Here is a 57,671-nt window from a genome sequence, read left to right as displayed (position 1 = left end):
TCGCTGAGTAACATACCGAGCAGTGAAATTTCTGTCTATTAATGATGGTCGGGCGTAGACATTTCCTGGCAAATCTCCTCCGCAAGCTGCCAAAAGTTCGAAATAGTCGTCCTCTGAACACTTACGTAATTCGGCGATGTGTTTTTTTAGAACCCCTTCCGGCAGCAAATTTTGAAAGAAATTTGGTAGTCGGCCGCCGCCGGTTGAATTCAATTCCGGATTCATAGGATTGAGCAAGAAAGCCGCGCCTTGAGCCGGGTCTTCAGCCTTGTAGGACAGTGAGATGACAGGCCTGTCTGGATCGTTGGCGTAGTCAGGATCCACGCTGAAACGGATAATATCGCCATACCTGAAGAGAACTCCAGCCTTTGTCGTACCAATAAAGATGTCCAGGGCACTGAAATTCATGACCTATTCTCCTTTTCGGTCGAGTGCTGAATCAATAAGCGATCTGACGCGGGGAGTCTTGTCGGACGTATCCGCTGCGAGCCCACCTTGCAGCAAACCGCTGACTCCCTTAGGTACTAAAATCAATTCAAGACCAAGCTCATCAGCAACAGCCATCAAGGTCGTGAGCTTTGAGTCTTTTTCACCAGACATCAGTCCCCGGATGGTTGGGGAGGTCAGGCCTGTATTCTCGAGGATTGTCTTCTGAGAAATTTTATTGCGCTCTTGGCTCAATTTTAAGAACTTGGCTACTTCGGCTAGATTACGCATATATTTGAAATCAAAGTATCTATTAATGTTGTAATGATAGTTTGATTTCATTGTATTGCAAGTCACTCCTCCAAAATAAATGAAACTAAAATATCTATTCCATGATAATAGATACTTTAGTTTCGATTTAGGATAGATTCGGCTAGCGATTTTGGCCGATATTCGGGAGGTTTACTGGGCCTGGCTCAGCGCAAGAATACGAGTGAAAGAGTGTTCCTGTTCCAATCAGAACGCCCAAAACGAAAGAAATAATTGCAACAACGATCACAGAAGTGGCGTAAAACTTTTTTTGAATATAAAGTCTTGTTTCATTCCCCCGCTCCATCGAGTGCTACCGAGTTTGCAGTGGACTCAGCGGAGCAACTCCCAAATTGCTTGACGCCTTGGGTACCAGACGAGCTCCAGACACAACAGCAGAAGATAGTTTCTTCCTTTTTATTCGGCCCAGCATTGAGGTCTGCGCCTGTTCCGAAACTTCAAGTCCACCAGCTGTAATTCGCTCGGCCAGAGTTCGATAGCTGAGCCTACTTTTTTAGGCGTTGAATGTCCTCGTACATAGTTTCGATAAGCGAAATTTTCGAACGTTCATCGTCTTGGAAATTACCTATTTCCTGGATATTCATCGATCCTTCACCTTTAACGAATGCAATAGTTTAAAAATGACCACTTGAGAGAATGACCAGCACAACCCGAATATTCAAGTTGTCGTAGAACGTCGTACTTTGTCGTACTCTGTCGTAACGATAGCCTAGCGGAGTACGGCCCATTACCCATTAACCTATGAAAATAGCGAACAATTTGGAGGCGTGAGAAAAGTGCGCCACTTTTTCAGTCAAAGTGCTTGCATTGAGAGTCAAAACACTGTCCAATAGCGTCGTCGGCACCCGGCACTTCAAGAACCTACAAACTCCTAATCAAATTGACTCCCCAATGCCATGCAATGGAGAGTCCAATGACTCAAAGATCACTACGCCTGAATATCAGGCACTATCCATAGGAAATGATCTTTTCTACTCAAAAAAATAGATTTTATTGAACAGAATTGCTTACGCAAATCGCGCTTTTTTTTCTACAGAAATTAAATATCGGGCAAACACAGAGTACATCTAGAGTACAACGCTGAAGTGGCTTTGCGCCGGTTATCAAATACAGAAACACCACAGAAACACAAAATTTACCGCACCAAAATCGTACGCTGTAAATCACAAAAATCGCTGGTACTTTCTGCCAGGCTCCAAACAGAAAACACACAGGCATTTGAATAATAGCTGCTATGGGATTGCCCCCGGATGTCGGAAGGAATGAGCGCTGAGCTCGCCAACCGGTGTGTAACAGCGTCTAGCTCAAGGCTGGATACATAAAATGCCGGTCCTCACGTGACCATGGCTACCCGCCAGTAAGACAATGGTTAGAAACGTGACGCATGGGACACGACAAGTCCCAGGTCTTCCCAGAGTATTGGGGAAGCGACCGTAGGAAGTGATTCCTATGGGGTTTCGAAGTTCAGGCATTTGGCAGCTCGGAACCAATTCAGCGTATTTAAGGATGCCCGCCATGGCCACCACAAATGTGAACGCCTAGCACCTGAGTAACCACCAGGGCGCGTAAGCAAAAAACGAAACACTTTTCGAGAGCTTGAGAAAAAAATTGACGAAAGATAAATTACTCGAAATAATTCACGCAAACGCAGGAGCCCGCCAAAATGGCCGCGTCGCGTCAGAAAGAGCATTCACTGAGCACAAAGAGTCGTTGGAAGCCAGCTTCAAGCAACTTACGGAACTGGGTTTTAAGCTACAGGAGCCAGCTGACCTTCAGCTAAGACATGTAAAATCGTTAATTCATTATTGGATTCGCAAGAAACAAGCGAAGCCAAAAACAATAAAAGTTAGCTCACCTACGTGGGCAAGGCAAATGCACATTTAATGCGCGTGGAAGCCGCAGCTCGAACGCCCAAAAGCGCCGCCTAGGAATCATACTACGCATGGAATTGGCATTCGGCCTCCGTACAATACTCTTGGGCCTGAGTGAAAACAAGAGACAAAATCGACCAAACGTCATGTCAGCTTACTACTGCAATTTTGGCAAGCGTGTCTCTGTCGATGACGTTACGATCGCACTCACTGTCATCGATAAGGCACTTGGCCTCCTTGCCAAAGTCAACCTGCCAGAAGTACCAGAACACCTCAAGGACGACTGCCATGAGGTACGCGGCACTCTCGAAGAATCCGGGCTGGAAATTACCTTGCGCCAGACCCATTACCAACCACACTGGTAGATGAACCTATTGTTTTTGCTTTACGTCGGGTAACTGTGCGATCTTTGCAGTAGACGTTTTTGCTTTTATGGTACATTTAGCTCAATCGACAAAGGCTTTTGTCAAGGATATATGGAAATGACTCTAAATCGTGTTTTGCAACAGATCAAGATTGCAGCGAAAGAAACCCCTCGTCTTTATTTTGCACCGCTTGTCGGAGCAATAAAGGGCATTCGAGCCGAATTTGCGAAACTGGATAGTGTTGACAAAAAAAGTTAAGGTCAAACATTAATAAAAAAATTTCACAGCAAATGCCCCGTAAATACGGGGCATTTTTATCACGAAAGTCCATCTTCTCAGCGTTTTTCGAGCCAGTCATGTGTTAGGGCTGATTCACACTCTCAAAGTTCCCTTCCTGAATAGTTCCTCAGATCATATGGCTACCTGCGGTTTGGCGTGAATAGCCAGTGAATTTCCACTCGATTCCGTTCACATCGGGTCCTTAACGTCCTTAGGCTAATAAGCTGGGCAAATGTCGCTTGTCCCATTGCAAATTCCCCATACCAACCAATTTTTCCAACTCCGACGCGGTGAGCTGTGTTGGAAAAGTTTGTAGCTCATTCCACTAAATTTTCCAACTTCGACACTGATCATCAGGTCGAATTTTTCTGTGTTGCGTTTTTGCTCTATTTGTCGCGCCTAAGCCGTTACCAATTTTTTTTGTACAAGCATGGTACTTCAGGATAAAAAATAAAATTGTCTAAACTGATATTGTTGTTCAGCCTGGCTGCCGCAGTATCGTCTAACGTTCAGACCTCGAGTGTTCGAGTTTATGATCCCAAAAATCTCCAGGCATTCACCGCCTCCAGAAACCCAACTGCCGGCCCAAATATTCTTGCGTCGGACCTTGTTTTTAATCCGGATCCAATGCCCGTTGTTCCGGCATCCCCATCCGATATCTATCGCGCAGACTTCGTGAAGGATCAGAAGGCATAAGACGACGCGATCGCAAAACGCGCAAATGGATCCAGAAGAATATCGAGATAAGAAACCAAACACTCCTAAATTCGCCATACAAGGATTTTGCAACCGAACAGGGCTATAGCGCGGCGGCAGCAGCGGATCCATACAAAAAAAGCAATGTTGCTACAGTTGCAATTCAATGCAAAAAAATATGTGAATGCACCCTAATTTCATTGTTGATTTATCTATCTATGTTTTTTTATATAAATGGATATTTAAAAATTTTATTTTTTTGAGAATTAATCGCAATAAGGCTAAACCTTTTCACAAATCCGTGGATGCATTGTTCAGTTAGAAATAAGTGCAGTCGATGCGTCTTGATCTCGTAGTTTGCTTTTATAGCAAGCATGAGGCAGGGCGGTATTCCCAGACAATAAAGGATAGTTAAAAATGGTAGCGATAGTCAATGGACAAGGTTTAGGCGCAAATCTCAATGTATTCACAGGTCTGGGACAAAAGAGCCGGCTGAACCAGTCTGTGGTGGGGAGTAATGGCCAGCGCATCTACGTCAATGGCAAGAGTGGCAATCTGGTTGTACAAAATCAGGACTTGCAATTATTTGACCATGGGCTCGATCTTGGCGCGCTGCGTACCTACAACAGCAGCGGCAAATTCACCGACGACAATGGCGATAACTGGCTGGTGGGCTTTTATGCCAAACGCCTTGATGTTGTTGGACAATTGGGTAAGGCAGGCAGCAGCATCATCAGGACCGAAGCCGATGGTGCCCGTACCAGTTTCTCCTGGAACGACACGCTCCAGAAATACACAGGCCAAAGAGAGGGTGGGCATGCCAGTGAAATCACTATTGATGGCGGGCAATTACTGTGGAGCCAGCAAGGTAACTGCCTCTCTGAATCCTATGATGCCGGCAGTGGCCGCCTGCTTGCCACCATAGACCCGCTTGCGTACCGCATCAGCTATGAATACGACAGCAAGGGCTTGCTTGCCAAAGCCATTTCAGATAATGGTGTTTCCACCAGCTACCACTACGATGGCAATAATCTCAGCAACATCCAGACACATGCTCTGGATGTTGCAGGACAGTGGCAGGAACAAAACAGCGTTCATTACACCTACGATGCGCAAAACCGCCTGTCCGCAGTGAGCCTGAGTACAGCCGGTAATGGCGGGGTTGCTGGCAGCACCTATACCACTCGCTACACCTATGATGGCGACAGCAAACGCCTGGCCAGCATTGATCAAAATGATGGTACCCAACTTAGCTTCACCTACCAGGAAATCGGTGGAGAATACCGCCTCACACAAATTGAAGACGGCCAACAGCAAGTGACCCGTTTTGTCTACGATTTTGGCAATGGAGTTACCACTGTCGAAGACAGTCAGCATCACAATACCGTATTGAGCTACCGTACTGACGGCAAGCTCGTTGCCATAGACCAGCCTTTGCAAGACCAGGGCACTACGCATACTGAACTTCAATACGACGATCAGGGCAATTTACGCAAGGTCATTGGTGACAATGGTTTGCTCAGCGAAATGCAATATGACACCGAAGGCAGACAAACCTCAGGTCGCGATACAGATGGCAATACCCGGACACGAACCTATGACAGTCTCGGGCAGTTGCGTAGCGAAACCATACACCTGAATGCCGATGACCTTGATCCTGCCGCAAATGGCAAAGACAGTACCACACGTTACTACTATGTTGCTGCCTCCTCAGGCCGCGGTGAATTGCTCCGTTTTATCATCGATGCACAAGGGCAGGTCACCGAATATCGCTACAATGCACAAGACCAACGTACCAGCGCCCTGACTTTTGCCGCCACTACCATCGATGCTGCCAGTTTGAGCGGTGATGAAACTGCCGATGCCATTGAGAGTCTGGTGCTGGAACGCGCCCATCTCAAAGAGACAGAAAGCCAGTCAGCATACCGTACAGATATTCTGCGCACCGACCTCAGCTATGACGCCCATGGACAATTGGCCAGCGTCATTCACTATCTCAAGGTCAATGCCGATACCGGTTTTAGCGGTGTCGCTGATGGGCAGGCAGAAACACGCTATGTCTACGACCAGGATGGCCTTTTACTGTCCAAAGTCGAGCTTGCCAGCGCCTTGCAAATAACTTATGCCCACGATGAACAGGGACGCTTGCTCAGCGTGACAGAAGGCCCACAAATCAGCACTGTCAATCAGCATGATCAAGGCGCCATGCGTCTGAGCCTCACTGTCGCAGCAGGAGAGCAAACGACCCAGATTTACGGTAATGACGGCCATCTCGTCACTGCCTTTCTGGCAAATACTGCCGGCATCGGCGGTGAAGCGGAAGAGGTACTGCCCGGTGTGCAGGATATCCAGGGCAGTATTGCCCAGCCTGGTGAACAAGACAATTACCAGTTCGTCGTCAAGGAACGCTCACGCTTCTTTTTTGATGGTGTACAAGGCGATAAAATCCAGTGGAAACTCGACAATGGCGTCACTACCCTGTTCCCGAACAGAAATATGGGTGATAGCACAGATCCGTTTCTCGAATTGAATGCCGGTACTTACCACCTGACTGTGAGTGCCCAGCAAGGCAAGACGGGTAACTATAACTTCCGTTTGCTGGGCGAAAGTGCTGCTATTACTTTGCCAGAAAACACCGAAGTTACCGATAATCTGCAGACAGCCAACCAGGCGCAACTCTATGCAATCGAAGCCCAGGCCGGAGACCGTCTGTACTTCAGTCACGGTGCTGCTACGTCCGGTAATAACTGGAACTGGCGCATTTTTGGACCAGATGCATCGCTTCTCGGCAGCGGTGCATCATGGACTGATAGTGGTGCCCTGATTGCTGCCAAACCTGGCAAGTACTGGGTCAGCATAGAAGCGGCAACACCAGGCAGTAGCGCTGCCGTGCCCTATGCCTTTACCATGTTCAGACAGACACCTGTCAATACTCCAGCAAGTTTTGCCCAGGCTTACCATGTTGAGTTAGCCACACCAGGAGCTGCTGCCAGCTATGACTTTGATGTAAGCCAGCCATCCTGGTTGAAATGGGACCAGCTATCCTACGCGACGAATATCAACTGGCGTTTGCTCAATACGAAAGGACAAGTACTTGCCAGCGGCAACGCTGGCAGTGTGAATGAAACCCGTCTTGCTCCTGTCAATGTACTTGCGGGGCGTTACCGTCTGGAATTCTCTGGTAGCGACAACAATCCTGGTGCACTCGACTTCCGCATGTTGGCCATTGCTGAATCTGCACCTGTGACCCTCATTGACGGGCAGACCGTCGCCATAGGCTCTGCTTCGGGGCATGAAGACAATGTCTATCTCTTCCATGCAGATGATAAGACCAACTTGAGTATCAGCCCCCAATTTGACAGAAGTGACGTGCTCGGCCAGTATCAGGTAACTGACCGTGCCGGTCATGTACTCCAGCAAGGCGAACTCGGCAATAACAGCTATGTTAACCTTGGCTTGCTACAAAGTGGTGATTACTACTTGTGGTTGGGCGGTGCTTTGACCAATGGTGCAGGATTCACAGGCAGCATGCATATGCAGACATGGGCTGCCCAAGCCATCAACAGTGGCGAACTGGCCGCCAATGGCGTGAGTGAAATCAAGGGCGACGTCACCGCAGCCGGACAAGTTATTAAAAATAACTTCCATGTCACCGAGGCTGGTACCTGGGTATTCGAGACGGCGACCAATTTGCTCAATACCCAGTGGGAGCTGGTTGGCCCGAATGGCGTTGTATTGACAGCCCGTGATCTCAATAAGACACAAGCTGCGGGCGGCGTTGCAGCCTACCTCAGCGCTGGCGATTATCAACTGACAGTGAGTGCAGGTAAAAATGTTGGCGCATATGCCCTGCATGCAAGCGCACTGAGCAATGCAGTTGCCCTGACAGATGCGCAGGCCCTGAGCCTGCCGGAGCTGGCAGTGGGCGAATCCGTTCTCTTACGCGCAGCATCTGCGTCACAAGACCGCTTTGACTATAACCTCAACGCCCAAAATGGCGAATTCAATGTCCAGGTCTTTGACCAATTTGGACGCAGCCGTTATAGCAGCGTCAGCGCAACAGGACAGTTTGAACAAGCGGCAGCGCAGGGTGATATCTACATTCGTGTTACTCGCGCTACAGCCGGGCCGGGCAGTGTTCAATTCACCACCTTACGTACGCTGGCAAACGTAGCAACACCAGCGCTGGGCACACCTATTAATCTGGGGCAGACAGTAATCGTCAGTGCGGCACCGCAAAGCAAGGCCACCTATAGTTTTGACCTGGCTCAGGATGGTTTGTTGTTTTTTGATTATCCATTCGGTGGTGTTAATGATGTTGAAGTGACCGGTACCTTACAGAGTTTTAGTCTATACGTTCCGACACCAGGAACCAACGGCGCTCCTGTCTGCCTGGGATGGGCCCCAGCAGGTCACTATAAAGTCAGTTTCGGTCGCTTTGCCGTCGAAGACTACGCATTTACTGTAAAAACCGTCCAGTCTGCGATTCAAGCTCTGCCGGATCAAGTCACGACAGGTGCGCTGGCAGCTAATCAAGGTGCTGCTTTATATCGCTTCGATGCTCAGGCTGGTAAAGATTATGAATTAGACAGTCTGGTGAGTGACGGCTTTTTGGGATATGAGGTATTCGATAGTTACGGGCATCGTCTTGATAGTGGTTTCACTTATGGATTGAAGAAGCAAAGCTGGTCGGTCAGCACAGAACAAAGCGCTTACATCCTTGTGTACAGAAATCCTGCAGACCTGAGTGCTGCACAAAATGTCGATTTCCGTATCAGCTCTTCTGCCTCCATAGCCAAAACAGAAGCAGGTCTGCTCGCCGAAGGGGCGGCAGTGACCGTACCTGTCCCCGCGCTTGGTGGCGGTCGAAGCCGCCTGATCGATTTTACGATAGAACACGATGGCTGGTGGACAGTCAGCGACCTCAACGCCAAGGCTGAAGGGCAGCAGGGCATCTGGGCGCTGGACCCAACGGATATCAATAGCGTCAATTCCGGCAAGGCATCCGGCAGGTATTCACAAAACGCGACACCAGTTTATCTGAGTGCCGGAAAACACCAGTTGCTCATACAAAATACGGGTGGAATGCCAGATCAGCCAGGCATCGGTGGTTTCTTTGACTTTGACCTGAGTCTGTCAAAAGCGGAAACCCTGGTACTTGCCGACAACACTGATACCAGCCTGAGTGCAGCGCAGATCAACCTGCTGGAGGTCAATGCGACACCTTCGGACAAGATCACATTACGCATTCATTCTGCTGATGGTCAACATGCCTACGCAGTGCAGGCCTACGACCGCCTGGGGCAGTACCTCAATACTATCTCTGAATTTGATGAAGTCACGGGCGATCAAAGGCTCACGATCACGCAAAGCAATGTTACTGGCCCCGCCTTTATTGCCATCACAAAAAATGCTGATGCCAGCCCGGCTGCATCGTTGACTGCCAATGCCCAGGTAACGGCACTGGATTCGACATTACAGCCTCAGGGACGCGTACAAACCGGTCAATGGACCGTACCGGACATTGATGACGTGAATGGCCGCTACAGTAGCATCTATAATCTCACCGTGCCTGAAGATGGCCTGATTGTTCTGGAACTCGAGAGTCAGACTCCCCCGACTGCAGATGATTATTACAGCATCAGCCTGACAGGTGTGGATGGGCAATACCTGGCCCAGCCAAATGGTGCTTATCGTGTACCTGCTGGTGACTACGAAGTCCGGATACAACAATATAGCGCAAAGATAGACCGTTTCCGGGTGACCTCACTGCATGCCAGTTCAGCCTTGCCAGCGCGTGTGTCCACGCCTTTGCACCTTAATGCCAATCAGACTGATACTCTGTTTTACCAGGATTTGAATGCAGGTGATCACTGGCAGGCGGCGTTTGAACCAGCCAATGGTAATGTGCGTTATGAACTCTTCAGTATCGAAGGTAACTCCATCGCCGGAGGACAGTATGGTCCGGCGACTGCCCACATTGAAAAAACCGGGCGTTACCTGATCAGAGTGTCAAATACCGGCCCTGCTGTTGATCTCAGCATCAATGCCGGTCCCGTGCCACAAAATGTGATTCCTGCTGTCGTGGTCAATCTGCTGGCAGACCAGACCAACAATATTGATGCAGTCTTCAATCCCGGTCAGACACAGACATACACCTTTGATATTGCCCAAAGTGGTCCATGGCTCATATCAACCCTGGCGCAAAATTACGGCATCAGTGCCAGATTATCTGGCAGCAACGGAGTCAAGCTGGATTTGTATGATTTGTTGAGCAACGGCCCCAGGTCAGACAATCCTGTGTTCCTGGAAAAAGGGACGTATACCCTGGTACTCAATAACACGGCTGATCTGGCGGCACATGCCACTATCCGCCTGACACCGTTGACCAGTATGGCTGCCGTCAACAGCGGAACAGGCATTGATCTGCAGCAGATGCAGGTAGGAGAGGTCGCCTGGTATCGCTTGCCGGTGGCAGCAGGAAATGACGTACTGGCGGGTATCAGCAAAGATGGGAGCAGTTATATCCCGTCGGCGGATTTTTACGTCACTGCCATCAACTTCTTTGATCAGATTGGTGCGGTCAATTATTTGTACAGTGGGTCAAAGCCATACAGTGTTGGCAAGGCCATGCAGGTCAATGGTGATTTTTACGTCAAGGTCCTGCGTACTGCCAATACAGGTGAACATGCGGCGCTTCTGCTGTCGTCTGCAAGCAATACAGAGTCAGGCCCGGCAGGGAAAGCAATCGCCGTCGATGCTCCACAAAACTGGCAGGCATCCTCCGCACCCCGCTTCGATTTCGATCTGGCCACGGATGGCTGGGTCACGCTGGAATGGCAAGATGGAAATTACCAGGACTGGTCGCTGAGCGGGCCGCGTGGCGTAGAAACCCAGGGCCATATCGCGCAACAATTTGCCGGCAATCAAAATGATAACTGGCGTGCAGGTAGCTGGAAAGCGCCGGTCCAATGGCTGACGGCGGGGCATTATCAACTCAGCCTGGCCAATGGCACAGGTAATGCGCGTTTTACTGTTGTCCATGAACAGCAGGTACAACAGATTACACCTGGTGCCAGTGTCGCCGTAGAGATGGCAGCGGATCAGCAATATGCCCTGTTCTCCCTGAACCTGAGCGCCAATAACGAAACGGTGCTGCTGGGGCTGGCAGGTGCAGCGTCAGGCAATCATTACCGTTTGTATGATGCAAGCGGCAATCTGGTACTGGAAGGCGATCCTGCCAACAACCGGCCACAGTCGTTTGTACCAGGTCACAGCGGGCGCTATCTCCTGCAAGTGGCGCGCAATACCTTTGACACCCTGGGTGGCACTGCATTGCATTTCCAGGTCAGTCAGGCTACTGGTACGGCATTACCATTACCGTTTGGCCAGGTCATCCAGAGCCAGTTCGTCAAAGACTATCAAAGTATCGACTATACCTTCACACTTGCTACAGCGGCCGAGTTCAGCCTGTCGAATCTGGGTAGCAATAGCAGTTATAGCCTGCTTGATGGATCTGGTTATCCAGTCAATAACCTCAATGCCAACGCAAACTATAATGGCCAGTACGCTTACAGTCTGCGTGCCGGGCAATATACTTTGCGGGTGAGCAATAACGGTTATGCTTCCAGTTGGCCGGCTGATTTCTCCTTCAGCACCCAACTCCTGGAAAACACGACAAACCTGGCTCTCGGGGAAACACAAACCATCAACTGGGATAAGGGCAATCCGGACCAGGTGATCAGTATCGCCGGTACTGCCGGTAAAACTTACTGGATAGATGCCGTCTCACCATTCCAATATGGTACGCAGCTTGTCTACACCGTACTCAATTCCAGGGGACAAACTGTTTCCAGTGGCACAGTCAGCCATTATATCCAGCCCCCCAATCTGGCGCCTCAGACAGGCATCGCATTCCAGGCCGCAGCAGACGACACCTACAGCGTACACATGTATGCCTATGCCCTAAATGGCAGTGTCGATTTCAAGCTGGCCGAAGGTAAAACTCAACAAGAAAATTATTCACTGGGCAGTGTACTGACGACTTCCCTGAACATACCCGCAGACAGGCAGGATTACAGCTTCAGTCTGAGCGAAGCAACCATGGTCTGGTTTGATATCAGCGGTGGTGCCTATAATCTCAGCCTGCAAAGAAGCGATATCGCAGCCACTGTTTTTGCAACAGGTAATAGCACTACTGTCATGCAAAAGGGTGCTTACCTGCTGGAGGCAGGCAACTATCGTTTGCAAATTGCACCGAACCAGGATGCACCAGGCAGTATCCGTATTGCCACCACACTCCTTGCCGCCTTGCCCGAAATGGCACTTGACAGCACCCTGCCCGTGACAGTCGAGCAGGGTAATCAATCTACCGCAATGCGCCTGCATGGCAGTGCCGGGCAAAAACTCCTGATAGACACCCGTCGCCTGACCGATGGCAGCTACGGCCAGCGTTGGGAAATCTTCAATGCGCAGGGAAAATCCCTGGTCAACGGGACCGAGTATTACGGTAGTGATGCATCGACCAGATTCACCTTGCCGGAAGATGGCGATTACCTGTTTGTTCTCTCGGGTATCTACGATAGCGATAATGCGGTAAGAAACAGCACCATCTATGTTGGTAATTACAGCGAGACCAGTCTTGCCATCAAGCAAGGTGATCAGGTCAGTGCCGCGATTGCCAAGCCTGGCGACATCAATCACTATGAACTGAATCTCGAGCATGACACGACCATCCTGCTCGATACCCTGGGAGGTAATGCTGAGCTCTCATTCAATGGTGCCCAGGGCAAGCTGTTCAATATCAGTTTAAGTAACAATGGGGCATACACTACCCAGGTTGTACCAGCAGGGCACTATACGATAGATGTCAGTGCCCCAGGTGCCAGGACTTCAGATTACCGTTTCCGCCTGTTATCCCTGACAGACGCCGCTACAGGCGAAGGGACTCCCGGCAAGATGACTGGTGAACTGGGTGCCGGGCGTCAGCTTGGCGTGTTCAGGCTCAATACGGTGGCAGGGCAGAAATACAATCTGGATTTCAGGATCCCGGGTTCTTACGATGGCTATTTTATTTATGATGTAGTAGATCAGTTTGGCCGCAAAATCATCAGCGATGCCCGTACCTATGGCGAGTCCGTTGATTTCGTCGCCCCTGACATCGGTGCAGCTTATCTGGTCGCCAAACAAGGCAGTGATGCCAACACTGCACAACATATAGAGTTCAATCTCAGGCAACCTGCCAGCATCTCTGCTGACCTGGTCTGGAATAGCGAGACTTCCTTGGCTGTTGCTACCCGCCGGGACCAGGCGAATTATCGTTTCCATCAGGATGCGGCTGGTTGGGTTGAACTGGCCGACATCAAGGCACCGTCTGGCGGCGTTGCTATTGACATAATCGGGCCCGATGGTAGCATCATGAAATCTGCCGTGCTTGATAGCCAGGGTCATGGCAGGCTGGACGCCTACCTCAATGCAGGGGATTATTCCGTTCGCGTGATTGGCAAGGTCGATGGTGCAGACGGCAATGTCCAGTTCACTGCAAGACAAGTGCCGGCGCAGCAAAGTCTCGACAGGAATGCAGGTGTGCCACAAGTGCTCAGCCTGCCTGACGGTAATGACAGCCTGTCTCTATGGTCACTCAAGATCGCCAGTGGAGATCAACTGCAATTATCTGCGCAAAACTGGTCAGGTCAAGGTCATCTGCAAATTATTGCCAGCGATGGCAGCGTGTTGAACGACTGGAACCCGGCCAGTGGCAATACCAGCATGACCGTTGTCAAGGGTGGGGCCTATCTGCTCAAGATAGAACGCGATAGCCTGAGCAATGTCACCAGCAATGCGTTCAGTATTACAGCGATTATTGGCCAGACAGAGACGCTGGAACCAGTCACCTCGGTGTTTGCTGCCAGTGGCACAGTCGATGCCAATACACCTGCGAATTTCTCTTTTGAATTGAGCGAAGCAGGGCTGTGGTACCTCGACCGGAATATCAAACCTGAAGGCAATGCGTTTTACTACCAGACGGCACGTATCACCGATGCCAATGGTGTCTCCTTTGGAGATGATGCCTATGGACAGGCGCATTATCTGAAAGCGGGCAGGTATACACTCAGCATCGCGCAAACATATGGTGCCGGTGCTTATGACTTCAGCTTGCGCCAGCTTGACGGCAATCAGTTACCAGGTTTGCCATTGGATCAGGTGGTCGCTGTACCGCTGAACAGCTACTCTGCAAGCGCTTACCAGTTGGACGTTCATGCTGGTGAGCATCTGCGCTTCAACAGTATCTCAGGTACAGGCAATTACGCCACACGCCAATGGCGTCTGGTGAACCAGTTTGGACAGGTGCTGCAACAGGGCAGCAGTGCAGGTATTGATTCGCCAGCGTTTGAGATCAGCAAGACAGAACCAGTATATCTGCTGTTGCTGGATAACTCAGGTTTCTACGGTAACACCGCAGATAGCAGCATCAACTTCCAGATCAGCCATGTACAGGATGCCTTGGCCGAATCCCTGCAGTTAGGGCAGGTGGTGACAGGCGTCTTGAATCCCGCTACCCCAAGCCACAGCTACACCCTGACGCTCACTGAAGCGAAAACCATACAATTCGACCGCCTCAACAATATCACGGGCAATAATGTCAGTTTCAGCATTCTTGGCTCGTATTCTGATGGCGTGCTTGCATCACAAAACCTGCCTGTTTCTGACAGCAATAGCTACTATTCCAACATCCTGACCTTACAGCCAGGGCGCTACACGGTTACAATTTCCGACACACGTGACAGTAGCAGCAATTTCGGTTTCAGTTTGCGCGACCTGGCGATGGCTACACCGCTGGCGAATGCCCGGGTAGTAGAAGCGAGCTTGCCACCTTCTGGCGAAATGCAGATGTACAGCATCGATGCCAAGGCCGGAGACCGTCTGTATGTCGCCTTCCAGAACCTGCTGCCGCGCAATTATGCCTACGATGCCGTTAAAGGAGCATGGCGTTACAACTATACTGCCAATATCCGCCTGATTGATCCTTATGGACGCATGGTCGCCAACAATGACCTGGCCGACACCGAGCTGGTGGCCAGTGTTTCTGGCAGATACACCATAGAAATTGAAGACCAGGACCGTAACGACGACCCTGTTCCTTATACCCTGGCCGTGTATGTCAATCCTAAAACCGATCCACGCACCATAGAGCTTGGTACAGGTATAGAAGGAATTGATTTGCAGGTGCAGAATGTCAGCGTGGCGGCAGCCCATGCTGGTGAGTCTCTGCAATCCGGTAATGAAATCACGATTAACTGGCTCACAAAAAACCTGGGCAATAAAGCGACGGTTGGTAACTTCACTGAACACCTGGTCATCCGCAATGCGCTGACCCACAATATCGTCCTGCAGGCAGATGTTCCCTATCTGGAATCCGCTGCTGGCAACGGTCAGTTACAAGCGGGTGGTGCAATTGCCAGAAGTGCCAGAGTGCGCCTGCCAGCCGGGCCTTCTGGTGCCGGTGAGCTTGAAATCACCATTGAGACCAATGCTGACAATGCGCAGGTAGAGACTGGCAATGCGGCACAGAATGATCTGGCTATCGCCCGGTTCAGCAGTGAGCTCGCAGCTTACCCTAACCTGCAGGTCAAGGACCTGAACATGAACCCGGCCACCAACTGGCAGGCTGGCGACCATGTGCAGATACAATGGAATACCGCCAATGCCGGTACAGCTGCAGCCAAAGGCAACTGGAACGAGCGCGTCGAGTTAATCAACCTGACCACGGGTGCCGTGGTTGCTGATGTCCTCAAGAGCTTTGATGCCCAGGACATTGCCAGCGCCACTGCCGTTGCCCGCTCTGCCGAAATCATCTGGCCTAATGGCATCAATGCGATTGGCCGTTTCCGCCTGCGCGTCACTATCGACACCGCCAATCAGATTGCTGAATACGATGCGACCGGTTCCCTGAAGTTCGATAACGTGAAGGAATTGCCGGTTGTCGCTGGCCCGGATCTGCAGGCCCGCCACATCGGTTTGCTGGAAACTGACGCCCATGATGGTGATACTGTCACCATCGTCTGGGAAGACGTCAATACAGGCAGCGTAGCTGCCCCGGCAGCTTATCAGGATCGCGTCATCGTCCGTCAGCACAATGCTGATGGCACGCAAGGTGCTGTTCTGATGGATACTGCCGTGAGCTTCCCCGCTGACGCAGGCCTGTCCCTGGCGGCTGGCGGCAGCCGTACCCGTTCAGTCAAACTGAACCTGCCTGTTGGCCTGGCAGGTAGCGGCACATTTGATGTCACCGTCATTGCAGACAGCAACACCTCGGGTGCTGGCAGCATATTTGAAACCAATGTCGCCGGCGATGCCGAGACCAACAATACCGCAAACGCACAGATCAGCATCACGCAACATAGCTATGCCAATCTCAAGGTCAACAATTTACTGGTTCCTGCCAGCGTCAGTTCTGGTGCTGACGTCCTGATTACCTGGACAGTCAGCAATGAGGGTGATGCTGCCGCCGCTGGTAACTGGATAGACCGTATTATACTCACAGGCGATGGCAGTGCTGGCAATACGGGCGAGATCGTGCTGGCCAATGTAAAACGTACAGCAGCACTCAATGCCAAAGGCAGCTACACCCAGTCTGCCACCGTGCATATTCCGGCGCGTATGTCCGGCAACTACCGTTTCGCAGTCATTGCCGATGTCAACCGTGTCATTGCAGAGCCAGATACCCGGGCCGACAATCTCCGTCTGTCCGACATCATCAGCGTTGCACCTACCTATACGGATTTGCAACCTGTCATCCTCAAGGCGCCGACAGAAATTCATGTCGGCACCACTGCACGCATAGAATGGAAAGTCAGCAACCAGGGCAATCTGGCAACCGATGTCTCACGCTGGGTGGATCAGGTCTACCTCTCTGCGACCCCGGTCATGGGAAGCGATGCCATCTCGCTGGGCTCCGTCACCCACGTGGGTGCGCTGGGGATTCATGATGACTATACCAGTACGCTGGATTTCAGCTTGCCAGAAAGCCTGACAGGTAACTATTACTTCTTCATCAAAACCGATGCCTTTGGCAATGCCTATGAGCTTGGCCATAGCGACAACAATATCTCTGACAGCACTCCCGTTACCGTCCTGGCCCAACCCAAACCTGACCTGAAGGTCAGCAAGATCACGACTGTGCCGCAATGGAAAGTGGGCAATACTGTTCAACTGACCTACACCATTGACAACGTCGGTAATGCACCTCTGGCATCCTGGACACAAGAGCAGTTCCGTCTGGTGAATATCGCCAATCCGGCGCAGGTCATTTACCTGGCGGGGCCGGCAGGCACGTCCAGGCAAGTCGCTGCGGGTGACTCCTATAGCGGACAGCTTGATGTCAACATCGTCAACATGCCTGTGGGTGAATGGCGTCTGGAAGTCATCGCTGACGCAGGAAACTATGTCAGCGAACTCAATGAAACAGACAACATAGGTCACACCAGCATCACCGTGGTGAGCCCTGATCTGATGGCGGACAGCCTCAATGTCAGCGGTAATTTAAAAGGTGGTGAAGAGGTCAGCATAGCCTGGATTACCCGCAACCAGGGCAGGGCAGATGCTGCCAATGTACGCGACAGTGTCTACCTCTCACGTGATGGTCAGCTTGACGCCGATGATATCAAGCTTGGTGACTTCAACTACGCCCTGATCACGGCAGGGGGCAGCGCCAACGGCAGCCTGCGTGTACGCCTGCCGATTGACAGCAATGGCGACTATCGCCTGATCGTGGTCACCAATGCCAACGCACAGGTCAACGAGGGCGGCAATAACGCCAATAACCAGAGTGATACCGGCATCCATGTTGATCTGGATGCCTATGCCGACCTGAGTGTACAGTCCATCAGCCATGTTCCCCTGGTGGTTGCCAACCCAGCTTCTGTCACCATCAACTACACTGTGACCAATCAGGGCACCGGTGCCGGAAGGACAGGTTCCTGGACTGATGTCGTTGTGTATTCCGCGGATGATATCTTTGGTAATAATGACGACCTTGTCCTAGGTACCGTGGAACACGAGGGTGGCCTGGCCCTTGGTGACAGCTACACTGGCAGCGTGACTTATCAATTTCCTGATGGCATGAGCCGTCATGGCACCATTTTTGTCAAAACCGACAAAGATGCCAAGGTGTGGGAAAACTCCCTGGAGAGCAACAACGTCCGCAAATCAGACATCAGCCTTGATGTCATGCCCAAGCTGTACGCAGATTTGCGTGTGGAAGCAGTGACCACCTCGGCGCCGGCCTACAGCGGCCGTCCACTCAGCATCAGCTGGACCGTTGCCAATCGCGGCGTTGCCGTGACCGACAGTGGCGAATGGCAGGATACCGTCTGGTTAAGCAGCAACCCCGATGGCAGCGGTACACGCTATGATCTGGCGCGCTCGAAACACCTGGGTCAACTCGGTATTGACGGCAGCTATACCCGCAAGCTGGACGTCAATATCCCCGATGGCCTGGAAGGCAACTTCTATGTCAACGTGCATACCGAAGGACCGTTTGAATTTATCCATACCGACGACAATACCGGTACATCAGTCGCTGTTCCCGTACAGTTAAGCAGGTCACCCGACCTGGCAGTGAGCGATATCAGCGTAGATCCAAAAGCACAGGAAGGATCGGCTACCCAGATCAGCTGGACCGTTAAAAACCTCGGACAGGGCGGTGCAGCCGGTGTCTGGGTGGATACGGTAGAACTGGTTCCCGTCACTGGTGATGGCCCGGCCATCCTGCTGGGTAACTTCAATTACACCCATGGTCTGGAATCGGGTATCAGCTACACCAGAAAAGAAGAAATCCGCCTGCCACAGCGCATAGAAGGCGCTTATCGTGTCCGTGTCACCACCAATAGCCAGATGTTCAGGCAGGTCAGCAGCAATGACCAGATTTATGAATTCGGCAGTGCGCGTACTAACAATACCAGCTTGTCTGGCGGGCAGGTGGAAGTCGAACTGACACCTCGTCCTGATCTGCATGTGGGGCAGATCAATGTCATCGGCACCCTGAAATCCGGCAATAGCGCCGGCGTCAGTTTCACCGTGACCAATACAGGCGGCCTGCCAACCTCAGGGCGATGGACCGATGCCGTCTATCTGTCACTCGATGGCGCAATCAACGCCAACTCCATACTGCTGGGCCGTATCGACAATGCCGCTGCCCTGATTACCGGCGATTCTTATTCCAGCCAGATAGCCAACTTCACCATACCATTGCGCTATCGTGGTGACGCCTACATCATCGTAGCGACGGATGTTGATAACAAGATCGAAGAATACCCGAATGAAATCAACAACATCAGCGTCAAGAAAATCCATATCGACCCCGTACCGTTTGCTGATCTGGTGACCAGCAACGTGGTGGCGCCATCACAGGCGAGTTATGGTGCCACCATTGATGTTGACTACAAGGTCAGCAACAAGGGTGAGGCCGCTGCTCAGGGAGAAAACAGTACCATCACCGGCTGGACAGACACCGTCTGGCTGACCAGGAGCAAAGGCAAGCCTTCCCCCGTCAAAGGTGACATCTTGCTGGGGCAGTTCGCCCATAACGGTCTTCTGGGAGTCAATGACGACTACCTTGGCCACATGACAGTCAAGATCCCCGACGATGTCGTGTCTGGTGAATACAATATCACCGTCTGGACTGACACCTACAATGTCATCCCGCAAGATACCCTGGCTGGCAATATCAACCCTGATGACCCGTCAACGCCCTTGAGTGACAACTACAAGGCACGACCCATCACCGTGTTGGGTGTCACCAAACCCGACCTGACCGTCACCGATCTCAAGTTCTCCCCGGATATTGTGGCAGGGACCGATTTCAACTTCACCTACACGGTGAAGAGCCTTGCCTCGTCCATCGATGACACCTGGGCAGACCGCGTCTGGCTGTCCGACAATGCCGACCTCAGCAAGGCCAAGGTCAAATGGCTGCTCGGTGATTACCTGCAAAAACGCAGTCTCGGCAATGGTGAACAATACACCGTCAGTGATACCGTGCGCCTGGCACCATCGGTGTCCGGTGCCTACGTGGTAGTTGAAACCAACACCACCGCCAATCTTGATTATGTCCAGGAATTTGACCGTAGCAATAACACGCTCAGCAAAGCAGGCACGATCAGCAATGCCCCGGCTGATCTGCAAGTCACTGCCATCAGCACACAGGCAGACAATGATTCAGGCGAACTGACACCCATCACTTGGACGGTCACCAATAAAGGTGCCGCCGTCTGGAGCGGCACCAAGGCATGGCTGGATAATATCTTCATCAGCACTGAGCCCACGTTTGATCCGCGCTACAGCTCACTGATAGGCTCAGTTGTTCATCAAAATACGAATCCGCTGGGTGCAGGTCAGAGTTACACCACCACCGCCAATCTGGCCCTGCCGCCTGGTGTCGATGGTAAATACTATATTTACGTCATCACTGATGCCGGTCACCGCTACAACGAGAGTGGTTTGCAGGCAGAGCAAGAAATGACGGCCACCAATTCCGCTGCAGCGGTAGAGCGATTCACAGGCTACCCGACAGACAATACTTCTGCGCGGGCTATCATTTACGACACTTCCGTATTTGAGGGTATCAACAACAAGAACAACATAGGCCAGGGCTCCCTGAACATCCACTACAAGGAACCTGACCTGCATGTCGAAGAAATCAAGCTGTCCAAGCCTAACCCTCAGTCTGGCGATGAAATTACCGTCACCTGGACAGTCAAAAACCAGGGTGGCCGCGCCACCCGTGTCGCACAGTGGCTGGATGGCATTTACCTCTCGCGTGACGACGGGCTTGATGATACGGATACGCCGCTGGTAGACCGGGGCAATCCGATAGAGAGCGGCCTGCGCGTCGCCGTGGTCAGTCTGCTCGATGAAAAAGGCGAACCACGCTATCTGCAAAAAGGCGAGTCCTATACCCAATCCGCAACCTTCGTCCTGCCTACCTCCATCAGTGGCAACTTCCGCCTGATCGTCAAGACAGATACGGAAATTACCAAGAGCTTCGTTGATAAAGAGTACCAGCCTGTCAGCAGCATACGCGCTAATCTGGATGTCCTGCAGTCGAACTTCGGCGCAAGTGGTGCCGTCAATGAATTCAAGGATGATGGCAACAACGTCGCCAGCATCGCCTTGCCTATTTCCCTGGCAACGCCACCTGACCTGGTGGTCAGCAAGGTTGAGATTCCTGAGTCCGTCAATGCAGGTCAGGAATTCAGCGTCAAATACCAGGTTCTGAACCAGGGTGGTAAAACCCCGGCAGATCAAAGCCAGTGGCGCGACCTCATCTACCTGTCCAAAGACCGCAATCTTGACCTCAAGAACGACAAGTTCCTCGGCTATGTTGATCACAACACCGGGTTGCCGGCAGGTGCCAGGTATGATGCCTCCATGAGCTTCAAGGCCCCGGCCGATATGAGCGGCTCCTACTACGTCTTCGTCGTTACCGATCCAGACAAAGTCATGGGCTCCGGTTACGGCGGCAAAGTTTTTGAAAGCAACAAAGAAAACAATGTCACCGCCAGTGACGTACCTCTGCTGATCGTCACACCACCACCGGCCGACCTGGTACTCTCCAGTGTGACCGTACCAACGGCAGGCCAGGTCGGTGCCAGTGTGGAAATCAGCTACACCATAGAAAACGCCTCAGACAACCCCGCCTTTGGCAACTGGACTGATGCCATCTACCTGTCTTCAGACAACCAGTGGGATGTCGGTGACATCCTGCTCGGCAAAGTGGATCATAGTGGTGACCTGGCAGGCCGTGCTGCCTATTCCGGCAAACTGACTGCTACACTGCCGCCTTTGAAAGACGGTGCCTGGCATGTCGTCGTCCGTCCTGATATTTACAACCAGGTCTTTGAAGGCACCACCAGTTATGACGCCAATGGCATTCACCTGCCACAGGGCAAACTCAATAACCTCAATGCTGCTGGCGGTACGCTCAATATCACCGTGCCTTCACTGACATTGGCAACGCCATTCAACACCACCCTGTCTACCGGACAATCGCAATTGTTCAAAGTCAGCGTGGCGGCCCACCAGACCCTGCGTGTGCTGCTTGACTCTGCCGCCACCAGCGGTGCCAATGAAGTCTTTATCCGCTATGGCGATATCCCTAGTGGTTATAACTACGATGCCGCCTACGATATTGCCACTTCACCAGACCAGCAAGCCATCATCGCTGATACCAAGGCAGGGGATTACTACGTCCTCATTCGTGGCCGCCAGTCCCCGGCCGCCACGCCGGTCATGGTTCGTGCTGACCTCATGCCTTTGGCCATCACCGGCATCACCCCTGATATCGGCGGTAGCGGTGACGATGGTCACCGCTGGGTCACCATGGATATCCAGGGTGCCCAGTTCAAGGCCGGTGCCCTGGTCAAGCTCTCACGCCCTGGTGTATTTGAATTGCAGCCAGACCGCTGGCAAGTGCTTGATGCCACCCACATCCGCGCCATCTTCAACCTGCAAAACGTGCCGCATGGCCTTTACGATTTGCAAGTCATCAACCCCGATGGGCAAACCGTCACCGAAAGCTATCGCTACGTCGTTGACCGCATGGTCGATCCCGATGTCACCATCGGCATAGGCGGTACACAAGGCATACAGGCTGGCGGCAGTGCCAGCTACAGCGTTGCCCTGCAAAGCCTGACCAATGTCGATACACCCTATGTACGCTTTAATCTCGGTGCCACCAATCTTGGCAATACCGAAGAGCTGTTGCAGCAACTGGGCCTGCCCTATGCCACCTACACCTCCAATGTCGGCGGCGCACCTTCTGGCCAGATCACGCCTGATATCGCCAATACCCAGACCTATGGCAGCACCCCTGTCGACGGCACCAAACGTCCGGATGTTCCATGGGCATCTCTCGACGGCGCCGTCAATACCAATGGCTTTAACCTGACACCGGGCTATGCCTTCGATGTCGCTGCCAATGGTATGGTCAGTGCCACCTTCAGTATCCAGACCTACCCTGGTCTCGCCGAATGGGAAGCCGGTGACTTTGAAGGCCTGCGCACCAAGCTCTACCAGATTCATCCAGATTGGAAAGCCGTTGGCCTGCTCAGTAATGGCCCGGCAGACCTCGACAAGATTTCGGTTGGCCTGGCCCGCCGCTTCCTGTCTACCGACCCGGAAGTCCGCCTGAGCAAGGAAGAAATCTTGTCCAAGGCCTTCCGCTTCAATGTCTTTGGTACCGCAACGCCGATCACGCGCGACGAATTCATCGCCGAGCAAAGCGCCTACGCACTGCAGTTACGCAAGGCCATCCTGGCCGACAGCACGGCCGGCTCCAGCCTGCAAGTGCTGGCAGCCGATGCCGATCAATGGACCAAAGGCTGGCTGGCTGCGCTTGAAGCCGCAGGTGCCCTGCGCCCGGTTGACCAGGCGCCACCTATCCGCAACAGTGCCCAGGTACTGAGCCTCAATGCCACCCTGGCTACCGGCATACTGCTGGGCCGTGCAGGTGAGCTGTACAAGACCCAGGCAAGCGTCCTGGCCTTCTTCAGCAAGGTACAGCAATGGTATGGCGATACCGCCCGTTATGTTGGCGACCCCCAGGCAAAAACTGCCGCCATTGAGTATTACGAAAAACGCTACACCAACGATGGTGCAGAAGTATTGAGCCCGGTACCCGTTGCCCCCAACATGGCCGATTACCAGGCCAATGCCGCGCATGATACCCACTTCATCAACTTCAATGTCTTCACCGGTGCCCGTGCAGAACTGGAATACCTGCGCCACCTGGGCCTGCTGGATGACAAGTTCCGTGCCGTCGGCCCGCAAGCCATCAACCTCAGCCAGTTCCTGAGCCAGGCTGCCACCCAGGCCGCCCCGGACCAGAAGACCATCGCCATCAGTGGCCCACAAGTGTTGCCTAATAGTCAAGGTATTGCCTATGTACCGGCCCGGGTTGATTTGCCCTACACCCTCAACTTTGAAAACAACACCGACCACGCCCTCGGCCAAGTCAGGCTGGTCACCAAGCTCGACAGCAATCTCGACCCACGCACCCTGCGCCTGGGTGACCTGAAACTGGGCGATATCAACGTTCATATCCCTGACAACCGTGCCAACTTCCAGGGTGACATCAACCTGGTCGGCAGCAAAGGCTTCATCCTGCGCGTCAGCGCCGGTATCGATGCAGAAACCTACACCACCACATGGTTGCTGCAGGCGATCGACCCCAACACTGGCGAAGTCCTCAATGACCCGCTGCGTGGTTTGCTGATCCCGCAAAAGAACGATGGCGGCAAGAGCATCACCGGCTTTGTGAGCTACGTAGTCCAGGCCAGCAACAAGGCCACTACCGGCAGCAAGGTAGACGCCAGCGCCACCATCTGGTTCGACGGCATGCCACCGACAGAAAGCAGCCATATCGGCTACACGCTTGACGCCAGTGCCCCGCAAACCACTCTGAACGCCAGCACCCTCGCCCCTGACAATACTGGCGCACCGGTCTACAGCGTCAAATGGCAGGCAATGGATGATGCCAGCGGCGTCAAGAGCGTCACCGTCTATGTGTCCGAAGACGGTGGTGACTTCCATATCTGGCAAAAACAGGTCAGCACCGCAGAAGGCCAGGCCGTATTTACCGGCAAAGCCGGGCATGTCTATGAATTCCTGGCCGCCGCCACCGACAATGCCGGTAACCGCGAAGCAGCGAACATTGCCAATGCCGTCCTGCCAGACGATGGCGGCAGCGCCAATCTCGGCAACAACCAGGCCCTGCAAGGCACGGCAGAATTGCCAGCCGCCAGCACTGACCGCACCTATGTCAGCAATGACATCTTCCAGTCCGCCACACAAGCCTTGCCAGGCCAGGTCGCTCCTGCACAACAGGTTGACCTGCAAAGCGTGATCGCCCCCATGACCCTGCGCGCCTTTGCCGACGGCTTTGGCAGCAGCCAGGGTGAGATCGGTGCCATGGCCATGGTGCAACTGCCTGATGGCAGCATCCTCGCCAGCGCCGGCAGCCAGCGCAACCAGCTGTTTGCCTATGGCAAGGATGGTGGCCACAATGTCACGCCACTGTTCACCCTGAACGAGCCCGTGCTCGACATGGCCGTCGACAAACTAGGCCAGTTGTGGGTCATGACCGGCAATGAGCTTTTACTGCTCGACGCCCATAGTGGGTCTGTCATTGCCCGCCAGAGCGGGCCGGGCGGTATCGCCCTGACGCAAGCGCTGGCGATTGATCCAGACAGTGGTGTCATCTATGTCTCTTCCAGCAATGGCATAGAAATCTACAATCCCCAGGCCGCCAATGGCAGAGCCTGGAGCCATTTCTCCAACAACCGCGTCAATGACCTCGCCTTCGGTACAGATGGCCGCCTGTGGGGCGTGCGCTGGACCGGTGGCGACATCAATACCGCCTCACCGATTGCCACTACCGACATCATCAGCTTCCCCATGTCCGGCCGAGAAAAGGGCAGGGCACAGCTGGAATACCGCATTGCAGGCATCATCGACAGCATCAGCTTCGGCAAGGCAGGTTCGCCACTGGCAGGCCTCTTGCTGGCCTCCAGCAGCCCGGCCCAAAGGCCGACTACGGATGCCACCACCACAGCGCATACAGCCGGCGTCTGGATGATAGAACTGGCCTCGCACCGCGTCTTGCAAGTCGCCAATGGCGGCAGCAAGGGTGAAGCCATCGTCACCACCGCAGATGGCCGCATCCTGGTCGCCCAGACCGGCCATATCGATGAACTCTCACCGATCAAGCCACCACACATCCTGGCCAGCACCATCCCCGATGGGGCGATGTTGCCTCTGCCACTGAATCAGGTCGCCATCAACTTTGATCAGGCCATGTGGACTGACATGACCGGCGATGCTACGGCTGACCTGGCCAGTGTCACCAATACCTGGAACTACAGCCTGGTTTCTACGCGTGCTGACGGTAATTTTAATTTCCACCCTAACAAGGTGACATGGAACGCCGCTACTCGTTCAGCAATACTGACTTTGCCAGACTTGCCAGCCGGTAGCTGGAGTTTGCTGGTCTCCAATAAAATACGCAGTGCCAATCAAGTAGCGATGGAGCAAGGCTATGTCAGCAATTTCACGACACTGATGAACTTCAGCAGTAATGTGAAACTGAGCTTCAACAACACTCGCGCCAACCATGCCACCGGTGAAATCAGCTATGACATCAGCATCACCAACACTGGCCTGGACGATTTGCATGCGCCACTAAGCCTGATGGTTGACCCAGGCCAGTATTTTGGAGGCGCAATCAATAACGCTACTGCAGGCGCTGGGCAACAAGCAGGATTGTGGCGTATTGATTTGAGTTCTATTCTGGCGTCTCACGGTAATAAACTCAAAGTTGGTGAAACCTTGAGCAATCAGACCGTCACCGTCAAACCCATGAATGGACTGGTAAGTACCGACACAAATGGGCAAGTGGTCAAATTTGACGCAGCCCATAATGTGTATGCATTACCTTATCAAAACGTGCCGCCAGCATTATCGATAACCGTAGATCCTGCAGCGATGTCGTCATTGCTGTCGCGCATGCATCTGGCAGATGAGACAGCTTTGCGCGATTTGCTGGATAACACGGATACTAATGACGTCGATACAGACGCTGGCTTGCTTAATGCATTGCACCTGCCTGCGGATCTGCCAGCAAGCGAATTGCTGGCTTTGAAAATGATATGGGACGATGGTTATTCTGATTTCCATGCGGCCACTCCAGGAATGCCATGGACTGCAAACCTGGCAGCGGATGACGAAGATGGCACCCAATTTTTCTGGGAAATTGTTCAGGCTCCACCTGGCCTGACCTTGACACCTGATACGGCAGTGAGTTCAACTGCGACGGGCCATCGCAATATTGCGACTCTTAATTGGACACCAACGTCCCGTGATCTGGCTGAAACAGATGTGGTCATTCGTGTTCAGGATTCTCGAGGCGGGGTGGAAACTCGTCGCTTCACCATACCTGTCACAGGTGGTAATGTTGCGCCTGTTGTGAATAGCAGCGATGTAATTACCTTGACCGAAGGACAGGCATTGGCGTTGCCAATCAGTGCGTCGGACGCAAACGGTGACCCGCTTACTATTACCGTGCGCAACTTGCCTGCTGGTGCAAGCTTTAACGCTGCAACAGGTATCCTGAGTTGGACACCAAGTTACGATCAAGCTGGTGTTTATAATAAAATCAGCGTCATTGTCAGCGACGAGAACACCACGACGGTACAAAAACTGACGATCAATGTAAATCAGGCATATGCAAAACCTGTTCTGACTCCTCTCGCACAGCAACAATTGCGCGAAGGTGATCTCTTTGGCGTGCAATTGGCTGGGAAAATACCAGGATTCAAGAACCGCCCTGGCGATCCTGCCAATATCTATCGTCAGGCTGATGGTACAACTGTCAAACTCAGTTATGACGCTTCCTGGCTGCCTGTCGGTGCTACTCTGAATGCTGACACAGGTTGGTTGTCCTGGACCCCAGGATATAACCAACATGGAAAAATAGTTGTTCCCATCACCTTGCGTGCAAGCTACATTGATGCGAGCGGCGAAGAGATACAATTTACAAGTACAACACAAGACTTTAGCTTCAATGTCCTGAACGCCAATGGCGCACCAGAATTCGCCCCGACAGATACATGGCACGTCATTGAAGGCCAGCCTCTGCAGGTAGGCGTATTCGCTTATGACCCCGATAATCCTGACTTCGCACCCAAAATCCGTCTTACACCGCAAGGCGTAGCCGACGGTGGTGTCGGCACGTCCAGCGTACGCTACGTCGTTTCAGGTCTCCCTCAAGGCGCAAGCTTTGATGAAGATACACTGCAAATCATCTGGACTCCGACCTATACCCAGGCAGGTACTTACCAGATCGTCGTTACTGCAACTGACGATGGTGACGGTACAGGCGTAAAAGCCAGCAGCCAGATCACCATTCCTGTTGTTGTTGAAAAAGGCTATCGTGCACCTGTCCTTGGCACCATCACCAATGCCTCCGTTGCCGAGGGCAGCACGCTGGATATCCCTATCAGCGCAGTTGACCCAAGTGGTCAGGCCGTCACCTTGTCCGTGACTGGCTTGCCTCGCTTTGCCACCTTCACACAAGTTGGCACCGGCAGCAACGCCAGGGCAGTGTTGCACTTTGCTCCTGGGGCTAATACGCGCCAGGACTATGCCATCACCGTTACCGCAACCAACGATGGTGGCGGCGACATCAACAAAGCCATGGCAACCAGCACCAGCTTCGTTCTGTCCGCCACCAGCCTGACCGAACCACCAGTCGTGACCGTCGCCCCGCGCTCCGTTGCCGTTGTCGGGCAAGAACTGCGCATCCCGATCAACATCAGTGATGCAGACCAGGACGCCCTGAGCATAGGCGCCCAAGGCTTGCCAGAAGGTGCCCGCATCGTCCGTGACGCCCAATACGGCCAGGCCTGGCTGGTCTGGACACCCACCGCAGCACAGCTCGGCGGCCATGACATCAGTCTTGAAGTGAGCGACAGCGGTTTGCCACCTGCCAACAGCGGCATCACCCTGCCAGAAGACTTTGTGGCAAAGCCCAATACCGTCATCACCGACCTGCGCATCGTCGTGCGTACCTCCAACAGTGCGCCTGAAGTGCTGGACGTACAAGCCAGTGGCGCACAGCTGAGCAGCACCAATGTTGCAGGCAGTAGTGTCAATGCCAGCGAAGGTGTACCCATGAGCGTCACCCTGCTGGTCAGGGACAGCGACTTTGATGCCATGAACTGGACCGTCAATGGCATGCCAGAAGGCATGAGCATGCAAGCCCAGCCAGGCAGCAATGGCCAGACCCGCCTGACCCTGAGCTGGACACCAGACATGCTGGCAGCACAAAAATCGACCGCAGCATCGCCAAATGGCACATACAAGCTGGTCATCCGCGCAACCGATGGACCGTCCTATGCAGAACACCAACTGACCATCAACGTAGCCAACGTCAATCTCGCACCAAAAATATTGCAGACACCACTGCAACTGGTAAGAGAAGGCGATACCCTGTCCTTCTCCTTGCATGACTTTGATATTGATGGCGACATCACCACTGTCAGCCTGCTGCGCGATGAAAACACACCGGTAGGTGTCAATTTTGATCCGCAAAACCGCTATTTTGAATGGACACCAGACTACGACACCGTCAACAACCTTAACGGCAAAGACCAGGCATTCAACTTCCGTTTTGCCGTGACTGACGGCAAAACCACCACCATCTCTACCGTTCAGGTCAGGGTAATGGATGCTAACCGTGCTCCACAAGTCTGGGCCAGCAACCACGCCATGGTCGTGGGCCAGGCGTTTACCCTGCCAGTAGTCCGTGGTGGCAATCCGTCTGCCGTTAATGCAGGCAGCAATGTTATTCGCATTGCCGATGCTGACGGCCAGGCGCAAACACAGGCACTGACAGTCGCCTTCGATAACCTGCCGGAAGGCGCAAGTTACGATGCACAAACCGGCCAGTTGCACTGGGTACCAAGTGCCGGGCAGATCGGTGACAGAACCGTCACCGCCCGCATCAGCGATGGCCAGACGAGCACAATGCAAAGTTTCACCTTGCGCGTTGTGGCTGACGCTACTGCCAACCAGCCAGATGTCTTGGTTGACCTGACGCCAGCTACACCGGTATTGCCAGGCCAAACCGTGCTGGCAACTGTCCGTGCGACAAGCTACTCCGACATCAGCCAGATACGCACGCAAATGCGTATCCAAACACCAGACCATACAGGCTGGACAGCCTGGAGCGATGTCAGCCTTGACGCCAGTGGCCGCGCCAAACTCGCACCAACTCAACCGGGGCTGGTCGAGTTGCAAATCACCGCCAGCGACGTCGACGGTTTCAGCAAGGTCTATACCAGGACCCTGTTGGTACGCGATCCGCAAGACACCAGCGCGCCAGTCGTGAGCTGGGGTGGCGCACTGCAGGGCGACAACACAGCACCTGTCAGCATGACGCAAGCCAAGCTCATACAGGCCCACATCAGCGATGTCCAGCTCATGGGCTGGCAATTGCAAATCGCACCTGCAAGCGCGAATGCAGCAAATCAAACTACAACAGCCTGGACCACACTGGCCGGTGCAGACACAACAGCACAATCGCTCAATGCGCAGTTGGACCTGACAACACTGGACCCTGCACAATTCATCAACGGCGTCTATCAGTTGCGTCTAACAGCCTGGGATTTGTCAGGTAAAACCACAGAAATCAATAGCCGCATCATCATTGACTCTGCACAGAAAACACTGTCGCAAGCGAATACCAGTGATGCCGTTTTCCAACTGGGGCAACATAGCCTTGCGCTTAATCGCAGTCTGAATCAGGTCGCAGGTCAAAACACGGTGAATGACCTGGGTAACTGGTCACTGGGCATCCTTGATACTCAACTGACTCATGATCAACTCAATACTGATCTTAACGGCGCAGCCTCACCATGGCGTGAAGGTGCCCGTGTATGGCTGCAAATGCCGGGTAGCCTGGACACGGCCAGCGCAGCCAGCCAATACCTGAGCTTCACACTGGGCACCAGTGCTGAGACCCTGAGGTCTGGTAATACCGTCAGCAATGCACCGCGCGTGCTGCACCCGGTATTCAGCAATGCTCAGGGTTGGACTCTGGAAGCAACCACCACCTATGCCCAAAATGGGTTTGAAAATGGGCAGGTTGTTTTGCAGCGTCAAGGTCAGTTGCTGTATGGTCTGGAAAATGGTTTGCCTTGGCAGCCACAGGCCTATACGTTGACCGGGCCGGACGGCACACGCTATCAGCTTGATGTTAACGGCAAAATCCAGCATATTGATTTTAAAGACGGCCAGCAATGGCAAGTCAGCGATGCAGGTGTCGCCTTGATCAGCGCCAACGGTGCTTTCAATAACAATGACCGCATCAACTTCCTGCGCAATGCAGAAGGAAAAATTACCCAGGTAAGTGGCAAAACCCTCATTGGCAGCACAACGATAGGTTATCAATATGATAGTTCTGGTCGTTTGATACTGGCACGCACATTGGGTGGTACTGATAAGGGCCAGCAAATTGGCTACCACGCAGACAACACGATAATTACCGGGCAAATTACAGCCAACCTGGGCTCTGTTGTGAATTGGGTTGCCCCGGCAGGAGCGCCCAATACACCAACTTCTGGTAGCTGGGCAGGTAACATCAATCCAGACGGCGTCAATTTAAGCTACATCATCCGTGAAAGCGAAATTGCTTCTACCATCAGAGTACCAGGCGGCACCGGTAGTGTAATTCTCGCAGTCGAAACTGAAGGCAACGACGTTCAACTCGTAATGAACGATGCAACCGTCATCAGTAGCAAACAAAACAATGGTCATACCACTACCTTGGTGCGCATTACCCAGGCCGGAATGAAACTGTTGACACTCAAAGGTACAGGTAATGCCAGGGTTCACGTCAGCCTGGCAGGGGATCTGAACAGGGATGGGAACGTTGATGGCCTTGACAGTGCGCTCTTTGCACAAATCGCTAATGTCAACGCCGATATCGATGGTGATGGCAAGGTAAATGCAGTAGATCGCCAGATACTCGAAACCATGTTCGGCGTCAAAGCAAACCAGACGCCGGTTGCCACTACGCAGACAGCCAGTGTGGTCACTACCCACATTGGTTTGCCCAAAACAATCAACTTGGCAAATCTGGCACAAGATCAAGAGGGTGATGCAGTCTCATGGCGCATGTTGGCGGCGACGAATGGCATAGCAAAAATGAGTGCGGATGGTCAATCTGTCGTCTTTACACCCGCACCCGGCTACTTTGGTCCTGCCACGATTACCATGCAGGCAGATGATGGCTTTGCAGTCAGTGCCCCCATCAGTATCAACCTGATCGTAAGTGCTTCACCTCTGCGCAATATCAATGTTAATCGCTTGCCCGTCATGAAAGCAGGTAGCGCTTTCACGCTGGAAATTACTGGTGATTACGCTGATGAGGCAGGTGTGGTATTGACTGGCGGCATGGTCAATATCCAGTCTTCGGACAATAATGTAATTGACGTCGATGCCAATGGCATTTTGCGTGCAAAAAATGACGGTACAGTAATCCTGTCAGTATCTGCCGGTGGATTGTCAATTGAAAATGCCATTACAGTAAGCCAGAACCCCAAAGCGCCAGAATACGACCGTTATGGCAATGAGCTCAACGTCTATCCCGTCACGATAGATTTACCTAGCGGGGTCGGGCAACGCCAAATCGACGTGCACACATTGGCAGGCCGCTATTTAGGTACTGACATAAGGTTTGCATCCTCTGGAACAAAGTACTTTATCAGTGACCCAACAGTCGCAGACATTTCGCCAGATGGGTTGATCACAGCCAAAGCAGGCGGTATTGCCACTGTTACGGTGATCAATGGCGGCTTGCAGGGTGTGCTTGAGCTGCGTGTCAGAGAAGCAAATGTTGGTCCTACCGTTGCCACTATTGATTACGGCGCGGTAACACAAGACAGCAACGGCAATACATTGATGATAGGTGCGCATTCCCTGTCACGTAACACCGTAGCGTCTATAGAAACTGTAAAAATCAGCGATATAGACATGCCATTGCCTGCGCCTGACTTGCTCAATGCGCTGGGTGCAGTCAAACTGGACCTGGGTGGCGCAACCACCAGCGTGCCTTTGCAACTGGCCATTAAAGTCAACGGCCCGATTGATCCGCAAACTGGCTTGGCCACTACTTTGCCAGTCGGAACGCCAGTCATGTTCTGGCAAGAAGGTACCATCAATGATGAAAACGGCGTAACCCATAAAACATGGTGGTTGATGGATGATGGCGTCATTGGCAGTGACGGACTGGCACATACAGCCAGTGAACCGTTCACGGGCGTCTCAGGTGGTGGTACCTTCCTCGTCACCGGGAAGCGTTTGGTTGATCACCAGACCGGTGCCGAGAAATTCCCGGTCGCGCTCATCAATTTTGACGCAATCTGGTCAGCATTGAGTTTCTGCGCAATAACACCTTTGGCCATGGCGCCCGTATCTGTCAGCACACTGTTTTCAGCATTGAAGCCAACAGTGATGAAGTACAGCCTGCAAGGCTCTTATCAGTTGCAGATACCGACAGAAGCATGGTTGCCCAATTCAAAGGTCACAATTCCATTACCGAAAAAACTGGAGCCTACCAGACCAGCAATTACCAATATTGATTACAACCCAAATACCAGATCATTAAAGGTAAGTGGTCTTAATTTCAATCAACCTGGAGAATCAGGCAAGAATTTTGAGCTCAGGCTTTGGCTGGTGCCCGTTGGTGACCAATTGTCAGAACCTACCAGGCCAGGAACTGCTCCTGTCAACGGCATGATATGGCAATCATTTGACGTTACAGGTTCAAATGACACTATTGAGATCAAGTTGCCAGAAGGCGTAGCCTTGTCCCAGCACAATGTCTATGTTGAGCGCGCACCTATCAAGCCGATCAAAGTGGTTCCTGATAAAGGCGCTTCAGGTGGCATGTATGGTCTCGGAGTAATTTTTGCTCCAACAACAGGCGAGGGCTTTAGTGGCCCTGCACTCACACAAACAGATGCAAGTGCCGTACTCCAGGCGGCCAAAGATATCTGGGTAAATGCCGGTGTTACCCCTGAAAGATTCGCTGACATCAGCCTCGAAGTGTATGAGTACACCGCAAATCAGTTGGCCTCTACAGACGGCAAGAAAATCAAATTGTCATCAACCGGCGCCAAGTGGGGCTGGTATATCAATACCGACCCTTCTGCCGATACAAATTATCTGCGCGACCCTGTATTGAATAAGTACATGGCCGTGCCAGGTTCTGCTGCTGATGGCAAGATCGACTTGCTCACCACCCTGGTCCAGCAACTGGGTGTGATTGCCCACGTTGCTGGTGATGGCAGTGACGAAAACGTCATGAATGAACAATTGGCCAGGGGTATACGTCGCTATCCGGCAGCAAATGACAAGGCCGACACAGACAAGCCAGCCAAACCCAGTCGCTCAGATGCACTTGATGAATTAAGGCATACACCTGTCGTTGAAGCGCCAAGTTACAGCCGCATGGTTGGTGCTGCACCTAATATTGCATCCAAAGATATCCTGATTACAACCGCATCTGGTCTTGATATTTTCCAACCAGAGTCGGCTTCCAACCCTGGCGCCAATCCGCAACCTGTCCTGCTGAAAAAACTGGAAAAAGACAATCTGGGTAATCCTCTGGAACTTGGTGGTTCATACACCCAGCAAATCGTCTTCAATGCTGATGCCACCCTGGCTTTCATTGCCGGTAGAAACAACAAGATCTATGTATTGGATACCGAGACCCAGGACATTGTTGCAACCTATACTGTCAAGGGCAGCAAAGCGCCGATCACAAGCCTGCTAGTCAACGACCGTTGGCTCTACGTGACAGAAGGAAGCAACTACGGCAGAGAAGGTGGTGCCCTGATCCGTATCAACATCGACGAATCCGGTGACCAGTTCCTTAAAAACCAGCAGACCCTGAATCTGGCTGGCGTCAAAGCACCTATGGGCTTCCGTGGCATGGCAATTAACAGTGAACGTTATCTCGCACTGACAGCCCCGGTTGAAACCATCAACATGATCAATAATATTTCCATGCCAGCCGGGAATGTTGTCGTGGTTGATCTGTTTGGCGTTTCAGGAAAAAGCGAAGTCTCATCTGAAAATATTGATGTGCTCCGCTCATCAGATTACCCGAATCAATTCTGGGGTAAAGGACCCTTGTTTATTTCCAGTGGCGAGAAACGCGGGCAATTCCTGCTTTCCAATTCCAAGGACATGTATCGCGGTGCAGCCGGTGTTACTTTTGCGACCAATCCAACTACCGGCAGGTTGCTTTCCAAGGCCAAGATCGTCGATTCTTCATTGACACCCAAATTGTCAGATCCATTCTGGCTCGAACGCAAACATCAGCAATCAATACAACGTAGCGCTGGCACCGTTATTATTAATTTTGATGGCAAGCAATACGCTCTGGTAGCAGATTACAATTTCATCTTCAACGATGTTCACTTTGATGCTGACCACAACTTCGGTCTGGGTAAGCAGATAGGTGGCAAGATAGGCGTTATTGAAGATCCCTTTGGCGTTAATGGAGAGCCAATCTATCTTGGTGCGACCACGCCAAGCCCAGGCATCGCTTTCAACCAGCTCTCGCTGGACCAAAGCGGCATGTTGTACGCAACGGCATTCGTTGAAGATACCTCAGGCCAGTACACAAATAATGTTGGTTCTGACCTGATGTACAACTCCGTATTTGTATGGAACGCAAGCCAGTTAGTGCAGGCCGCAATCAACGCAAAAGTAGCCGGTCGCAAGCTCTCAGTGCCTATAGATCGCCTGAGGTCACTCGACGACGCGCAAATAGAAGCCGTGAAACCGGCACGCTATGACATGGAAAAGAAAGACAAGATGTTTGGCTTTATCTATGGCATAGGCGCTTATTCTGACGCGAAAGTTCCTTCGCTCACCTTGCAGAACGTTCCTTACTTAAGGCCATTGGCACCAAGTATATATGACGAAGTCAAAGATATAGCCGATAAAGCAGCAGAACCTGTAGTGGTTCAGCCGGAGCCAGCTCCTGGTAAGCCAATTAAAAAAGACACTGATAATGGTACGGTTAATACCTTCCTGATACGGATGGTTGCACATGTTTCCTTGTACTCTAATGTCACTTTGAGGAATTTCAGCTCCCTACAGGGAAAAGATACGGACAAATACGATGCCAGAATAGATGATGCAAGAGAAGTTCTCGACAGAATTGATTACGATACCCAAAATCAATCGAGACCTCAGTCACATTTTGCAAGTTTCTTAAAAGCGGTTGATCAAAATGTTGAAGGCTTTATGGCGATGACGCCAGCCGCACTCGGGGTAGGTATGCGGGTAGGTAGCTTCCTCAACGAGTCCCTGACCGGACAAAAACAACCCACGCTTGCAGCTGCTACAGAAACTGAAGCAATGATAGACGCGGGTGAACCAGCATATAACATAGGTTTGCATTGGGCCGAAGTGTTTATAGGATCAAAAGCAAAAGTAGTTTTTGCTACAGGCGCTGTCGCCATCACTGACAAAATCCTGGCAGGTAAACAGAAAGAGGCTGAGGGTCTGACAATTGAAACCATGGTTAACTATAAAGCGGCCGGTGGGTACACAGGTGGCTTGCGTAGCAAACTAAGCAAGGCACTGAGTGAGCGCAAGCTTTTATTGAGTGAAAAAGAGCTCAATAAAGTGACGCAAGAAATGACGCACGGGGTCTACGGCGAATCTGCCAAGCGTAACCTGGAGGGCCCTGCGGAAAGCGAGAAACGCTATATAGTAGAAGAGCCGAAAAAAGATGCGGAAGGTAACCTCAAAGAGCCGGGCAAAGAACCAAGGATAGTTACTGAGAAAGATTTTGCTGAAGCTTGCGACAGCATCGGTTATATCAATGAACATGGGGAATGGGAATACAAAGCTTGCTTCGTCCCGGGTACATTAGTACATGCAAAAAAAGGTTTGGTCCCGATTGAACAACTACGCATCGGCGACTTTGTCTTGTCGCAATCTGAATTTGAAGGTGAACGTGCTTATAGGCGAGTACTGACAACATTCTCACACGAAGAAAAAGAAGTTTACCTGGTGCAGTTCGCCAGGACAGAAAACCGCCACATGGATTTTGTCGTCGCAACTGCAGAGCATCCTTTCTGGGTAACTGGAAAAGGCTGGGTATCTGCAGAAACCCTGCATTCAGGTTTGCCACTGGAGCTAATGGATGGTGCTGAGGCGATCGTAATAAGTTCAAGTAAAGTGCATCACACACAATTTGCTAATATTGTTTCTGCAAAAAATAATATTAATGGTGCTGATATGTTGCTGGATTTAAGCGATAACCAGGTAAAAATGCTGGACACAGTGCCACGTAGCGACACCGCACTCGCCATCGGCGGGACCTTCAAGACACGCGTCTATAACTTCTCGGTCGAGGGCTTCCATACCTATTATGTTGGCGATGCCGGGGTATGGGTTCACAATATGTGCAAAACCACGGAATCTGAGTCTCCTAAAGATAAAGCGACTGATGATGTATTGAACGGAAAAGGGAATGGGAATGCAACAGCCCCAAGTAATGAATTAGGTTCCAAGTCACTTACACCAGAGGAAATAATAGCAAAGGAAGCGAACCGAGAGAAAGCAGCAGCGGCATACGCAGAAATAGTAGCCAATCCTGGCAAGGGCAGGGCTGGTTCAAAAATCGATGATCTTCCAGAAGCAAAACATCCGGAATTAAAATCTACACCGTCTTGGGATAAGACTAGTCTTGAAGCAGAAATAGATAAGGCACAAAAAGCTTATGATGATGCCAAGACTGAGGAGACTAAAAGAGCTCTTGATGCAGCTAAATTAGAAAAGGAGGTACTGGATGATTTGGCGCAGTCAGACCGTCCAAACATAAAGTTGCAACCAGGAAAACCAAATGAAGGTCATTATCCAGATGGAGTTACTATTTGGCCACCGAATAAGCTTGGGGTCAATTGGAATGAAAATAAACCGAAGAAGGCGGGCAATCCCGACAGTATCGTTAAACCATGGGGAGCAACAGAAATTTATGCTCCAACAACCGCAGGTGTAAATGGGGTGAGAAGTGGCATTAAAGAAAAAGCAGAAAACCAAGCCGCAACTATCATTTTAAGTACTAAATTTTGGAAGCCGACAGACAAGAATGGCAATCCTATCGATCCGGTTGAAGCGCACAAGAGCTTGTTGCAAGAGTTGATGAATGGAAAGTTAATTCCGGAGCTAAAGAGAATAGTTTTGTATGATTCATTTGGAAATCGGAAAGTCATTGAATTCCCTGATCAGTTCGACCAAAAAGGTAAACAGACGAATGCCCCAGTCTATGGTTCCCAAAACCCCAAAACTGGTGTAACAATTCGTTCCGAGACGCCAACTGAGCTTACTCATGACGTCGATCCCCAAATCGTCGCCACTGAAGGCTCCACGGTGAATGTAATCCCGCTTGGAAAAGATGATCTTGGTGTTGCATTTGCTGCTGCAAAACAATATTGGATCAATGCTGGCATACCGCCAGCATTGATAGACACCGCATCACTTAATATTGGTAATTTGTCAGCCCGTATTGCCGCTGAAACGTCTGTGAATCACATTACGATGTCAGTTGATGGTGCAGGCTGGGGCTGGTACGTCGATCCAAATCCGTCTGCAAATACCGATTTCACCGCAACCAGTATCGCCAATGAATTCATAGCCAAACCAGGCAGCCCGGCCGAAGGCAAGCTAGACCTGTTAACCGTCATGATTCATGAACTGGGTCATGTACTTGGTCTGGGCGACACCAGTGACGAAACTGAAGCCATGGACGGCATCATTGCCCCCGGCATGCGCCGCTTGCCGAGTGCCAGCGACATTGCCAAACTGCGTGCGCAATTGGCTGCCAACCCGGCCGGTAATGCCAATGGCACGCCTGTCGTCTGGCAAACCATGACTAATCCTGCGCCTGTGAGCACTGTTGCCCAGTTCAAACCTGTGCAATCCACTGCCATGTTCAGCAACAACCTGAACACTGGCTGGCAAACCGCAGGCAATGTAGTCACTACCCCACAAGGCACAGTGACATTAGGCGAAAGCACCAGTGCCAACGCCCACCTGTCGCAGTCCTTCATGCTGCAACCCGGTGACCGTTACCTGGCCTTCACCATCAGCAGTCAGGACCTGCAAAGCAATGGCCTGGTGGACGGTGAAGAGTCTGGCCCCAAAGACGCCTTCGAAGTCGCCTTGTTGAACGCCAACACTGGCGCAGCTCTGGTTGGCACCAATGGTCTCAGCCATAGCGACGCCTTGCTCAACATCCAGACCGATGGCACAGAACGCCTGGCCAGCACCGTGCGCAAAGTCATGCACTCCGATGGCAGTGCCACCTACTACATCGACCTGCAACAAGGTATTGCCAATGGCGCCACCATTGCCGCCACACCTGCCTTGCTGTCTTTCGACCTGCTCGGTTTTGGTGCTGGCAACAGCCACGTCAGCCTGCGCGACATCCAGCTCATCAGCAAACCTGTCGCCTTTGATGACAACATCGTCAGCAATGAAGACCAGACTGTCGTTATCAACCCACTGAGCAACGACCTGTTCGGCACACCTGCTGCTGTACCCCAACTGCACATCACCACCCAGCCCGCCCATGGCAGCCTGGTGGTCAATGCCGACGGCACAATCAGCTACACCCCCACAGCCTTGTTCCATGGTGAAGACAGCTTCCAATACAGCTACACCGTCAATGGTGTGGATGTAGGGCAGGGCGCTGGCTCGGATGCAGCAGCCAACACCAGCAACATCGCCACCGTTCATTTGACCATCAAGCACGTCAACCACGCACCAACCGTGGTCAGTGGCAATCTCGATACCAACGTCACCGCAGGCAAAGCCTACAACTTTGACCCATTGCTCGCACCAGCAGCCAGCGACGTCGACCACGACAACATCGTTGCAGTCATTGACACCCAGCCAGCTCATGGCAACCTCGTCATCAATGCTGACGGCAGCTGGACCTACACTGCAGACAGTACGTATAGCGGAGAAGACAGCCTCGTCTACCACATCAACGATGGCGCAGCCAATTCAGCCAGCGTCACCGTCCACTTCCACGTCCAGCCTGCCAATACCGCCCCTGTGGCCAATAATGCCAGCCTGCAACTGCAAGAAGACGGCAGCATCACCATCCGCCTGACTGACTATGGTACAGATGAACAGCACGACACCCTCAGTGTCCGCATCAGCGCCCAGCCAGCCCACGGCAGCCTCACTGCGAATGCGGACGGCAGCTACACCTACGTGCCCAACCCATTGTTCCACGGTGACGACAGCCTGCGCTTCATCCTCAACGATGGTCAGCTCGATTCACAAGAAGCCACCATCAGCCTGCACGTTGCCCATGTCAACCATGCAGCTGTCGTCAACAACCGCAACATCAGCCTGGCAGAAGATAGTACAGCAGTGCTGAACCTGTTGAGCACTGCAACAGATGTCGATGGCGATGCACTGACAGTCCGCATCACCACGCAACCAGCACATGGCACATTGACGAAGAACGCAGATGGCACCTGGACCTACACCCCAGCAGCCAACTACAACGGCAGCGATGCATTCAGCTACGTCGTCAATGACGGAGCTGTCGATTCCAACATCGCCACCGTGAGTTTGAATGTTACTGCAGTCAACGATGCACCGACCCTCAGCAACCAAAGCGTCAGCCTGCTCGAAGACAATGCCACAAGGCTCAATCTGCTGACAGCCGCCAGCGATGTTGATGGCGATACATTGACAGTTCGCATCACCAGCCAACCAGCTCACGGCACGATTGTTAAAAATGCAGATGGCACCTGGACTTATACCCCAGCTGCCAACTACAACGGCAACGACAGCTTCGCCTATGTCATCAATGATGGCGCGGTTGATTCTAATATTGCTACCGTCAGTATCAGCATCGTCCCTGTCAACGACGCCCCGGTACTCACAGGCCAAAGCATCAGCATTGACAGTGGCGGCAGCAAAACCATCACCCTGCTGGCAAATGCTAGCGATGTTGATGACGGCGATGTCCTGGCAGTCAGCATCACCACTCAGCCAGCGCATGGCAGCGTGGTCAGGAACGCTGACAACACCTGGACTTACACGCCTGCCGCCAACTACAACGGTAGCGACAGCTTCGCCTATGTCGTCAATGACGGCACGGTAGATTCCAATGTCGCCACCGTCAGCATCAGCATTGCCGCTGTTACCCAGTCTGGCATCAATGCTGACCTGGGCATCGCCGGCAAATTCAACGTCTTCGCCTTCAATGACTTCAGCGGCACCAATAGTGACGTCCAGGGGGCAGTAGCCGTAGGCCACAACTTCAACGTCAGCAACTACAGCGTCAATGACCTCAATTTGCCTTACAACGGCCTCTCCCTCATCGTTGGCAATGACCTGGTTGACCATAACGGTGGTATCAATGGCACCGCCACCTATGGCAACCACCAGGACGCCTATGGGCAAAAGGCAGATGACCACGTCATCCAGGGCAACCCGCCATTTGCCTTTGCCGATGTCCAGGCCCAACTGAGCACGCTCAGCACCAACCTGGCCAGCCAGCCAGTCACAGGCACTGTCGTCCTGCAATACGGTGGCCTCACCTTCACCGGTGACGGCACATCCGCAGTGCAGGTCTTCAATGTCAGTGGCGCTGACTTCGCCAGTGCTGGTTACACCCACCTGGAGAACATCCAGCCAGGCCAAAGCATCATCGTCAACATCATCGGCGACACCGGCTTTGATGGTGGTGTGACAGACGCCTTTGATGGTTACAACACTCTGTTTAACCTCAGCACGGCCACTAGCTTCACCATCAACACCAGCATCTACGGCAACATCCTTGCCCCACGTGCCAGTGTCAATGGCGGTACCGGCTCCATCAACGGCAACCTCATCGTCAACAACTGGAACTCTGGTGTACAGATCAATGCCTACCACTTCTTTACACCTGCAACCACCAATGCACCTGGCACCACCCCGCCAGCGCAGGTCAACCACGCCCCCGTGGCCATCAATAGCAGCGCCAGCCTCGATGAAGACACCAGCATTGCCCTGAGCCTGCTCAGCAACGCCAGCGATGCTGACAGCGCAGATGTACTTGCAGTGCGCATCACCACCCAGCCCGCCCACGGCAGCCTCGCCAAAAACGCCAATGGCAGCTGGACCTACGCCCCAACGGCCAACTACAACGGCAGCGACAGCTTCAGCTACGTCGTCAATGACGGTAAGGCAGACTCCAACGTTGCCACCGTCAGCCTCAACATCAAAGCCGTCAATGATGCCCCGTTCGTCAGCAACCAAAGCATCTCCGTCGACAATGCCACCAGCATCCTCATCAAGGCACTCGGTACAGATATTGATGGCGACAGCCTCAGCAGCAAACTCATCAGCACCGCTGCCCATGGCACCGTCACCCTCAATACCGACGGCAGCTTCACCTACAAAGCCACCGCAGGCTATGTAGGCGGCGACAGCTTCAGCTACAAAGTCAACGACGGCAAGGTTGATTCCAACCTCGCCACCGTCAGCCTCACCGTCACTGCGGTAGCGCCACCGGCAATGACCAGTGCAGATCTCGGCCTGGCAGGCCAGTTCAACGCCTTCATCTTCAATGACTACACCGCCACCGGTGGTGAGGTTGCAGGTACCATGGCTGTAGGACACAACTTCAACGTCTCCGCCTTCAGCATGGACACCACCCAGAAGAACTACCAGGGCATGTCACTCATCGTTGGTAACCAGCTCACCTTCAATGGTGGCTCCACCCATGGCAAAGCCACCTATGGCAGCAGCAAGTCCGTCAACAACCTCCAGCAAGGTGATACCGTCGTCAAAGCCGCACCCCCATTCAGCTTTGCCGACAACAAAACCCAGCTAACGGATCTGTCCACCAACCTGGCAGCCCAAACCGCCAATGGCAAGACCAGCATCCAGTTCAACGGCATTACCTTCCAGGGAGATGGCACCAGCGGCACCCAGATCTTCAACGTCAAGGGAACTGATTTGCTCAATGTGACTTATGCCAACTTCGTCAACCTCACACCAGGGCAGACACTCATCATCAACGTCACCGGTGACAGTGGTATGCAAGGTGGTATGCCAGATGGCTTCAGGAACTACAATGCCCTGTTCAACTTCAGCACGGCGAAGAAACTGACATTCACCAACGTCGCCCTGAACGCCAGCATACTCGCACCGCTGGCAACAGTCAGTGGTGGTAGTGGTGTGGTCGATGGCAATGTCGTGGTGAATAACTGGAGCAGCAATGTCTACATCGCCAATAACCGCAGCTTCCAGGCAGCGGCTATGCCGGCGAAGCAGACACAGAGCCAGCAAACCATGGCCATGAAATCAGTGGCAGCCAACCCCTATGCGACCATGGTGAGCCAGCCCACACCGGCAAGCACAGATAGCAGCAAGGCCACGACAGTGTCAGCGACGCCTATGCAGGCGACGTCAAGCAATGGTAGTAGTGCGATTGTGATCCCGGCGGCAAGTGCGACAAGTAATTCAGCAGGAACAAATAACACCAGCAGCACAACGACAGCGGCAGACAGTGATCTGGCTATGGCGGCTTTGTTGGATAGTTTGGGGAATTCGTTGGGGAGTGCTTTGCAGGTGCAGATGGATAAAGATCTAAGGGATAGGATTTAATGATTCAAGACTATTCCACTATTGAATTTTGTTAATGGTGGAATAGTCTGCGATAATTAATTTCATAAATTTTTCATCAGTCAGCTAGACTTTTTACAAAACAATTACATCATGAAAAATGAATTAAACAATTTCAGTAATGCTCAAGTGATGGCTGTGCCAGAAATTGCAGATCAGAAAAAAAATATTCTTTGCCCGTGGGTATCAGAAGATGTGGAAATAGTAACAAAAAAATCTTTATATGGACAATCGATTTGGTCTATAAAAATTGGTGATGAAATATTAGCGCGTTGCGATAAAACGGGACAAATGGCATTTCGCAAAGTTCTCAATATCTTTACTGAAAAAGATGTGCCAACCTATCTTTTGTATTATGTGATAAACAATCAAGTCCCTGTGTACCCGGTAGAAGTTACTGCCAGCTTGCCTTTTTGGGTTAAAAATAAAGGCTGGACGCCCGTGTTTAATATTAAAAAGGGCGACGCACTTCTTGGCTTTGATAGGTTTGCATTTAGTGAGGCGGAAAAGAATGGAATTGAACATTTCAGTTGCGAAGAATGGAGCTTTGTAGATATTAAAAAAACTGGTTTATTGAGAAGGGTGTATAGCCTGGAACTTGAAGAAATGCATAGCTATTTTGTAGGTGGGATTAAATTGTGTGCCCCCGATGCTACCTATCTTGCAACCAACAGCCACGCGATCACTAATGAAAAAATGGAGAGGATAATAACTGGTGGTGTAATTTGTGGTGTTCAAACAGACACAATGGTCGAAGTCAAAGAACATGGCCCCTTGGCAATCGAGTGGCTCCTTCCTGAAGCAGGGCATGAGATATTATCCCGTTGCGACAAGACAGGGCAACTTGGGTATAGCAAAGTACGTAAGTTGATATGTCATGAGGAAACGCCTCAATGTGAGCTTACCTTCCAAATTAACGATGATGAGTACAGAGTTGTAAGAGTGGCCGAGGGTCAAGAGTTTTTGATGGAGGGGAATATTTGGGTTAGAGCGGTTGATCTCAAGCCACGTGATGTATTTGAGACAAATGATAATAATAGAGTTGTTGTTGATGAGATTCAAACAAAATTTATTGATGACGAACCGCGCTACAATAGTTTTTATACAATAGAGCTTGAGGGGTACAACAGTTTTTGTATTGATAATAGGTTATGGGTACGTGGGATTCGCTTTGACGAAGAGTAGTCTTTTTGCTGCTGCTGCCCTGTTCACCGTTCAGTTAAGCCAATTCACTCCGCCCGGTCTGCTAGTTTTGCAAAGATCGGCGGAGATTTTGGTTAGATTGAACACAAAACCGATTATTTTTTAATCAGCGCGTACAACTAAATTTGCTCTCCTGATTAAAATTTGTGCAAATTACTTGCTCGGGCCGAGATTCACCCTGAACAGCTAAACTGCCTGTTTAAAATACACATGTTAGCTCATCGGGAATTTACTAACGCCGCAAATAATACCCTTGCAACAAACCATCCCAAGCCTCAAACGGATGCACCGATATCGGTGGTGTTGAGTAAGGATCAATGCCTCTCCACACCTCAGCAGGCGTGTACCCATGCAAATGCTGATGTGGCCTGATCAGGTTATACCAGGTCACAAAATCCCTCAGCAAACGGTCCAGCATCAATCCATTGACCGGTGTCCTCAGATTCAATTTCTCTTTCAACGTCAAAAAGAAACGCTCAATCCTGCCGTTCTGCCAGGGCTTGCCCGGTTCACTGAATTCCTGACGTATTCCCAATTCTTTTAAAGCTCGCCGGAATTCTTTGCTGCGAAACACAGAGGCATTATCTGTACGAATAATTTTTGGCTTACCAAATAAATTGATTGCCTGTTTTATGTGTTCAAGTATCACCGTCGACGTCGCCAGCTCCACCCGCTGCAACAACAAATTCATGCGCGTACCATGATCGACAATGCCAAGAATAAAATGGTTCATACCATACGCATCCACTTTGCCAGTCCCATCCAGACACCAGCGTAAATTTGCAGGACTAACATCCGGGAACCGATTCCGCGTCTTCTTGCGTATCGCCTCCATCTCTGAACGATACTTCTGCACCCAGCTATACACCGTCCCCAAGCTAATCGTGATACCTGCATGTGCATACAAACGATTAATCTCATTCCGCAGTGTTGCACGAACTGTGCTGAGTACGTAGTTCCGGACAGTGTTGCAAGAGATGCCAAGTCATTTGGATATGTCGCGTAATGGTACCTGGTCGCGTACGTGCCAGCCTTGAATAATAGTGGTTATGCAATGTCAATGACTCTACCTTCTACGCTTCAGAATAAGGTACGCAGAGAAGTTTTTGGTGCGCCGCAAAAAAAATCTTGATGCCGATGGTAGGGTATATGACGTGGAGATTCTTCTTGGTATTGCCGAAACTATTTACATTTTTTATTTGGCTATATGCTCCAAGTGGTGGGTAAGGAATGTAATTTTGACAGTACCGCTTTGCTGTCATTGTCGGATGACGACTTGGTTCTTACTCTGCAATAAGCCATATTTTCTAAATAATATTTCTTTTGGAAAATAAGAAAATTTATATAATTTAAAAAAATTCGAATTATATTTAGTGGGCTATCAGCGATAATCCAGCAGGCTCGCCAATTTTTGATTGTATGAAAATATATTGATTGAAGTTAAAAAGCCGGGCTATTGAAACATAAATTGACACTTTTTAGCGTGGTCTGTAACATTGAGTAACATCGCTGTGCATCAGATATTTTTTCAATAATTAATTTCTTTGCGGCAATGCAGCATGCGCATGTTGAATTATTACTCATTTCTGAATGAGCACTTCAGATTCTTTCATGTGTGGGCATTCGTTTGTTGCTGGTGATTTTGGGATTGGGTGATGGGATCTGATGTTGCATTGCATTTGATGGAGCAGCTTCTGTGGGGTGCGCTGTTGATATGCGCGCCTATTCTTGTTTGTACACTGGTGGTAGGTCTTGTTGTCAGTGTGTTGCAGGTGGTGACGCAGATTCAGGACATGTCACTGACGTTTATTCCCAAGTTGGTGGCAACGATATTGGCATTGACGATGTTTGGGTCCTGGATGTTGCGCAAGCTCTTGATTTTTGCGCGTGAGCTCATCACGAATATCCCGAATTATTTTTAGTTGCCCATGATTTTTACTTCAACAGTAAGCTGGGTTACCGCTGTTTTATTGTGTTCAATGCGCCTGTCCGCTTTGTTGTTGATGACGCCTTTCTGGCAGGCCTTGGGATTGCCGGTTCGCATACGTGTCATTTTGATTGTGATGCTGGCTTTTTCGCTTGTGGCTGGCATGCGTCTGGTGCCGGTGAATGTGCCAGTTGATTTGTCGGGGCTGGTGATGTCTGCTCTGGCTGAGGTGCTGCTGGGTGCTTTGATGGCATTTGGCATTTTTGTGGCTTTTGCTGCATTTTCTATGGCGGGTAATTTGCTGGATTTGCAGATAGGTTTCAATATCGCGAATATTTTTGACCCGACTACGCGTAGCCATTCACCTTTGATTGCTGCTTTGTTTGGTATGGTGGCATTGGCCTTGTTTTTCACCATGGATGTGCACCACACCTTGTTGCGTGGTCTAGCTTTTTCGTTCGAGAAAATTCCCCTTGGTCAGATGCTGGAGTTACCTGGTCCTATGCTATTGGCCAGACAGTTTGGTATGGTGTTTACTTATGCATTGATGCTGGCGGCGCCAGCATTTTTTTGTTTGTTTTTGGTAGAGATTTGTCTTGCAGTTGTGTCGCGTAATTTGCCGCAACTGAATATTTTTATGCTCAGTGTACCAATCAAGATTGTGGTTGGCTTGTCTGTGCTGGCGTATGTCAGCGGTCATTTTGCGTCTGTTGCTACCAAGGTGTTCGGAGCGTTGTTTGGATATTGGGAGGACATTTTGTAAATGTCTGAGGATGCTGACAAAAGCCAGGAAGCCACGCCCCATAAACTGCGCGAGGCGCAAAAGAAGGGGCAGGTTGCCAAGAGTACGGAAGCCAATTTTGCTGCAATTTTAGCAGCTTTGGTTGGTATTTTCTTTGCGGCTGGGCCAGGTATGGCCAGGAAGGAACTGGGTCTTGCGCAGCAGATTATGCGGGATGCAGGCCGTAGTGACTGGTCCAGTGTTGGTACTTTGCAGTGGCTGACGCAGGCGAGCATGGAAAGCGTGGCGGTTATTGCACCTTTGTTGATTGCCATTTGCATTGCGGCCATATTGGTGAACGTGAGTCAGGTTGGGGGTATTTTTAGTTTTGATCCAGTGACACCTGATTTTACCAAGTTAAACCCTGCTACTGGTTTGCAACGTCTGTTTTCCAAGCGTTTGATTTACGATGCTTTGCGCAGTCTGGTGAAGTTATCGATATTGGGGTACGTGGCCTGTGGTGCACTGGTACATTTGATGCCTGAATTGGTAAAACTGGGCTACATCGATGCGCACGGCCATGCGGCTATCGCACTTGCTGCGATCGGGCCTGTGTTGTTTAAGTTGTTTATGGCGATTTTGGTGATCGCGTTAATCGACTTGCTGTATACGCGGTGGGAATTTGCCAAGAAAATGCGCATGAGTCATAAAGATATCAGCGACGAACATAAGCAAAGGGAAGGTGATCCGCGTATACGCCAAAGGATTAAGCAGTTGCGGGCAGAATTGTTGAAGCAATCGCAGGCGGTTGGCAAATTGCCAGAAGCCGATGTGTTGATCACCAATCCTACTCATATTGCCGTTGCTATTTCTTATCGCCATGGCGAGATGCCTGCACCTAAGTTGTTGGTCAAGGGTAAAGGGGAGCTGGCAGCCAAGATGCGTGCAGCAGCCAGGCAGCATAATATTCCAGTGGTTGAAAACCCTCCTTTGGCGCGGGAGTTATACAAGCGTTTGAACTCGGACCAATTTGTACCTGAGGATATGTATCCCAAGGTAGCCAAGATTTTGATCTGGGTATACGCGATGCGTAAAAATCGCAATCAAAGCAAAGCTAGCACGGTGCGCGGAGCATTTGCATGAATTCGTTGAGACAGGTTTTGCAGAAAAACACCGACATTGCAATGGTTTTGCTGGTGGTGGGTGTGTTGTTTATGTTGTTTGCACCTATACCAGCAGAGATGCTGGATTTTTTGATACTGACAAACTTCAGTTTTGCATTGCTGATTTTGCTGTTGACCTTTTACATGGCAAAGCCGGTCGAGTTTTCTACTTTCCCATCGATGTTACTGGTGGCAACTTTGTTCCGACTGGCCCTGAATATTTCTGCCACGCGCCTTATTTTGCGCGATGCTGACGCTGGCAGGGTGATTGGTGCGATTGGTTCTTATGTGGTGGGCGGCAATTATGTGATTGGCCTAATCGTCTTCTTGATCCTGGTCGTCGTTCAGTATGTCGTGGTAACGAATGGTGCGCAGCGGGTGTCGGAAGTGGCTGCTCGCTTTACACTGGATAGTATGCCAGGTCAGCAAATGAGTATCGATGCTGATTTGAACATGGGTTTCATCGACCAGGAAGAAGCCCAGCGCCGCCGCAAGAATATCAGCAAAGAAGCCGCCTTTTACGGTGCCATGGATGGTGCCAGCAAGTTTGTGAAGGGTGACGCCATTGCGGGTATCATCATCATGCTGATTAATTGTGTTGGTGGCCTGGTGATAGGTGTGATGCAAATGGGCATGCGCTGGGATCAGGCTTTAAAGAGTTATACCTTGCTGACTATTGGTGACGGTATTGTGACGCAAGTGCCTGCCTTGATTATTTCTGTAGGCACGGGTTTGATTGTGACGCGCTCTTCGTCCGATACCAATCTGGGTGTAGTGGCGTTTCAGCAAATCACCTCATTCACCAAAACCTTGTGGTTGGTGGCGGCAGCATTGCTGGGGCTGGTGTTTTTGCCCGGCATCCCGGCGTGGCCGGTGTTGGTGCTGGTTTGTTTTTATCTCGCATTAATTGCTTTTCGCCGTGGTGACACTAACCAGGGTGAGGGCAGTGATGTGCAGGGCGATGATGCCGAAGCACCACTTGGTACCGGCGCCAAGTCTTCAGACAAAGAGCAGGATGCCTATGGTTTGTTGCCTATGGAGGCAGCTGAGGTATTGCTGGGTGTGGACTTGATCCCCATGCTGGAGAGTGAACGCATTATTTTTACCGAGCGTATCGCAGCTTTTCGTAAGCAATATGCTTTGGAGTCTGGCCTGGTGGTGCCAAATATCCGTTTCCGTGAAGGTGCCAGGCTTGCGGCCAATGCCTATGAGATTGTGATTTTTGGTGTGACTATCGCAGGTGGCAGCCTGGTGCTGGACAAGTTGCTGGCAATTAAACCAGCAACTGAGACTATCAAGTTGCAAGGTGTGGAAACCAAGGAGCCCAGCTATGGTTTACCTGCGCTGTGGATAGATGACATGCTGAGGGATGAGGCAAGAGCTGGCAAGTACACCCTGGTAGAGCCACCAACAGTCTTCATGACGCATTTGTGCGAGGTATTGCGACAGCAGTCTGCCACTTTGCTGACGCGCCAGGAAACTGAACGCTTGTTAAAACGTGTGCGTGAGTCGCAACCTGGTCTGGTGGAAGAGGTTGTGCCTACAGTGCTGGGCGTGGGTGAAATACAAAAAGTCTTGCAGAATTTATTGAAGGAAAAAGTTTCTATCCGCAATCTGGATGCCGTAATAGAAACCATTGTTGATACTGCCAAGATTAATAAAGATACTGCTTATCTGACTGAAATGGTTAGGCAGCGTTTAGGAGCATTGATTTGTCAGTCATTGACACAGGGCACGAATGTATTACAAGTATTGACGCTGGATCCGACGATAGAACACAATCTGATGCAGAGCATACGGGCGGTGGAAAATGGTGCAGCCATGGTGGTGGAACCTAAATTTGCCGAGCAAGTGATCACTGGCGTTGCCAAGCATGCAGAAAAAATGATGAAGAGCAACCTGTTGCCCGTTTTGTTGTGCGCCCCTGAATTAAGACGGCATATGCGGGTTTTATCAGAGCGCATGGTGCCGCAATTGCGGGTATTGTCGCTGGCAGAAGTACCCAACACGCTGGAGTTGCGTGCGTTTGCGACTTTGTCTTTGTAAGTGTTTAGTAAATTTTAGTAAGTTGTTGAAATCCGCTTGTTTGAATTGATTCTTTGAACTGATTCTTTGGATCGAATATCTGGATTATTTTTTAGGCTGAATTGAGCGCTATGGCAAATGCATTAATTACCGCTGTACAGAGCATGCAAAATGATCTGCAGTATATGGACATCGTGAGCCAGAATATGGTGAATGTGGCTACGCCTGGCTATAAGCGCGCGATACCGACATCCAAACCGCTGACCAGGCTTTTTGACGAAGTCATGAAGGAGTCAGAACAAGTTGCTAATGTAAGCCAGACAGAAAAATCAAATGCGCTGGGTAACGTGCTTGACCTGTCAACTGGAGCGATCAAGCAAACCGGCAAGCCTTGGGATCTGGCAATCGCCAGCGATGGTTATTTTGAGCTGATGACGCCTGAAGGGCTGGCCTATAGCAGGGCCGGGAATTTTCATGTGGATGGCACTGGTCGCCTGGTGTCGGCGCAAGGCTATGCCGTGCAGGGTTTGGGGGGCGACATACAAGTGCGTGGCAATGATGTCAGTATTGATCATGCCGGTCGTATCATGCAGGGTGAAACCCAGATTGCTCAACTGAAAATCATGCAATTTGCAGATGCAAAGAATGTGGTAAAAACGGCGAATGGCTTATTGCAGTCTGCAAACGCAGACAATAAGGCAGTAGAAAGCAAATCGGAAATACAGGTGGGTTTTTTGGAGAGCTCGAATGTTACGCCCATGCGCGAAATGGTGGCGATGATGGAAACCACCCGTCATTTTGAATCAGCGCAAAAATTATTTCAAGGCTATGATGAGATGTTGAATACGGCGATACAAAAATTGGGTGAGTTTTAAGCTTTTTCTGTCAGCTACTCACTCCATTGGTTTGGAAAATAAATACTTATGAATAATTCTCTCTATATCGCAGCGACTGGCATGCAGGCTCAGCAGATGAGTATCGATACTATTGCCAATAATCTGACGAATGTGAATACCTCTGGCTTCAAGAAGGGCCGTGTGAATTTTCAAGAAATGATGCATGTCGATGGAAGTGCCTCGGCACAGAATCCTTCGGCTACGCTCAATCCGGTTGGCTTGGGTATCGGTATCGAAAATGTGTCCAGAGATTTTGTTGCTGGGGCCCTGACACAAACCAATTCGCCGATGGATATCGCCATCAATGGCAGTGGTTTTATCGAGGTGACGCTGGCAGATGGTAGCCGTGGCTATACACGCGGTGGCACTTTGCAAGTCAATCAGGATTCTTATCTGGCAACCAGTAGTGGGCAGGTATTGAGGCCAGGTATTCATATGCCACAAAATGTGACGGGTATTACGATAGGCACTGATGGCAAAATCATGGTGCAGACAGGAGATCAGTCTCAGGTATCCGAAGTGGGGCAAATTGAACTGGTGAACTTTTCAAATCCTGCAGGCCTGAAAATGGTCGCCAGCGGGATTTATCAACCAAGTGCAAACTCTGGCGAAGCCACTTATGGTAAACCGGGTGCGGCAGGCTTTGGTGCGATTGCCCAAAATACGCTGGAAGGGTCGAACGTCTCTTTGGTAGACGAGATGGTGACCTTGATGATAGCTCAGCGTGCATATGAAATGAGCTCAAAAATAGTCCAGGCATCTGATGAGATGATGTCTTTGACTAATAATCTGCGCCGCTAACACAATACTGATGATGCGCTGGTTTGCCTTTTTCTTCTTTGTTCTTGGATTGTCTGCCATGCCTGCAATGGCAGGTGTGGTGATGTCCTTGAAGACTGATGCGATGGTGAATGCAGCAAGAGTCAAGCTGGTGGACCTCGTCGAAATTGATGTAGAGACCAATCACCTGGATGAGCATCTGATGAAAACCATGGCTGCAGTTGACATGGGTAATGCACCGCTACCCGGTTATAGTTTGCGCTTTAGCCGTAAAGAGATTGAACGCATAGTCAGGGCAAGCGGGCAGGTAAAAGCGATAGAGTGGCGCGGTGCAGATGCAGTGAAAGTCGAGCGCCTGGCAAAAGTCTTTGACAGCGCCCAACTTGCTATTGCTGCTGAAAACTATCTGAAGAAAGTATTGGGCAACGGGCAAAACCAGGTGGTGGTAGAAACTGCTGAGCGCCTGCCAGAACTGTTGTTGGCAGAAGGTCAGGTTGATATCAAGGCGCGAAATTTGACCAGGGCGGAAGCAATGCATGCCAGGGTTACGGTGTGGCTGGATGTTACTGTCGCGGGCATGTTTAGCCGCTCGGTGCGCGTGCCACTGAAAGTCAAAGTAATGGAGCAGACTTTTGTTGCCAAACGGGATTTGCTCAAGGGCATTACACCAGCATGTGAAGACTTGCTGGTTTTGGAGATGGACGTCGCAAGTCTCGATGGTGCCGCCTTGCCAGCAGATTGTTCCATGCTGAAGGGGAGCCTGAAAAGAAATATTCCTTCAGGTACCGCGTTGACTCAGAATTATCTGCAGCTTCCAAACGCAATCAACCATGGTGACACCGTCAATCTGTTGTTTAGTTCTGGTGCATTGCTGCTTGAATCCAAGGCACTTGCCTTGGCTAACGGTGAGGTGGGCCAGCGCATACAGGTACGCCCGGCGGCTGCGACAGAAACGATTGCTGCCATCGTGGTAGCGCCAGGTGTCGCGAAAGTAATCGGAAATTAAGAATGAAGAAGAGTTTGTATCTTGCCTTGTTTTTGTTGTGCACTCTGTCACAGGCAGTGCTGGCCGACAATTTATACAATGAAAATAATTACAGATCACTGGCATCTGACAAGCGGGCGCATTTGCCCGGCGATGTATTGACTGTCCTGATCTACGAAAATTCCAGTGCGTCCTCTAATGCCGATACCAATTTAAAAAGAAAAACAGATATTGGTGCGCAAGCGAGCGTCAACCAAAAAAGTAATAAAGCGGGCATTTCCATCAACAATGATTTTGATGGTGGTGGCAGCGTACAGCGCAGCGGTAAATTATTGGCACAGATGAGCGTTACTGTCACTAGTATTGAAGATAATGGTGACCTCATGGTCAGAGGTCAGCAGCTCCTGGAGATTAACTCTGACCAGCAAAGAATTACTGTAGAAGGACGGGTAAGGCCGCTGGATATAGCAGATAACAACACGGTATTGTCTACCCGTTTGGCCGACGCCAAGATTAGCTATGCTGGCTATGGTGATCTGGCGAACCATCAACGTCCCGGATTTTGGTCCAAACTGTTTACCTGGGTAGGATTTTGATGTTCTTTCTTAACTCAAAATTGCGCGCCTTAGTGCTTGCCACGATTCTCCTTGCGTTGAGTGGTAGTGTCACGGCTGTAGAAACTGTCAGGTTGAAAGACCTTGGCAAATTTGCTGGCTGGCGTGAAAATGCCCTGGTGGGTTACGGCCTGGTCACTGGCCTGGCGAATACCGGAGATTCCCCCAACAACAAGGCAACCCGCCAATCCATTGCCAATGTATTGGCACAATTTGATGTCGCAGTGCAGCCTGAACTGGTCTTGAGCCGTAATGTTGCTGCAGTCATGGTCACTGCCAAATTGCCACCCGTAGCCCGGCAGGGTGACAGCATAGATGTGACGGTGACATCCATAGGGGATGCCCGCAGCCTGGTGGGGGGACTTTGCTGACAGCCCCAATGAAAGCGCCAAATGGCAAGGTCTATGCGCTCGCGCAGGGGGCTTTGTTTGTTGGCGGCTACAAATACGACATGAATGGGAATGTGGCGCAAAAAAATCACCCCACTGTAGGCTCTATTCCTGCTGGGGCGATAGTTGAAGTAGGCGTACAGGCCAAGATCATGAGTAATGAAAACATCATGACTTTTACCCTGACTGATGCAGATTTTACGACCTCGTCAAGAATTGCTGCTGCCATCAATACCGCCTTTGGTGAACCACTGGCAAAAGCACTTGATGCCGAAGGGGTGGAGATTCGTGTACCGGCAGCAGACCGGGAATATCTGGTTGATTTTGTGACCCGCATAGAAAAACTCAGCATAGAACCTGATACCAGGGCGCGCGTAGTGGTCGATGAGAGAACCGGTACCATCGTCTCTGGTGGAGATGTAAAAATTGCGAAGGTAGTTGTATCTCATGGTGATCTTAAGTTATCCATCATCACGGACAATTCGGTTTCACAGCCTATACTGGTCAGAAACACTGCCGCAGAAGTGCGTACTGAAACAGTGTCAAATTCACGCATCAATGTTTCAGAAAAAAATGAGTCAGGTTTTGTGAGTGCTTCAAATAATACAGTCGCAGATCTGATACAGGCATTGACCCGCATCAAGACCAGCACCAGGGATATTATTTCTATCTTGCGTGCAGTCAAAGCCTCTGGCGCTTTAAGGGCTGACTTGATTATCCAGTAAGCTGATGAGTGCAAAAAAGTTTTATACCGATTAACCGAATTTGGAAATGTCAGATGTTTGGAAAAGCTGAAGCAGTAACGATGGATATGCTGAAAACAGCGCTTGATGCTGCCAGCCTCCGGCACCAGGCCATCGCAAATAATATTGCCAACGTCAATACCGCTGGTTACCGTCCGGCCAGCGTTAATTTTGAACAGCAAATGGATGCAGTTCGTTCTACGCTGGCACAGGGAAAAATTGTACAGCCGGATATGCTGCGTGGAGTCCAACCCTTTATTGAAAGACTGGCACCGGTCACTGATGCTGACCGTACAGCTCTTCTAGACACCGAGGTCGGCAATATGGCACAAAACACGGTGCAGTATGAGGCGCTCTTGAAGGCGATGGGCAAACATATTTCTATTCTCAGTTCAGCCATCGCAGAAGGGAAACGTTGATGGATTACCGTAACGCATTTGCGATCAGTGCAACCGGCATGAATGTAGAAAAGCTACGTCTTGATACCACGGCCAATAATATTGCGAACTTGCATAGCACCAAGGGCGCAGATGGGAAATTGTACCGTCCTTTGAATGTCAAAGTGGTAGAGGCCAATGATAATTTTTCCCTTGATTTTGAACGGTTGTCAGGTGCCAATCTGCGCGGTGTGCAGGTCGCCAAGGTGGAAGAGCTGGACGTTGCGCCGCGCAAGGTTTATGAGCCAGGCAACCCTGATGCGGACGATAAAGGCTATGTGTCCATGCCTGGTATTAATCATGTGACGGAAATGGTGAATATATCCACCGCCTTGCGCGCTTATGAAGCAAACGTGGTAGCCATGAATGCGGCAAAACGCATGGCCTTGAAAGCACTGGAATTAGGAGGATCATGATGACGGTCGAAGCAGTCAATTTTTTGCCCGCGATTTCCATGCCCGAGTTAAATACCTCAGCTTCGTTATCAGCGTCCAATGCTCAGGCTATGACGACACCTCCGGCCGCGCAGTTTTCCAATTGGTTCTCTGACCAGTTGTCACAGGTGAATGATCAATTGCTGACTGCTGATAAAGGTGTGCAACAACTGGCAGCCGGAGATGCAAGCAATTTGCATCAGGTCATGATTAATCTGGAACAGGCAAAACTGTCCATGCAGCTTGTCATGCAGGTCAGGAATCATGTGCTTGATGCCTACCGTGAAATTTTACAGATGCAAGTTTAAGGCAATAGTACGTGAACGATTTTTATGAATTTTGGCGACGTATGGATCGTCGTGCCCGTTTCGGGCTGATTTTTGGCGTCTTGCTCATCGTGGTCGCCGTTGTGGCTTTTGGGTCCATGACTTTGCGCACAGACTATCAGGTGCTGTTTGCTGAGTTGGCACCACAAGATGCTTCGACCATGGTAGCTGAACTGGATCAAATGAAAGTCCCATATCGTCTGGTTGGCAGCGGTAACACAATTTTGGTACCAGCTGATCTGGTGTATAAAACTCGCCTGAAACTGGCTGGTAAAGAATTACCATTGCGTGGCGCGGTTGGCTTTGAGCTATTTAACAATAGCGAAGTCGGCATGACAGAGTTTGCGCAAAAAATCAATTATCAGCGTGCCTTGCAAGGTGAATTGACGCGCACTATTTCTGCATTGGATGAAGTGCAGTCAGTACGCGTTCATCTGGTGCTGGCTGAACAAGCCTTGTTCAAGAAAACGGGCACTCAGCCCAAGGCATCTATCACGATTGCGGTCAAGCCCGGGAAAAACCTTGACTCGGCACAGATACAAGGCATACAGCGCCTGGTCGGTGCTGCAGTGCCAGATATTAAACCCAATGATGTCACCATTTTGGACCAGCATGGCATTGCGCTGACCAAGAAGAGTCCAGAAGCTGGGCAGGAGATGATTTCCTCATCCAGCGGCCTGGATGAGAAACGCGCGATCGAAGCGTATTTGAACAAAAAAGTACTTGAAGTGCTGGACAAGACTTTTGGTGCCGGACAAGGCATTGCGAGTATTGATGTAACGCTCAATCATGAACAAAAGAAGACGACGACAGAGAGCCCCTTGGCCGCTGACTCCAAGTACGAAGGCCAGCCCACAGGTGTTATCGTCAAGGACAAGCAGACAGCCAATGAAACCAGTCGCGGCAACAAATCTGAGACAACGAATAATCCCGTTTCTGGAGATGTGACGCAAAGCAGCCGCGAGGTGGAGTACCAGGTTGGGCGCAAAGTGGAGCAAGTCATCTCGTCCGCTGGTGCTGTCAATCATGTCAATATCGCTGTCGTCGTGCGACATGCCATGCAGCCAGCCCAACTGGAAAAACTGAAAGAATTATTGGCTGCTGCCGTGGGCATCGACAAGTCTCGCGGAGATGTGATCGCTGTATATACGGTTGAGCAGATTTCCAATGCTGCTTCAGCCCCAGCCACTGGTGATGTAGTTCCTGCTGGCAGGGAATTACTGATCGAAGAGCGAATTGCAAATCCGTCGGGTAAAGCTGTTGAGGATGTGGCTAGCCACGGTTTTGTTTTTAAAAATGACTATGTAATTTTGATTTTGGCCGGATTAGCTGGATTTTTCCTGTTTGTTCTGGTTATTCGTTTGACTCGTCGCCCGGTTCAGGTAAGAAACTTGAGTGACGATGATAGAAGGCGACTTTTGGCACAGGTAAGAGACTGGCTGGAAAATGCCAGGACAAGCCCCTTGGAGCGCAATTGATGTCAGCTTACAGGCAATCTGCCTTGCTCTTGCATGGTCTGAATGAAGCGGATCAGCGCTGGATACTTGAGCAATTGAATGTCGATGATAGATCGCAATTGCGGGACCATCTTGCTGAGTTGCGTGAGTTGGGTATCCCGGCAGATAGAAATATACTGACCAGTTTGGGCATATCTGAAACTGGTGAGCGACTCGACGATTTGCAGGCGGCGTCTGCGAGCGAGATGCAAATGGTGCTGAGGGATGAACCGCTTTGGATGCTCAAGCAAGTTTTGGCCTTGGAAAGCTGGCCCTGGAAAGA

At 51.1% G+C, this 57,671-nt stretch carries 20 protein-coding genes and 1 pseudogene (2 of these 21 running past the window's edge); 18 read left to right on the top strand and 3 right to left on the bottom strand.

Going from position 1 to position 57,671, the window contains the following annotated elements:
- Positions 1-408, bottom strand: partial view of a type II toxin-antitoxin system HipA family toxin gene (locus tag UNDYM_RS30210; protein WP_162044934.1) — the 5' portion only. 909 nt of this gene lie to the left of the window's left edge; the window shows 408 of its 1,317 coding nt (coding positions 1-408); it begins with the start codon at positions 406-408; its stop codon lies beyond the left edge, outside the window.
- Positions 409-411: 3 nt separating this feature from the next.
- Positions 412-768: a hypothetical protein gene (locus UNDYM_RS30205; RefSeq protein ID WP_162044933.1), complete on the bottom strand. Its 357-nt coding sequence runs from the start codon at positions 766-768 to the stop codon at positions 412-414.
- A gap of 2,005 nt (positions 769-2,773) precedes the next feature.
- Here UNDYM_RS30205 and UNDYM_RS30195 point away from each other — a divergent pair.
- The 4 genes from UNDYM_RS30195 (at position 2,774) to UNDYM_RS30185 (ending at position 44,434) form a co-directional block, all read left to right on the top strand.
- Entirely contained in the window at positions 2,774-2,992 is a 219-nt protein-coding gene (locus tag UNDYM_RS30195; protein ID WP_162044931.1) for a hypothetical protein, read from the top strand.
- A 117-nt stretch (positions 2,993-3,109) separates the two neighbouring features.
- On the top strand, positions 3,110-3,250 hold the full coding sequence (locus UNDYM_RS30285; protein ID WP_174245009.1) for a hypothetical protein: 141 nt from the start codon (positions 3,110-3,112) through the stop codon (positions 3,248-3,250).
- Positions 3,251-4,384: 1,134 nt separating this feature from the next.
- Positions 4,385-43,231, top strand: coding sequence for a tandem-95 repeat protein (locus UNDYM_RS30190; protein WP_162044930.1), 38,847 nt, complete (start codon positions 4,385-4,387; stop codon positions 43,229-43,231).
- Positions 43,232-43,342: 111 nt separating this feature from the next.
- Positions 43,343-44,434, top strand: coding sequence for a hypothetical protein (locus tag UNDYM_RS30185; protein ID WP_162044929.1), 1,092 nt, complete (start codon positions 43,343-43,345; stop codon positions 44,432-44,434).
- Positions 44,435-44,684: 250 nt separating this feature from the next.
- Here UNDYM_RS30185 and UNDYM_RS30180 read toward each other — a convergent pair whose 3' ends face one another.
- A complete protein-coding gene (locus UNDYM_RS30180; RefSeq protein WP_162044928.1) occupies positions 44,685-45,287 on the bottom strand; it encodes an integrase core domain-containing protein in 603 nt (200 codons plus the stop codon).
- A gap of 820 nt (positions 45,288-46,107) precedes the next feature.
- Between UNDYM_RS30180 and fliQ the strand changes: the two genes are divergently transcribed.
- From fliQ to UNDYM_RS30110, 14 genes and pseudogenes are all read left to right on the top strand, one after another.
- Positions 46,108-46,374 carry a flagellar biosynthesis protein FliQ gene (gene fliQ / locus UNDYM_RS30175; RefSeq protein ID WP_162044927.1) on the top strand — a complete coding sequence of 89 codons (267 nt, stop codon included), beginning with the start codon at positions 46,108-46,110 and terminating at the stop codon, positions 46,372-46,374.
- Positions 46,375-46,380: 6 nt separating this feature from the next.
- On the top strand, positions 46,381-47,142 hold the full coding sequence (locus tag UNDYM_RS30170) for a flagellar biosynthetic protein FliR (protein ID WP_255456562.1): 762 nt from the start codon (positions 46,381-46,383) through the stop codon (positions 47,140-47,142).
- The gene (locus UNDYM_RS30165; protein WP_162044925.1) at positions 47,143-48,243 is read left to right on the top strand and encodes a flagellar biosynthesis protein FlhB; all 1,101 of its coding nucleotides are present in this window, start codon (positions 47,143-47,145) and stop codon (positions 48,241-48,243) included.
- Complete coding sequence (locus UNDYM_RS30160; protein WP_162044924.1) at positions 48,240-50,309, top strand: flagellar biosynthesis protein FlhA; 2,070 nt, start codon at positions 48,240-48,242, stop codon at positions 50,307-50,309. Before UNDYM_RS30165 ends, UNDYM_RS30160 begins: the two co-directional genes overlap by 4 nt.
- A 110-nt stretch (positions 50,310-50,419) precedes the next feature.
- Complete coding sequence (locus UNDYM_RS30155; RefSeq protein WP_255456561.1) at positions 50,420-51,163, top strand: flagellar hook-basal body protein; 744 nt, start codon at positions 50,420-50,422, stop codon at positions 51,161-51,163.
- Positions 51,164-51,211: 48 nt separating this feature from the next.
- Complete coding sequence (gene flgG, locus UNDYM_RS30150; protein WP_162044922.1) at positions 51,212-51,985, top strand: flagellar basal-body rod protein FlgG; 774 nt, start codon at positions 51,212-51,214, stop codon at positions 51,983-51,985.
- A 10-nt stretch (positions 51,986-51,995) separates the two neighbouring features.
- Positions 51,996-52,970, top strand: coding sequence for a flagellar basal body P-ring formation chaperone FlgA (gene flgA, locus UNDYM_RS30145; protein ID WP_162044921.1), 975 nt, complete (start codon positions 51,996-51,998; stop codon positions 52,968-52,970).
- Between the two features lie 2 nt (positions 52,971-52,972).
- Complete coding sequence (locus UNDYM_RS30140; RefSeq protein ID WP_162044920.1) at positions 52,973-53,545, top strand: flagellar basal body L-ring protein FlgH; 573 nt, start codon at positions 52,973-52,975, stop codon at positions 53,543-53,545.
- Positions 53,545-54,677: pseudogene (locus tag UNDYM_RS31455) on the top strand (flagellar basal body P-ring protein FlgI). The gene UNDYM_RS30140 and the pseudogene UNDYM_RS31455 overlap by 1 nt, the downstream one beginning before the upstream one ends.
- Before the next feature lie 53 nt (positions 54,678-54,730).
- Positions 54,731-55,114, top strand: a complete 384-nt coding sequence (gene flgB / locus UNDYM_RS30130; RefSeq protein WP_162044919.1) for a flagellar basal body rod protein FlgB — start codon at positions 54,731-54,733, stop codon at positions 55,112-55,114.
- Entirely contained in the window at positions 55,114-55,548 is a 435-nt protein-coding gene (gene flgC, locus UNDYM_RS30125; RefSeq protein ID WP_162044918.1) for a flagellar basal body rod protein FlgC, read from the top strand. Before flgB ends, flgC begins: the two co-directional genes overlap by 1 nt.
- Positions 55,548-55,874 (top strand): flagellar hook-basal body complex protein FliE, encoded by a 327-nt coding sequence (gene fliE / locus UNDYM_RS30120; protein WP_162044917.1) that lies wholly within the window; start codon positions 55,548-55,550, stop codon positions 55,872-55,874. Before flgC ends, fliE begins: the two co-directional genes overlap by 1 nt.
- A gap of 11 nt (positions 55,875-55,885) precedes the next feature.
- On the top strand, positions 55,886-57,370 hold the full coding sequence (fliF, locus tag UNDYM_RS30115; RefSeq protein WP_162044916.1) for a flagellar basal-body MS-ring/collar protein FliF: 1,485 nt from the start codon (positions 55,886-55,888) through the stop codon (positions 57,368-57,370).
- Positions 57,370-57,671: the 5' portion of a hypothetical protein gene (locus UNDYM_RS30110; RefSeq protein WP_162044915.1), read on the top strand. It continues 208 nt past the right edge of the window; the window shows 302 of its 510 coding nt (coding positions 1-302); it begins with the start codon at positions 57,370-57,372; its stop codon lies off the right edge, out of view. Before fliF ends, UNDYM_RS30110 begins: the two co-directional genes overlap by 1 nt.

It is taken from the genome of Undibacterium sp. YM2, from assembly GCF_009937975.1.
Lineage (GTDB): Bacteria > Pseudomonadota > Gammaproteobacteria > Burkholderiales > Burkholderiaceae_D > Undibacterium.
Note: the sequence above shows the minus strand (reverse complement) of the source record. Positions and strands in the feature narration are given on the sequence as shown.

Bases quoted from the DNA above. Each gene is read 5' to 3' on its own strand.
- UNDYM_RS30205 (WP_162044933.1), bottom strand. From the start codon at position 768: ATGAAATCAAACTATCATTACAACATTAATAGATACTTTGATTTCAAA.
- UNDYM_RS30195 (WP_162044931.1), top strand. From the start codon at position 2,774: ATGTCAGCTTACTACTGCAATTTTGGCAAGCGTGTCTCTGTCGATGAC.
- UNDYM_RS30285 (WP_174245009.1), top strand. From the start codon at position 3,110: ATGACTCTAAATCGTGTTTTGCAACAGATCAAGATTGCAGCGAAAGAA.
- UNDYM_RS30190 (WP_162044930.1), top strand. From the start codon at position 4,385: ATGGTAGCGATAGTCAATGGACAAGGTTTAGGCGCAAATCTCAATGTA.
- UNDYM_RS30185 (WP_162044929.1), top strand. From the start codon at position 43,343: ATGAAAAATGAATTAAACAATTTCAGTAATGCTCAAGTGATGGCTGTG.
- UNDYM_RS30180 (WP_162044928.1), bottom strand. From the start codon at position 45,287: ATGGAGGCGATACGCAAGAAGACGCGGAATCGGTTCCCGGATGTTAGT.
- fliQ (WP_162044927.1), top strand. From the start codon at position 46,108: ATGGGATCTGATGTTGCATTGCATTTGATGGAGCAGCTTCTGTGGGGT.
- UNDYM_RS30170 (WP_255456562.1), top strand. From the start codon at position 46,381: ATGATTTTTACTTCAACAGTAAGCTGGGTTACCGCTGTTTTATTGTGT.
- UNDYM_RS30165 (WP_162044925.1), top strand. From the start codon at position 47,143: ATGTCTGAGGATGCTGACAAAAGCCAGGAAGCCACGCCCCATAAACTG.
- UNDYM_RS30160 (WP_162044924.1), top strand. From the start codon at position 48,240: ATGAATTCGTTGAGACAGGTTTTGCAGAAAAACACCGACATTGCAATG.
- UNDYM_RS30155 (WP_255456561.1), top strand. From the start codon at position 50,420: ATGGCAAATGCATTAATTACCGCTGTACAGAGCATGCAAAATGATCTG.
- flgG (WP_162044922.1), top strand. From the start codon at position 51,212: ATGAATAATTCTCTCTATATCGCAGCGACTGGCATGCAGGCTCAGCAG.
- flgA (WP_162044921.1), top strand. From the start codon at position 51,996: ATGATGCGCTGGTTTGCCTTTTTCTTCTTTGTTCTTGGATTGTCTGCC.
- UNDYM_RS30140 (WP_162044920.1), top strand. From the start codon at position 52,973: ATGAAGAAGAGTTTGTATCTTGCCTTGTTTTTGTTGTGCACTCTGTCA.
- flgB (WP_162044919.1), top strand. From the start codon at position 54,731: ATGTTTGGAAAAGCTGAAGCAGTAACGATGGATATGCTGAAAACAGCG.
- flgC (WP_162044918.1), top strand. From the start codon at position 55,114: ATGGATTACCGTAACGCATTTGCGATCAGTGCAACCGGCATGAATGTA.
- fliE (WP_162044917.1), top strand. From the start codon at position 55,548: ATGACGGTCGAAGCAGTCAATTTTTTGCCCGCGATTTCCATGCCCGAG.